Below are 57671 nucleotides of genomic sequence, written 5' to 3'. Positions count from 1 at the left end.
AGGGTCAAGGAGGTGACGCTGGAGGGTGTTACGCTCGCCGACGGCTCGTTCGTCGCCTCGGAGCTCGTCGTATGGGCGGCCGGGGTCAAGGCACCGGAGGTACTGGGCCGGCTCGACGGCCTCGAAAGCAATCGCATCAATCAGCTCGTAGTCGAGCCGACACTGCAGACGACGCGCGATCCCGCAATCTTCGCGATCGGCGACTGCGCTGCCTGTCCGCGCCCCGGCGCATCCACCGCGGTTCCGCCGCGGGCGCAGGCCGCGCATCAGGAGGCGGCGCACATGGTGCGCCAGATCGAGCGGCGGCTGCGCGGGCAGCGGCTGCGAGCGTACAAGTACCGCGACTTCGGCTCGCTGGTTTCGCTCGGCAGATGGAGCACGATCGGAAACCTGATGGGCTTCCTGTACGGCCGCAGCATCTTCGTCGCGGGCCTGTTTGCCCGGGTCATGTATCTCTCGCTGCGCATCATGCACGAGCGCGCGCTGGGTGGCACCCCGCGGGCACTGCTCGCTCTCGTCGCCCGCGCTCTGACGCATCGGACCGGCCCGCCGGTAAAGTTGCATTGATATCGCAGCTTTCGAGGCAATGATCCACCAACTCGAAATCGCCTCAGGACGGTGGTCATGCCAACGAACGAAGCAAGCGCGCTGGAGCGCTCGGTGTCTGCGTTGCACCGATCGCCGTGATCCTACTCGCCACCGCATGCGGAGCTCACGATATCCGATGCTGAAACCAACTCGGAGCGTACCAGGGCCGATCTACGCGTCGGCTTCGCGAATTCGGCAGCTCCAATGACGAAGGCATCGTTTCGATTGGTTCCGCCGTTGCTGACGCTCACGGCCGCAGGGTTTGCCCTGGTGCTTGGCTGGGCAATGTGGGAATCGTATATGGCAACGCCCTGGACACGTGATGGTACCGTTCGCACCTATGTCGTGACCATCGCGCCGGAGGTAGAGGGACGTATTGTTCAGCTACCGGTGGCCGACAATCAGTTCGTGCACAAGGGCGATCTGCTGCTGGGGATCGATCCGACGAACTACAGGATTGCGCTCCAGCTGGCTGAAGCAGCCGTCGCGCAGGCTCAGGCCACGGCCCAGAATGCGCAGCGACAAGCAGAGCGTCGCCGCATGATGACCGATCTGGCGGAGACCATCGAAGACAGACAGACCTATGAGGCCAATGCCGCCGCGACCCAGGCGCAATACCAGCAGGCTGTCGCCAACCGCGATCAGGCGAAGGTCAATCTGGAGCGCACCGAGCTCCGTTCTCCGGTGAACGGGTGGGTGACCAATCTCTTGGCGCGACTCGGAGACTATGCCGGCGTTGGACGAAACACGATCTCGGTCGTCGACGCCGATTCCTTCTGGGTGGATGCATATTTCGAGGAAACGCAACTTGCCCTCATGCACGAAGGTGATCCTGCCAGCATCAAGTTGATGGGCTACAGGCAGGTCGTGCACGGCGAAGTCGGCGGCGTGGCGCGCGGCATCAATATCGCAAACGCGCAATCCGACCCGCAAGGGCTGGCTATGGTGAATCCGATTTTCACCTGGGTACGCCTCGCTCAACGCATACCTGTGCGCATCCGGATCGATCACGTACCTGCTGGAGTTCGGCTGGTCGCCGGCATGACAGCGACGGTCCAGATCGAGCCCCGAGATAGGCCACGCGGGAACTGAGCGAGGGCTGATCACACGGGCTTCAGTTGCGCATCGCCCGCGTCTGCAAGTGCCCGGCGAAGCAGGCATAAAGATGCTCGGCGCAGTCGCTGAGCTAGACTAAACAAGCGCAAGATCTCGCCCAATACGGCAATAACTACAAAGCCCCGCCTTTCGGGCGCTGCTAGATCAGAAGTGCCTGGCGACCCCCATCCTCCTCACAGACCAGGCCCGCTGCGGCCGTCCATGCGTCCCTAAATGGACGGCCGCTTCCTTCCTTGTTGCCGGACGTGCACTCCATGTGCCGCCGGATGGCCGGTCGACTGCTCCAATGGAGTGCCAGAATGCATGACATTACGAGACCAACACGCCTTGTTGGCCTATCTGGGAGCTTGCGCAAAGCCTCCTATTCACGTGCGACCTTGTCGGGCCTGCGTGACAATCTTCCGCTGTCGATAGACCTTGAAATCTGCGATCTGCAGCTTCCGCTCTATAACGAGGACGAGGACCGAGCCGATGGGCCGGAGCAAGTGCGGCTGCTTCGAAAGGCCATTGGTGCCAGCGACGGCGTTGTCATCGTGACGCCGGAGTACAATCACGGCATTCCGGGCGTATTGAAAAATGCCCTGGATTGGGCCTCACGCCCATTTGGAAAGTCCGTGCTGATCGACAAGCCGGTGCTGGTCATAACGGTCTCGCCTGCCTTTACTGGCGGAGTCCGAGCCCATGCGCAGGTCAACGAGACGCTCCTCTCGATTCCTGCCCGCATCATGGCCGGGCCACAGGTCGTCCTCGGGGGCATTGCAACAAAGGTCAAAGGCGGCATCGTCGATACCCATTACCTCGCCTTCACTCTGGAAGCTATCGATCGGCTGGCCACCATGTCACGACAACGGACGTGACCGAGCGTTGGAGATTGCAAGATGAAGATCGGCGTCATCGGACTTGGTCAGATGGGCAGCGGACTGGCCTTGTCGCTCCTGCGGGCCGGCCATAGTGTCACGGTCTACAACCGCACGGCAGCAAAGGCCGGCGAATTGCTGAAAAAGGGCGCTGTCGCGGCGCCGCGCATATCTGACGCGTGTAGTGGCGATGTTATCATCACCATGCTGGCCAATGATGCGGCGGTTGAGAGCGTCGTCTATGGCGCCGATGGGCTGCTCGCGAGCCTGCCTAAGGGCCGGGTCCATGTCTCATCGAGCACGATCAGCGTGGCGCTTTCAGAGCGCCTTGCGGCTGATCACGCGAAGGCCGGCCAGCGGTTCGTCGCGGCACCGGTGTTTGGGCGCCCTGATGTTGCAGCGGCCGGAAATCTCTCCGTCGTTGTCGGTGGCGACAACGACGCGGTCCAGGCTGCCGTACCTGTTTTCAATGCAATCGGGAAGAAGACGTTCGTGGTTTCCGACAAGCCCAAGACTGCCAATCTCGTGAAACTCAGCGGCAACTTTCTCATTGCATCCGTCATCGAGTCATTGGGCGAGGCCGTCGCGCTTGTCGCCAAGGATGGCGTCGACCGCCAAGCATATGTCGACATGCTGACGTCCACCCTGTTCGACGCGCCCGTCTACAAGACTTACGGCAAGCTGATCGTTGAGCGAAAGTTCGAGCCCGCAGGCTTTGCTGCGCCACTCGGTTACAAGGATATCCGGCTCGTGCTGGCGGCTGCCGACGATTTGCGCGTTCCCATGCCGGTCGCAAGTCTGCTTCGCGATCGCTTCCTGACTTTGCTGGCTCACGGCGGTGACAGGCTCGACTGGTCTGCGGTCGGATCATTGGCCAGCCGGGATTCCGGCACCTCTTGATCCCTGGCGAACCAACAATCCATTCCGGAGGTTGGACGAACCTGCAAGGCGCCGAGCCGCCTTGCAGCGATGAGCGTTGCTGCGCTCAATTCCCGCATCCGCATCAACGGCAAGAATGGCGCAGCACGAGCAATTTGCGCCAAGCCGCGCCGTGCTCATCACCTACTATTCGGAAGCAAGAAGGCGTTCGCCGGGCGACACCCGGCGCCGCGGGGAATCACACCGGTGAAGATGCGCGGCGCGGACGTCGCAGCGGGGCGCTGGCTGTTGCCGGAGTTCCTCGCGACCGCACCCGCGAACCATAAGGATGGAAAGAGATGCAACACGCTACGATAACGGAAGCGAGTTTCAGGCCCAAAGCCGCCTCGGCCGTCGAGGCCGGATTTCATCCGGTTCACCGGATCCTAACGCCGTTTCCCGTCGCCTATTTTACGGGCGCACTCGCAACCGATCTCGCCTATTGGCGGACTGCGGACGTGATGTGGGAAGATTTCTCGGCCTGGCTGATCACGGCCGGCCTGATCGTGGCCGGCCTGGCGCTCATCACCGCCGTGATCGAAGTTGCAACCGGCAGGCAAAAGGCAGCTTGGGCGCGCGTGACTGGCTATGTATTCGCAGTCCTCCTCGCGTTGGTGAATATCTTGGTCCACAGCCGCGACGCTTACACCGCCGTTGTGCCGACGGGCCTGATGCTCTCGGCGCTCGTCGTCATCATTCTGTTAGCTATGGCCCCAACCGGTTGGGTCCTCACCTCCCCTCGTAATGTTGGAGCAGACACGTGATGCCCATCCTCAAGACTGCCCGCGCCAACCTGCCGCGTCTTGCCACCGTCTTTGTCGCGGTTGCCGGCCTGGGGCTCGCAAGCTGCGACGACAGCGGGGGCGACCCACGAAGCCAGATCGGCGCGCATCCCACGCTGCCCGCCCTGCAGCAATATGTGGTGCCGCCAATCCGGATTGCGGAGCCGGTCGGATGGGGAAACGATGAAAAGCCGACCGTGCCGCAGGATCTGCAGGCCCAGGTAATGGCCACCGGCTTGGCCCATCCGCGCTCGCTTTATGTGCTTCCGAACGGCGACGTGCTGGTGGTTGAGAGCAACGGCCCGAAGGCGCCGATTTACCGTCCCAAGGACATTATCACTGGCTGGGTAAAGTGGTTCGCCGGCGCCTCAGCAAAGGACGCAAACCGCATCACGCTGCTGCGCGATGCCAATGGCGATGGCATTCCAGAAGTCCGGACCGTCTTTCTGGACCATCTGAATTCTCCTTTTGGCGTCGCGCTCGTCGGTAACGACCTTTACGTCGCCAATACCGATGCAATCGTCCGCTATCCCTACCAGGAAGGACAGACCAGCATCACGGCTGCGCCGACCAAACTGACTGACCTTCCCGGCGGTCCGATCGATCATCACTGGACGAAGCCGCTGTTGGCGAGTCCGGATGGCTCGAAGCTTTATGTCGGGATCGGCTCCAACAGCAACATCACCGAAAACGGGATCGGAGCCGAATATGAGCGGGCCGCGATCTGGGAGGTCGACCGTGCATCCGGCGCCCATCGCATTTTCGCCAGCGGAACGCGCAACCCGACCGGCCTTCAGTGGGAGCCCGAAACTGGCAAACTCTGGGCTATCGTCAACGAACGCGACGAGATCGGACCAGACCTAGTCCCGGACTATCTGACCGCGGTGCAGGACAGAGGCTTCTATGGCTGGCCCTACAGCTATTACGGCCAGCACCTGGACCCGCGAGTCCAGCCACAGCGCCCAGATCTGGTGGCCACAGCGATTGTGCCGGACTACGCCCTAAGCTCCCACGTGGCGCCACTCGGCGTAGCAATTTACTCGGGCGGCGATCTCCCCGCCAACTATCGAAGCGGTGCCTTCGTCGGCGAACACGGAAGCTGGGATCGAACTCCACTCAGCGGCTATAAGGTAGTTTTCGTACCGTTTAGCGGCGGAAAGCCCAGCGGGCCGGCGCGGGACGTCGTCACAGGTTTCCTTGATGAAAACAATCACGCCCGCGGACGGCCCGTCGGTCTCGCGCTCGATCGCGCAGGCAGATTGCTGATCGCCGACGACGTTGGAAACACGGTTTGGCGTGTGTCGTCAGTTCGCCCGAGCCCCAAGCCAGCCACTTAGCAACAGACACTCCACGCTGCGGCGCCGGCCGAGAAATCGATTCAAGACCCGGCATGCGCCGGGTCTTTGTCGTTGCGTCTTTTCCGGATGCGTGCACCACGCTTCCGTCCTGCTCGAGCGCGCGTTTCGTTCAGCCCGATGAACGCAAGTATAGTGGAGACGCCCGTCAAGCGTGCCCATCTCCCGCCTGTCGCGACGCTCGTGGCCTTCCGCGGCCATGCCGGCCGCGGACAATGACTGTGGGCGGACAACCGCCCGCTTGAAAGGAGAATGTCATGAGAAGACGAATGACGATGATTATGGCAACTGCGCTGCTCGCCGGCAGCCTTGTGGCCACTGCTGCGCAGGCGCGCGGTGGTGGTGGTGGTGGTGGCGGCGGGGGACACGGCGGCGGTGGCGGATTTGGCGGAGGAGGCCCTATGGGCGGCGGCTTCGGCGGAGGCCATATCGGTGGGTTTGGCGGAGGTCACATGGGCGGCTTTGGTGGAGCCCACATCGGCGGGTTTGGCGGGACTCATTTTGGAAGTCACGTCGGTGGCTTTGGCTCAGGTCACATGGCGCATGTAGGTCGCGCCCATTTTGGACGACGCCGTTACGCTCACGGCTTTTACGACTATGGCCTCGATTGCCCATATTACCGGCCGTACGCCGGGCGATACTCCTGCAACTACGACTACTACTGATCGGTTGGCCGGCTCGACGCGACAGCAGACCGCAATGAGGAATTTCATTGCGGTCTCTCTGGACCTTTTTCCGCCAGACTCTCGGTCGCAGGGGCCGAGCAAACAGCACAGGCGTATTCCACACTCGCGGCCCTTCGATACCGAAGTACATACGAAGATACCAAGTTGCGATAACGCCAAACCCGAGTGCAATAACGAGGACTAAGCGATCTCCGTTACTCTCGCACCTGATGACTGGTCTTCCAAAGCTGGTCGCTTCGGTGCTCGCCCCAAAGACGCGGCTGAAACGGAGAATGCCAATGAGATCCTCCCTGATTGCGGCGGTGCTTCCGGCACTCCTTTTCTGCAACGTCGCTATCGCGCAGGGAATACCGGCGCCAACCCCGAGCCTGAGCCCGACGTCGCCGCTTGGCCTGGGAACGGGTACGACGGTTTCCCCGACCATTCCTCTCGGCGCCACCGAACTCGCGTCCCCCGGAATCAGTCCAGCTCCCACAGGCGTAACGGGCACAATCGCGATGCCGGGCAGCACCACCTCATGTTCGACGGCGGGGACCTCACCGTCGACGATGTCTGGATCGACCTCCACATACGACGGCGGCGGATTGGCTGTTGGCGGTGCAACGCCGGCCGCCGCCGCAACCTCTGGAATGTCGACATCGGGGATCTGCGGCTCCGGCTCGGGAAGCGTCGCTGCATCGTCGGCTCCAACGTCAATGTCGCCCACGACGACGGGAGGCGTCGCTCAAACCGGCATTCCCTTGGGATCCACCGAGATCGGCAATCTCGGAGTCAGCTCCGCAGCGCCAGTGCCGATCACAGGAGTCTCGCCCACCACGGGTAGCGTGGCGACTAGCGTGGCCCCAATGGCCCCCTCTGCGTCCTCCCCGCCCTAGGCCTCAACTACCGACACAACCGTCACGATCGGAACGTCAATCCTTCCAGGCCAGTGAGACTGATCTCTCATTCGCAAACGAGAGCAAGCATGAAAAAGAAGGTCATCGTTCCCGCTGCCTTGCTGATCGCCGCTCTTGCGGCCGGCGGCCTCCTCTACTTCACACGCGCTGACCCCGTCGAAGCTACCGCCACGCCCGCGGCTCCGCCCGCGGTGCCCGTCGTCGGCGGCGTAGTCGCCCAGCATGATGTTCCGATCTATCTAAGCGGCGTCGGGACCGTGATCGCGTACAACACCGACGTCGTGCGTGCTCAGATCCAGGGAGAGATCGTCAGCATCAACTTCACAGAAGGTCAGGCGGTCCATGCCGGCGATCTGCTCGCGCAGATTGATCCGCGTCCTTACCAGGCGATGGTCGAGCAGTACACGGGTAATCTGCAGCGGGATCAGGCGCAGCTTGCGAACGCCCAGGCTAACCTCATCCGCTACAACACGTTGGGCAAGAACGGCTGGGCCACGCCGCAACTGATTGAAACTCAGAAGGCGCAGGTCGGGCAGCTCCAGGCGGCCATCAAGACCGATCAAGCGTTGATCGATGCCGCGAACGTGCAACTCGGCTACACCCGCCTCACATCCCCGATCGACGGCGTGGTCGGGATACGTCAGATCGATGTCGGCAACATCATCAGCCCGTCTACCACGAACGGACTCGTCGTCGTCACGCAGATCAATCCGATCTCGCTGATCTTCACGCTTCCCGAGACTGTTCTCCCGCAAATCCAGCAGCAACAGCAAAGGACCAACGCCCCGCTCCCGGTCCTTGCCTACAGCCAGGACAATACAATCCTGCTCGACCAAGGCCTGCTTGGTCTTGTCAACAACGAGATCCTGCAGACGACGGGTTCGATTCAACTCAAAGCGAATTTCCCCAACCAATCGCACCGGCTCTGGCCCGGCCAACTCGTCAATGCCCGACTGCTTGTCGATACAAGACACAACGGCCTGACCGTTGCCGCCTCGGCTGTTCAGCAGGGGCCGAACGGATCTTATGTCTACGCCATCAATTCCGACAGCACGGTCCAGATCCGGCCGGTCAAGGTCACGCAGATCGGCGGCGGCCAGGCGCTCATCGATTCCGGTCTTACGGCCAACGAGCAGGTCGTGGTCGACGGACAATACAGGCTGCAACCGGGCACGCGTGTTACGCTGCTGCACGGAACGGCGGCGGATGAGGCTATCGCACAGAGCGCTCAACAGGCGCCGATCCCATGAACCTATCTGCCCCGTTCATCCATCGGCCGATCGCTACCGCTCTTCTGATGGTCGGATTGCTGGTCGGAGGCCTGGTCAGCTATCCACTGTTGCCGGTGGCCTCGCTGCCCAACGTCAATTTCCCGACCCTCCAGGTCACGGCGCGGTTGCCAGGCGCTGATCCGCAGACGATGGCCTCTTCGGTGGCGACGCCGCTTGAGTTGCAGTTCGGCCAGATCCCGGGCCTCACCCAGATGACATCGGCGAGCGCGCTAGGCTTTGTCCAGGTCACGTTGCAGTTCGATTTGAGCCGCGCCATCGATGGAGCAGTGAGTGACACGCTCTCGGCGATCAACGCTGCGCAAGCGCAGCTACCCCTGAACATGCCGTATCCGCCCACGATCCGTAAGGTTAATCCGGCCGACACGCCGATCCTCGTACTCGCCTTGACCTCTGACAGCCTGCCGCTGACGACGGTCGACGCATATGCAGAAAACATCCTGCTGCAAAAGATCTCGCAGATATCCGGCGTTGGTCTCGTGGGTATCGCAGGTCAGCAGAAGCCCGCCATCCGCGTGCAGCTCGATCCGCAGGCGCTCGCTGCTCGCGGCATCAGCCTTGAGGACGTACGCACGGTACTAGGACAAGCCAACGTCGATTTGCCCAAAGGCACCCTTAACAGCCCGCGCCTGACCTACACGCTCAATACCAACGATCAGCTGCTCAAGGCCGACGACTACGCCAATCTGATCCTCGCCTATCGCAATGGAGCGACGGTTCGCGTCCGTGACGTCGGCCGCGTGATCAGCGCGGCCGAGAACGACCTGATCGCAGGCTGGTACAACCAGGACCGGGCGATCATCCTGCCGATCCAGCGCCAGCCTGGCGCCAACGTCATCGAGACCGTCGAGAATATCAAGAAAATGATGCCGACGCTCCAGGCCTCGATCCCGCCGGCCATCAAAGTCAGTATCATTACCGATCGGACCGAAACCATCCGAGCCTCGGTGGGCGACGTGCAGTTCACGTTGCTGCTCACCATCGCGTTGGTGGTCATGGTAATTTTCGTGTTCCTGCGCAATTTTTGGGCGACGATCATTCCGGCGGTGACGGTGCCGCTCTCGCTGGTCGGCAGCTTCGCGGTTCTCTATGAGCTCGGCTACAGCCTGGATAACCTCTCGCTGATGGCATTGTCGATCGCCGTCGGCTTCGTGGTCGACGATGCCGTCGTGGTGATCGAGAACATCGTGCGGCATATGGAGCTCGGCTCATCGCCGTTCGAAGCGGCGCTGAAGGGTGCCGGCGAGATCGGCTTCACCATCGTATCGATTACGTTGTCCCTGATTGCCGTCTTCATTCCGCTGTTCCTGATGGGCGGATATGTCGGCCTGTTGTTCCGGGAATTCGCGATCACAGTTAGCGCGGCTCTGGTGTTGTCGCTGCTGATCTCGCTGACGCTTACGCCGATGATGTGCGCATATCTACTCAAGCACGAGAGCAAGCAGCACGGACGGCTCTACCGGCTTTTCGAACGTGGCTTCGATGGCTTGCTCAACCTCTATGAGGCCGGCCTCAAGATCGTGCTGCGTCACCGGTTCATCACGCTGATGATGATGCTCTGCACTATCGCGCTAACCGGATATCTCTACGTGATAATCCCGAAAGGCTTCTTTCCGCAGCAGGACACCGGATTGATCATAGGCCTGTCCGAGGCGGCACAGGATATCTCATTCCAGGGGATGGCCGAGCGCCAGCAGGCGTTGCTGAACGCCGTAATGCAGGATCCTGCGGTCGCCTCGGTCGGGTCGGGCGTCGGCGCCGGCGGCGGCAACACGACAGTCAACAATGGCCGTGTTTTCATTGCGCTCAAGCCCCAGACTCAGCGCGCCAGCATGGACCAGGTGATCGCGCGGCTGCGCACCAACCTCGCCAAGATACCGGGGATCACGCTCTACATGCAGGCCGCGCAGGATATTACCATCGGCGGACGGATATCGAAGACGCAGTACCAGTACACATTGGCGGATGCCGACCCGGGCGAGCTGAATCATTGGGCGGCGCTCTTTCTAGAGCGGATAAAGGCTACTAAGGGCGCCGCCGACGTCACCACCGATCAGCTCAATGCCGGACCGATGCTCGACATCTCGATCAAGCGCGACGTCGCCTCGAGCTACGGTATCCAGCCCTATGCAATCGACAACACGCTCTCCGATGCCTTCGGTCAGCGTATTGTCTCAACCATGTTTACGACGCTGAATCAGTATCACGTCGTCATGGAGGTTGATCCCAAGTTCCAGTATGGGCCCGAGGCCCTCAACGGCATCTATGTCAACTCATCGAGCGGGCAGCAGGTGCCCTTGTCCACCTTGGTCGATAGTGCGGTGACGGTCGCTCCGCTCGTGGTCAACCATCAAGGCCAATTTCCGTCGGTGACGATCTCGTTCAATCTGATGCCGGGCACCGCGATCGGCCAGGTCGTCGGCGCGATCCAACAGGCTGAAAGGGACCTGCATAAGCCGCTCTCGCTTCAGACTAGCTTTCAAGGCAACGCCCAGGCATTTGGCGCAGCGCTTTCGAGCACGCCGATCCTGATCGTCGCCGCGCTCTTCGTCATCTACATCATCCTCGGTGTGCTCTATGAGAGCCTGATTCATCCGATCACCATCATCTCGACCCTGCCGTCGGCCGGCCTCGGTGCGCTGCTTCTGCTGATGGCGGTTCATTTCGATCTGAGCGTGATCGCGATCGTGGGCATCATCCTGCTCATCGGCATTGTCAAGAAGAACGGCATCATGCTGGTCGATTTTGCCTTGCACGTCGAACATGAGCAAGGGTTGACCGCCGAGGAGTCCATTTATCAGGCCTGCATCATGCGCTTCAGGCCGATCCTGATGACCACGATGGCGGCGCTCCTTGGCGGCGTTCCGATGATGCTCGGCAGTGGGAACGGATCGGAGCTTCGTCAGCCGCTCGGCTATGCCATTGTCGGCGGCCTCGCTCTCTCGCAGCTGCTCACTCTCTATACGACGCCGGTTGTCTATATCTATCTCGATCGGCTGCAGACCAGGCTGTTTGGCGGGAGGAAGCCGGCCGCCGCAAGCCAGGCTGCCCCCGCGCCTGCTGAATGAACGATGACGACGAAAGGGCTCCGATCAGTGGCACGACCTGACTCCCACCCTGATGTAACGCGGATTTCGTATGCGGCCCACCGCTGCTTTCTAAATCCCGCCTGTTGCGCTTCGTCGATCCAGACCGTTCGTTTCAGGCGTCGGTCTCTTGACGGACGGGGCAGCTGAGATGAGCGCAGAGGAGAACAAGGATCGTTGCGGACTAACCAATCGAAGCCTGAATGCACCTTCTGCCGACAACCGCGGTTCAGGCTACTTCGCTGACATTCGACGCTTCTCATTGCTCGAGCGAGAACGGGAATATCAGCTCGCCAAGCGCTGGCGAGACCATGGTGATCGTGATGCTGCGGACCAAATCGTCACCAGCCATCTGCGGCTGGCCGCCAAAATCGCGATGAGATATCGCGGCTATGGTCTGCCGACCTCGGAATTAATATCGGAAGGCAATGTCGGCCTAATGCAGGCCGTTCAACGCTTCGAGCCCGATATGGGATTTCGTTTTTCCACCTACGCAATGTGGTGGATTAAAGCCGCGATACAGGACTACATCCTGAGATCCTGGTCGTTGGTGAAGATCGGCACGACTGCGAACCAGAAAAAGCTGTTCTTCAAGCTACGGTCGGCCAAGGCCAAGATCGCCGCTCTCGATAACGCCAGTTTGCGCCCTGAACAGGTGACGGAAATTGCAACGACGCTGGGGGTGACGGACCAGGACGTGGTAGATATGAATGGACGCCTCGCCGGCGACACATCGCTAAACTCACCGGTACGCGAAGGAGAACAGCCCAGCGAATGGCAAGACTATCTCGTTGATGAGAGCCCATCTCCGGAAACCATCGTCCTTAACCACGACGAAATGGATCACCGGCAGGAAGCGCTCGCTCGCGCTATCAGCGTACTCGATCATCGAGAGCGGCGCATCTTTGAGGCGCGTCATCTCATCGATGATCCACCAACGCTGGAGGATCTTGCACTCGAATTCAACGTTTCGCGCGAGCGCATTCGCCAGATCGAGGTGCGCGCCTACGAGAAGGTACGGATTGCAGCGAGGCGATCCTTGGAACGAACCCTGCAAGGAGCAATACACGCGTAGCGACGATCGTAATCCGCGCAACTTTTCACCAAACGCCGCAATCTCGGCCGAGTGCTCCTAACCGGGAGCTCGCATAATGAGTGCTCCGAGCGCGATTCCCAAAGGGCACCATGAGTACGACCGCCATCCATATCGTAAGCCCGGCTCAGTTTGATACCGGAACAGCCCAGACGCCAGGCTCTCAGCGTCGCGCGGCTATCGCTCCAGCGCTGGGTATCGCATCGACCATTTGGGGCGGTCTGTTCGAAGTGGCCCCTGGATTGCGTACAGGAATCCACCATCACGGACAGCAAGATACGATCGCCTACGTCCTTTCCGGTATCTGTGAAGTGCGCTGGGGTGACAGAGGCGAATTCGTTGCACATGCGAAGGTCGGCGATTTCATTCACGTCCCGGCTTTCCTGCCGCATATGGAAATCAACCCTTCGAAGCTGGAGCCGTTTCGGTGGGTTGTCGTACGTAGCACAGCGACGCCCATCGTGGTCAACCTGCCGGACGACACCTGGACCTAGGGTCAAACGCTGCGGCCGCGTATCGGCCGGACTGGGCCGCATTCGGGCCGGGAGCTTCCATGAACTACGACACATTCTTTGCCAACGCCTTGAGCCGGCTGAAGCACGAGCAGCGCTATCGTGTCTTCGCAGATCTTGAACGTATCGCTGGCCGCTTCCCGCACGCCATCTGGCATTCTCCCGGCGGCCCGCGCGAAGTGGTGATCTGGTGCTCGAACGACTATCTCGGAATGGGCCAGCACCCGAAGGTGATTGGCGCCATGACAGCGACCGCGACGCGCCTCGGCGCCGGCGCCGGCGGGACACGAAACATCGCCGGTACCAATCATCCCCTGATCGAGTTGGAGCATGAACTGGCCGATTTGCACCGCAAGGAGGCGGCTCTCGTTTTTACGTCGGGTTACGTGTCAAACCAGACCGGAATCTCGACGATCGGAAAGGTCATTCCAGACTGCCTGATCCTCTCCGATGAGCTCAACCACAATTCGATGATCGAAGGCGCGCGTCAATCCGGTTGCGAGAAGCAAATCTGGCGGCACAACGACGTCGACCATCTCGAACGATTGTTGCGGGCGGCCAGACAGGATCGGCCGAAGCTGATCGTCTTTGAAACTGTTTATTCCATGGATGGCGACGTGGCGCCGATGCACCGCATCTGCGACCTCGCCGAACACTACGGCGCGATGACCTATGCGGACGAGGTGCACGCAGTGGGCATGTACGGCTCCTGCGGTGCCGGCGTGGCGGAACGCGAGGGGGTGATGGACCGGATCGACGTTCTGGAAGGCACACTCGCCAAGGCGTTCGGCTGCATGGGCGGATACATTGCGGGAAACAGCATCTTGATCGACGCGGTACGCTCGTATGCGCCAGGCTTTATCTTTACCACTGCTTTGCCGCCGCCGATTTGCGCCGCTGCCACCGCCGCGATCCGACACCTGAAGGCTTCGAATTGGGAACGCGAGCGACATCAGGAACGAGCAGCGCGCGTCAAAGCCGTGCTCACCACCGCCGCGTTGCCAGTTATGCCGAGCGAGACCCATATCGTGCCGGTGCTGGTCGGAGATCCCGAGAGGTGCAAGACGGCCTGCGATCTGTTGCTCACTGACCACGGCATTTACATCCAGCCGATCAACTATCCCACGGTGCCGCGCGGAACTGAACGGCTGCGGATTACACCAACCCCCTACCACGACGACATGCTCGTAGATGCTCTCGCCCACGCACTGGTGGATGTATGGGCAAGACTAGAGCTTGCGCCCAAGAGCTGGTCGGCAGCAGCCGAATAAGCGGTTCGTCTTTGCGTCCAACAATTGGTGGCCGCTGGGTTAACGCCGCCCCTCGCAGATAGAAGCAACTCCAACACAGCCGCGGCAATGGAGCCACAGCCCTCACAAACATAAAGGCTACATTCTGCTCCAGCCGGTCTTTTGCGGATGCAGTTGTCGCAACAAACGAGGTTGCCAACAGAAACGGGCAGCCGCACCGCGGCGACGTTGCCGGCATACTAACGCCTCGCATACAGGAGCATTTCGTGGCCAAACGCCCTACCCTCACCACCACCAGCGGCATGCCGGTTGCCGACAACCAGAACAGCATCACCGCCGGCCCACGCGGCCCGGTTCTGATGCAGGACTTCCATCTCCTTGAGAGGATGGCGCATCAGAATCGCGAGCGTATTCCCGAGCGTACCGTGCATGCCAAGGGCTCGGCCGCCTACGGTACGTTGACCATCACCCATGACATCACAAGGTACACGAAGGCCAAAGCGCTACAGAAGGGCAAGAAGATCGAGGCTTTCCTGCGCTTCTCGACGGTGGCGGGCGAGCGTGGCGCGGCTGACGCTGAGCGCGATGTGCGGGGCTTTGCCCTCCGCTTCTATACCGAGGAAGGTAACTGGGACATCGTGGGCAATAATACTCCTGTGTTCTTCCTTCGCGATCCGCTGAAGTTCCCCGACTTCATCCATACCCAGAAGCGGCATCCGCGGACCAATATGCGATCGCCGACCGCGATGTGGGATTACTGGTCGCTCTCACCTGAAAGCTTGCACCAGGTGACCATCCTGATGTCCGATCGCGGCCTGCCCCAGAGCTATCGGAATCTCGACGGCTTCGGCTCGCACACCTATTCGTTCATCAACGACGGGAACGAACGCCATTGGGTCAAGTTTCACTTCAAGACCATGCAAGGCATCAAGAACTGGACTAACGCCGAAGCGGCCCAGAAGGTCGCCTACGACCGCGAGACCCATCAGCGCGATCTGTTCGATTCAATCGAAAACGGCGACTTCCCGAAATGGAAGTTTTCCGTGCAGATCATGCCGGAGAGCGACATCGACAAGCACTGGTACAACCCGTTCGACTTGACCAAGGTGTGGCCGCACGCAGACTATCCACTGATCGAGGTCGGCATTGTCGAGCTCAACCGCAATCCGGCGAACTATTTTGCCGAGGTCGAGCAGGCGGCGCTCGCGCCATCGAACATCGTACCCGGCATCGGCCACTCGCCGGACAAGGTGCTGCAGGCCCGCATCTTTTCCTATACGGACGCGCATCGTTACAGGGTCGGCGTCAATGCGCACCAACTCCCGGTAAATCGGCCGCGAGCAGAGGTGAACGATTATCACATCGACGGCACGATGCGGCTCGAGGGCAAGCCTTATCCCGACGCTTACTACGAGCCGAATTCGTTTGATGGCCCGCTTGAGGACCACAGCTTCCGCGAGCCGCCGCTCAGCATCACGGGAGACGCGACGCGCTATGATCATCGCGACGGCAACGATGACTATCGGCAGCCGGGAGAACTGTTCCGGCTGATGACGGCCGATCAGAAGCAGCAGCTGTTTAACAACATCAAGGACGCGATGGACGGCGTGCCGCCAAAAATCGTCTACCGTCAGCTCGCTCACTTCTATCGCGCCGATCCCGCATATGGTGCCGGCGTCGCTAGCGCGCTCGGCGTCGATTTCAAGCCTGGGATGGTCGCTGCGGAGTAGACCTGCGCTTTGTCGGCCGGCGGCGCTTTCGCGACCGCCGGTCAACACATGACGTTCCGCAGCGCCAAGCCATCGCGCTATGCGGTCATTCCATCCCCGGAGACAACAATGTCCAACAGACTTGCATCCAAGCTCCTTGCGGAGCTCGTCGGCACCTTCTCGTTTGTATTCATCGGTGCAGGCGCCGCGGCGATAGCCGGCACCGGTGTCGGCCTGCCCGGCGTCGTTGCAGTTGCCTTTGCACACGGCTTGACGATCATGGCGTTCGCCTTCGCGTATGGCTCCGTGTCGGGCGGGCACATGAACCCCGCCGTCACCGTCGGCGTACTCGCCGCCGGGGCGATGAGTGTCGGCGAGGCGGTTGGCTATATCGTCAGCCAGCTCATTGGAGGTATTGCAGGCGCACTGTTGCTGCGGACCGTCTTGGGTGGTTCAGCCACCGGCCTCGGCGTGCCGGCGCTCGCTCACAACCTCGCGCTCGGCGCTACCACCCTCACGATCACGCCCACGGTCGGATTCTTGATCGAGGCCGTGCTCGCCTTCTTCCTGGTTACAGTGGTACTCAGCACGGCGGTTGCGGGTCGCGCCGGCAGCCTCGCGCCGCTTGCGATCGGAATGACGCTGACCCTCAACATCCTGATGGGTGGACCGCTCACTGGCGCCCCGTTCAACCCAGCGCGGGCGCTCGGCCCGATGGTCGCCACGGGCAACTATGGCGATGTGTGGCTGTACCTGGCCGCCCCTATCGTGGGTGCCATCATCGCCGCCATTTTGCATACGGGTCTCGCGTGGCTCGCTTATGAGGAGGCAGCCTCCGCGCCGGACGGGGCCCGAAAGGCACCCGCCGAATGACCCCGTCTCTCGAAACTCATTGTTCACGGCCGACCCAAATTCCGCCAAGGCCTGTCGGCCACAACGCACCGCGGCTCGACGGCTCAATATGAAACCATTCGATCAGCTCACGGAGCAGGAGATTCTCGCGCTCGCCATCAGCAGCGAGGAAGAAGATGGACGTATCTATGCCGACTTCGCGGAAGGTTTGAGCGACGAACATCCCGACACGGCGCGGGTCTTCTCCGATATGTCTGCCGAAGAGAACGAGCATCGCCGCGCATTGATCGAACTTTATCGGTCACGATTTGGAAATCACATTCCGCTCGTGAGACGACAGGACGTCCGCGGTTTCGTGCAACGAAAGAGGCTTTGGCAGGTCCGCCTCCGGGGCGTCGAAGCCGTGAGGCAGCAAGCGAGCCAGATGGAGCAAGATGCCCGGCGCTTCTATGACTTGGCCGCTTCCCGAACGACCGATGCTTCTATTCGCATATTGCTCGGCGACCTGGCGAAGGCTGAATTGCAACATGAACGGACGGCAGCAGAAATTACAGCCAAACGTTTGCCGCAGAAGGCCAAAGGCCTGGAGGACGAAAACGCCCGGCGCAGCTTCATTCTCCAGATTATTCAGCCAGGACTCGTCGGACTGATGGATGGATCGGTTTCGACGTTAGCTCCGGTGTTTGCAGCGGCGTTTGCCACGCACAGCTCGTGGAATGCCTTTCAAGTCGGCATGGCCGCGTCGCTCGGCGCCGGCATTTCCATGGGATTTGCAGAAGCTCTCGCCGATGATGGAAAGCTGTCAGGTCGCGGTACGCCATATTTGCGAGGACTTGTTTGTGGTCTCATGACGGTCGCAGGCGGCATAGGGCATACGCTTCCGTACTTGATACCGGATTTTTTCACTGCGACCGCGACAGCCGCAGCCGTTGTTGTGGCCGAGCTGCTCGCGATTGCCTTCATTCAATGGAAATACATGGACACAGCGCCGATCTCCGCCGCCGCCAAGGTCATGCTCGGAGGCGGACTTGTTCTCGCGACCGGCGTTCTCATTGGAAACGGCTGATCCAACGCAGCCCTTCCCGACACCGTCAACTTGGGCAGGACTCTTTGCGTCGACCTGCGATCTGTTTGGCACATTTCAGAGGCGTTCGCCTCAAAGCGGCTTCCCTCATTCGAGTACGTCATCTGCGATGACGCGGCGTTCGCACAGGAGTGATGTCGGTGCGCTTGGCTTTGTCGGATGCACTTGCCACATCGTCGTTGCTTAGAAACGTCCGCAGGAAACAGACCAACCAGAGCAGCGGTTATCGCGGCGCGAATTGTCCGCACAGAAAGCAAAACGGAGAACGATTATGATCGGATTGAAAGCTTTGGTCGCGGCAACTCTGTTGTCGACGATCACCATCACCTCTGCAAGCGCCCAGCTCCCCATTTGGGCCATCCAGAATCCAGACACGTTTCAGGCCGAGTACCCGAACCGTGACGTCCTGAATGGAGGCACGCCAACGGCCGCGGGCAGAGCGGGCATGGAGCTGCCTGCCGGCGCGGCTCCCGGCGATGGCGCGCGCCGCGCCTATGCGAGCGTGGCTGGCGCGCCTTCGTCTTCCTGCGCTCGGCGCTATCGCTCCTACGACCCCGCGTCTGGCACCTTCCTCGGCCGCGATGGTCGGCGCCATGCCTGCGAGTAATGCGAACAGCGTGCTTGACAATGATCAGGAATGCGACCGCCGATGGGCGGCGCATTCACGCTCTGACAACGTTACTGGTGACAAGCACGACCTGGTCCAGGCGTGGACTGATAAAATCGACGCGAATGACCCATTGCGGACGAGCACCTTCCGCACGGAGCGCTGCGGTGACACCGATGAAAGGTGGAGGCTTGCCATGCTCGATGGCGCCATGGTCGTCTGGTTCGCGCTGACAGCGGGCAGCGTGGTCTTCGTCGTCTGGGACTCGGTTTTCAATGGCGTCACCAGCTGGGTGCAGCGCATCGCCTGGATCCTCGTCACGATCTATACGGGGCCGGTCGGCGCGTTCTTCTACCTGCTCGCCTGCCGAAGGCCCCTGCCGGGCACCCACGATGCCTTCACCGCGGCGACGTCGAAGCAGGCGCTTAACAGCGAGATGCACTGCCTGGCGGGGGACGCCACCGGCATTTTCGTGGCGGCCTCCATCCTGCCGGTCTTCAGCCTCACCAACGGGTGGGACGCGACCATCGAATACTTGGCGGGCTTCGTCTCCGGTCTCTTCATCTTCCAGGCGCTAATGATGATCGGCATGTACGAGGGCCACTACTGGAAGGCGGTGCGCAAGACTTTCTTCGCCGAGACCGTGTCGATGAACATGGTGATGACCGGCATGATCCCGGTCATGCTTATCCTCGGCGCCCGCTGGGCAGGCTCGGAGGGGCCGCAGGCCCCCTCGTTCTGGTTCCACATGAGCATGGCGACGATCGTCGGCGGCCTCGTCGCCTATCCGATCAGCCATTGGCTGGTCGCGAACCGCCTGAAGCATGGCTGCATGACTCTGCCGGATGCAGATAAGCCCGCGCCGGACTGGGCCACGCCTCGCCCGAACCCTCGAAGATGATCGATCAGGCTCACATGCACGACGCGGCGGGGTCGGCCGGCGCGATGTATCAACACCACGATCACGCGATGAAGGAGCTGCCAGCAGGCCGCGCCGCGGTTATCATCGTCGTAACCTTCGCGGTTCTGCTCGCCGCGCTTTGGCTGACGAGTTTCGCAATTCCGGTGCGGTTCTAACGAACGCTAGTGGGCCCTTTTCAGACCTTCGTCGATGTTCGATTTGATTCTGCAAAGCGGCCGATAGCGGACATGGGTCAAGCTCCGCTCACGAACCTCGATTTATGAGCACACGCCCTAGCAACCGCGACAAATGCCATTGATCATGCGGTCGAGCGCAGCGTTCTCCTGATTTACCGGATCGTTTGGATCCATGAGGTTCTTCTCCGACGGCACCTGATCGGCACGCGGCTGGCGATGTCCCACCGGCGCCTCCGGGATGGATCGCCGCTCCAGGTTCATTGAGGATGGCACGGACGGATTTGGCAAAACACGCGACCGCGCTATCGCCATCGGGCCACCGATGACCGCGACCAACGCTACTGTAGCAGTCAACGCACGCATGATTGGCTCTCCAAGTGATCCTCCCTTACGCCCAGAATGGTGCGAGAAAGATCGATCGCAAGCTGCCAAGAACTCACGTTTCGTTCAAATCGTCGCGGCGCAGGTGAGTGACGCGCGTACCGTCGCGATGATCGCACTGCGATTGCCACGCTGGCGACTCCAAGTCCCTGTCCAAGGGCAGCTCCCGCCGGCGCGCTCGAACCGGTGGTGAATGGCACTCGTCAGCTCTCGAGGGCGATTGAACATCGGCCTGTGACCGAGTGATCGGCGCGATCAGGCCTCCCTCCATTCTCGTTTAGATCGCGTGCCGAGGTGCCGCGCGCCGATCCTGCTGTTCGAGCAATTTCGGGCCAAAACGGGCAATGGCCGCGCAGCGGATAACGCGGCGGCTGCTAAACTTTATGTCAGCCCGAACTTGGAGTTCTTGTTAGATGCTATCCCCGTCCAAGCCCGTCTTATGGCTGGCGATCATGGCGCTATGGGCGCTGTGCTTGACCACCGGCACCCGCGCTCGCGATCTCGGACAGTGGGAGAACAGCGATCCCCAGGTCCGCGGATGGTTTCGGAGCCTGATGATGCCGGATGTTCCGACTGCATCATGCTGTGGCGAAGCTGACGCCTACTGGTGCGATGACATCCACGTCAAGGTTGGCAAGACCTTTTGCACCATTACCGACGACCGCGACAACATCAAGTTGAAGCGCACGCCGGTCCCGATCGGCACCGAGATCGAAATACCGGACCACAAGCTAACCTGGAAAGACGGGAATCCGACTGGCCACAGCGTCGTGTTTCTGAGTGCCGGCGGACTTGTCTACTGCTTCGTGCAAAACGGCGGGGTATGAATAGCGACGGGCCCCTTTAGCGTTCAGCCTAGACGTACAGGGAACGAGCCTGAGAATGTCGCATCATCCAGCGTAGCATGTGCTCAGTAGCTCTACCATCAGCCGCGGCATCATCGGTCAAGACGTAGCGACCGTTTCGGCCGGCGAACGTCTAGTGCAAATCGTTAGACCTTGAAGAGACTGCCAACCGCGCCGATCAGCTCATTGCTGAGTATCTCTCACACTCTCGGAATAGCGAAGATGGAGACGAACGGGGTCCATAGAGTTCTGTTCTAAGGGTCCATGCCCAGCGATTGGCCACCAAACTTGGACGGGTCGTCGTAGCTGGGAGTGTCGCTGAAGTGGGCCGGCGGCCGACGCGCTGCGTAGGCCCAGGCCGGAACCGCAGCAAAGCTTGCGGCCACGCCGGGAGCAATGATGACATGATGCCGCGTGCGGGAATAATGCACCGCGGCATTGGCAGAAGTACAAAGGGCAATCAACAGGCCAACGGCCACAATAGAACGCATTATTTTCTCCAAGCCTTCTTTCTCCAGCGTCATGTGAGCGGGCGCTCGACCGCCGCAATATGTTGCGGCTTCACGATCCAGTCACATCGGAGGGAAAACCTGCTTCCGCAGTAGCGAACGCGATCGCCGTCTGATGTGGGCGAAGGGGCCGTAGCTCGGCAGGCTCAACCCCGAGGCAACAGTTCATCAAACACGGCAATTCTTACACAGTCATATCCGTCGGGCATGACTACCTTTCAATCGACTGAAGAACGGAATGCACTCGGAGGCAACCAGTGCGTTTGCAACGTCGGGCTCGGATCGTTTTGTTTTCGTACTTGGTGCATTCATGGCCGCGTCTGTTCGTGTTTCCCGTGACCGGCGTTGGCTTCAATCGCGCTCGCCGCGAGCATCCGAGTGAATACCAAATGTCCGCGATCATGGAGTGACACATGCGAATTGGGCTCTTCGTTCCCTGTTATATCGACGCTTTCTTTCCGCAAGTCGGCATCGCCACGCTCGAGCTGCTCGAGCGCTTCGGCCATGAGGTCGTGTACCCACGCGATCAGACCTGCTGCGGACAACCAATGGCCAATAGCGGGTTCAACACCGACTGCGCCGCCACCGAAGCCCTGTTCGTGCGCAATTTCTCCGGCTTCGACTATGTCGTAGGTCCGTCCGGCAGCTGCGTTCACCATGTGCGCGACAATTTCGACGCTATCGAGCAGACCGCGGACGTCAAGGAGGTTCGATCGCGAACCTATGAGCTCGTCGAGTTCCTGCACGACGTCCTGAAGGTTGATGCATTTCCGTGGGCCAGGTTTCCGCACCGGGTCGGCCTGCACAACAGCTGCGGCACCCTACGTCGGCTCAAGCACGCAACGCCGTCCGAGCTACACGAGCCGTTCTTCTCCAAGCCGATGGATCTGCTGTCCAGGGTTGACGGCATCGAATTCGTCAAGCCGGCGCGGCCGGACGAGTGTTGCGGCTTCGGGGGTACCTTTTCGGTCTTCGAGGAAGTCGTTTCTACCAAGATGGGATACGACAAGGTCGGCGATCACGCCCGCGCCGGTGCCGAGTACATCGTGTCGGCGGACAGCTCCTGCCTGATGCATCAGCAAGGCTGCGCCGAGCGCATCGGCGTGCCGCTCAAGTTCATCCACATCGCCGAGATATTGAACGGAGCCAGCGCATGACGAACTCTGCTGAGCAGCTGCCCGGCCGCGCCATGCTGCATCCCGAGATGGTAGCCGCCGAGGACAATCAAGCCATGTACCGCGATGGCCATCGCCTCGATCACGCCGAGGGTGCCTCCAAGCCGTTGCGCTCGCGGCCGGAACCGCAGCCGCGCGGTGCGAAAATCCACGGCAATCGTCCGATCGACCAGGCGGAGGCGGCCGCACGCTTCATTGCCTCGCCAGAGCACGAAAAGATGCATGACGAGCGCCTTTGGGATCTTCGCCAGAAGCGCGATCGGGAAATGCACCATATTCCCGAATGGGAACAGCTCCGTTCCCTCGCGTCAGCCATCAAGGAGCACACGCTGACGCATCTCGATGAGTACCTCGATCAATTCGAGGCGCATGCGAGGGCGAACGGCATCCATGTCCATTGGGCACGCGACGCCGCCGAGCACAACCGGATCGTTCACGGCATCCTCAGCGACCACAGCGCGAAGTCGCTGATCAAGAGCAAATCGATGCTGACCGAGGAGTGCGGCTTCCGCCATTACATGGCGTCCGTCGGGATCGAGGTAATCGAGACCGACCTTGGCGAGCGGATTCAGCAGCTCGACAAGGAAGATCCCAGCCATGTCGTTGTTCCGGCCGTGCACAAGCTCCGCACCGATGTGGCGAAGGTATTCGCCGACACGATCGGCACGGACCCCGAAAACAGCGACGTCCACTATCTGGCGGAAGCACAGCGCGAGGCAACGCGCCCGCTGATCCTCGCCGCCGATGCCGGCATGACGGGGGGCAATTTCGTGGTCGCGGAGACCGGCACATTTGTAGTCTGCACCAACGAGGGCAATGCCGACCTGTCGGCCAACGTACCGAAGCTACACATCGCCTCGATCGGCATCGAAAAGATCATTCCCCGCCTGGAGCACCTGGCGGTGTTTGTCCGCCTGTTATCGCGCAGCGCGTTGGGGTCGCCGATGACCCAATACACCTCGCATTTCCGTGGTCCGCGGGCGGGCGGCGAGATGCATGTCGTACTGGTCGACAACGGCCGCTCCGAGCGGCTTGGCCTGGAGGAGTTCTGGACCTCCCTCAAATGCATCCGATGCGGCGCCTGCATGAACACTTGCCCGGTCTACCGGCGTAGCGGCGGCTTGAGTTACGGCGCAACCTACTCTGGGCCGATCGGCCTCATCATCGATCCGACCTTCAACGCGCGAAAATACAGCAACTTGCCGTTCGCCTCATCGCTCAACGGCAGTTGCACTAATGTTTGCCCGGTGAAGATCAATATCCACGAACAGATCTACGCCTGGCGGAGGGAATTGGTGAAGCGGCACGACGTGCCGCTGGTCAAGAAAGCCGCGATGAAGGCCGCTGGCGAGCTGCTGTCCCGGCCCGCGGCCTATCGCGCGGCCATCGCATCAGCCGATGTTGCGCTCGCGCACCTGCCTCGCTTCGTCATCTACAACGGCCTCAACGCCTGGGGAAAGCACCGCGAGGTGCCGCATCCGCCAAAGCAGACATTCCACAGCTGGTACAAGGCGAACCGCGGAGGCACACAGTGACGAGCCGCGACGATATACTGGAGTCGATCCGTGCGAGCCTGCCGCGAGTGGATCGGCCGCTGCCGCATGTTCCGATGTTCGACGAAGACCCGCCGGCATCGCTGCTCTCTGCGTTCAAGGACAGCCTGGAACGCATGGGAGGGATATTTCTCGATCCGCCGGCCTCAGGCGATGTCCTCGCGCCGGTGCGGGTGAAGGTCGCGAGCGCGAAAGTCGTGTGCTCAACGGTCCCGGAGATCGCCGGCAACCGCGATATCGCAACCGTCAGTGCGACGCAGGAACTGGCGGATGTGGATTTCGCGATCGTGCGCGCTTCCTTCGCCGTGGCCGAGACCGGCTCCGTGCTTTTGAGCGAAACGGACCTGAACATCAACGCCCTCGCTTACCTCGCACAGCACCTGATCGTTCTGCTGGATCCGGCCGACATCGTTGTCAATCTGCATCATGCCTATCGCCGGCCGGAATTCCGGGAGCGGCACTATGCCAGCTTTCACACCGGCCCCTCCGCCACCGCAGATATCGAGGGCGTGCTCATCCATGGGGCGCAGGGCGTCCGCTCACTCTCTGTTCTGCCCATCGCGCGAATTTATCAACCGCAGCCGACTTCACCCCAGGAGAAGAAGCATGACTGAACGAGTAAAGATCACCACCAAGACCAAGCCGGCGGAGATTCCGCACGGGGCTGCGTACCTGGGCGATCCCACGCGCAATAAGGGTACGGCCTTCACTTTGGAGGAGCGCAGGCTCCACGGGCTCGAAGGTCTTCTACCGTATTCGGTTGACAGCATCGAGCATCAGGTCGAGCGCGTGCTCGGGCATCTGGAAGCCAAGCCGACCGACCTCGAGCGATACATCTATCTTATCGGCCTGGAGGAGCGGAATGAGACGTTGTTCTACCGCACCGTGATGTCCGATCCTGCACGCTTCATACCGATCCTCTATGACCCGACCGTTGCCTACGCCTGCCTCACGTTCGGCCACATCTACCGGCGGGCCCGGGGTATGTACATCAGCCGCGACATGAAGGGCCGCATCGCCGAGGTTCTGCGCAATTGGCCGCAGCGCGACGTCCGCTTTATCTGCGTCTCCACCGGCGGTCGCATCCTCGGCCTCGGTGACATCGGCGCAAACGGCATGGGCATCCCGATCGGCAAGCTGCAGCTCTACACCGCGTGCGCAGCGGTGCCGCCCACCACCCTGCTTCCGGTGCTGCTCGACGTCGGCACGACCAACGATGCGTTGCGCGCCGATCCGCTCTATCTCGGTATGCGGGAGAAACCACCGTCCGATCAGGAGCTCAACGAACTGACCGACGAATTCGTCGACGCGGTTCAGAAAGTCTTCCCCGACTGCTGTATCCATTTCGAGGACTGGAAAGGCACCGACGCCATTCGGATGCTCAAGCGGTATCGCGACAAGGTGCTATGCTACAACGATGATATCCAAGGCACTGCCAGCGTCTCCCTCGCAGGGCTGATAACCGCCTTGCAGATCGTTGACGCGCCGCTGACCGAGCAGCGTATCCTGTTCCTGGGGGCCGGGTCTGCGGGCATCGGCATCGCCGGTCTCATAGCTGCCGCGATGCAACAGAAAGGCCTTTCGCCGGACGAAGCGCGTAGCCGCATTTCGATGTTCGACATCCATGGACTGATCGAGCCGTCTCGCTCCGATCTCTCGGATGCGCAGAAGGTGTACGCGCACAAGGCTGCGCCGTCGAAGGACCTTGTCCAAACCATTGAAGCGTTCAGGCCGACCATCCTGATTGGCGTCAGCACCAAGGGCGGCGCGTTCACTCAGCAGGTCGTCGAGGCGATGAGCCGGATCAATGAGCGACCCATCATCTTCGCGCTCTCCAACCCGACCGAGAAGGCGGAATGTTCCGCCGAGCAGGCCTACACGTGGTCAAAGGGCAAGGCGCTGTACGCGGCCGGTGTCCAGTTTCCGGACGTGACGGTGAACGGCAAGACCTATCACCCCGGTCAGGCCAACAACTTTTATATCTTTCCAGCAGTTGGCCTTGCAACCTATGTGGCACGGCCGAAGAGGCTCACCGACGCCTGCTTCATCGCGGCAGCCCAGGCGTGCGCCGATCAGGTCGGCCCCGAACTGCGCGCCAAAGGCATGCTCTATCCAAGCCAAGCCGACATCCTGGAGTCGGAAGTGACGACCGCGGCTCGCGTGGCGGAGTTCATGTTCGATCACGGCCTGGCGCAGGTGGAGCGGCCGCGCGACGTCCGCGCCTGGATCGAAGAGCAACTTTACAAGCCAGAATACTGACGCGGTACCCGGGCGGCCAATCGCGGCCGCCCGGCCCCACACGGAGCGCAATTCATGATCGCGACCATCCTTAGCGGCCTGCTGCCCATCCTGTTCGTCGCCTTCCTCGGATGGCTCGCAGGGCGCATGGGCCTGTTCGGCCCCAAATCGACCACCACGCTCTCCACTTTCGTCGTGAGCTTCGCGTTGCCACTATCCCTGTTCCTGGCGGCAGCCCACGCCAAGCCAGAGCAGCTGACCGACGCCGCATATGCGGGAAGCCTAGCTGCCGGTCTGCTCGGTACCTACCTGCTTGGCATACTCCTTGGTCGCCTGGTATTCCGGCATGACCTCCGGTCGAGCACGCTCGAAGGACTGTCCTGCGGCTTCCCCAACATGGCTTATTGCGGGCCGCCTGTGCTCACAGCGGCGGTGGGTGCGCAGGGCGTGCTCGCTGTCATCGTAGGTAATCTCATAGTCACCATCATCATGGTGCCGCTCACGATGGTGATGCTTCAACTCGCGATTCCGTCAAAAGGAAACGCGAAGGAAAGCGAGGTGCTGGTGGTCGAGCGCAGCCTTTTCAGCGCAGTCAAGCAGCCACTCGTTTGGCTCCCGGTGCTCGGCGCCATACTTGCGATTGTAGGCGTGCGGCTTCCCGATCTGATCGACAATTCGGTCGAGCAGATTGGACAGGCCGCCGGCGGCGCAGCGCTGTTCACGCTTGGCCTGATGCTCGCACAAAACCCGATCCGGCTCGGCCGCGACGTCGTGGCGAACGTTGCGCTTAAGAATCTAATTCAGCCCGCAATCATCCTGGGGGCGGCGCTGGTGTTTCGGCTCGATTCCACGCTGACCAAGGAAGTTTTTCTGATTGGCGTCATGCCGTCAGCAACTGCGGCATCAGTGCTGGCGCAACGGTACGGCGCCTATGCACAGGAGGCTGCCGCAACGACTGCGGCCAGCACGTTCTTCGCCATCATCTCGATCAGTCTCGGCCTGGCCATCGCCGCGACCCTCTAAACCATGAAAGGAGCTATCCTATGAACGATCAGACACCCATCCTGCAGGACATCGCGATCGGCATCAATGCGACCGGTAAGCGTCACGAAACCGATTCGATGGGCGGCATCGACGTGCCGGCCGACCGCTACTGGGGCGCGCAAACCGAACGCAGCCTTGTCCATTTTTCGATCGGCAATGACCACATGCCGAAGCGGGTCTACCACGCCTACGGATACGTGAAGAAGGCGGCGGCGCTGGTCAACGCCGTGGCCGGCCGGCTACCGCAGTGGAAGGCGGACGCCATTGTCCGCGCCGCCGACGAAGCAATCGGCGGCAAGCTCGACGAGAACTTCCCGCTATATGTCTGGCAGACCGGATCGGGCACCCAGTCGAACATGAATGTCAACGAGGTGCTGTCGAACCGCGCCATCCAGCTGCTCGGCGGCAAGATCGGCAGCAAGTCACCGATCCATCCCAACGACGACGTCAACATGGGGCAGTCCTCGAACGACAGCTTCCCAACCGCGATGCACATTGCCGCGTTGCTGGAAGTCGAAGAGCATTTGCTGCCGCACGCGGAGGCCCTGGCTGACGCGATCGAGGCCAAGGCAAGAGAATGGAACGATGTCGTCAAGACCGGCAGGACGCATCTGCAGGATGCCGTGCCGCTGACGGTGGGACAGGAATGGTCGGGCTACGCGCGTCAGATCCGCGACGCGCTGGAGCGCATTCGCGTCTCCGAGGAGGGACTTCTCGAACTGGCGGCAGGCGGCACCGCGGTCGGCACCGGGCTGAACGCGCCGGCCGGCTTCAGCCGGGAGATCGCGGCCAAGATCGCGGAGTTGACCCGCCACCCCTTTGTCACCGCGCCCAACAAATTTGCGGCCCAGGGCTCGCTCGATGGAATGGTCGCCGCGATGGCGGCGCTGCGAGGGCTCGCAGTTTCCTTGATGAAGGTCGCCAACGATATGCGCTGGCTCGCGTCCGGCCCGCGCTGCGGACTTGGCGAACTGCTGCTGCCGGAGAACGAGCCGGGCTCCTCGATCATGCCAGGCAAGGTCAACCCGACCCAGTGCGAAGCGATGGTGATGGTCTGCATCGAGGTGATCGGCGAGGACACTGCGGTCGCGTTCGCCGGCAGCCAGGGCAATTTTGAGCTCAACGCGATGCGCCCGGTCATCATCAACAACTTCCTCCATTCCGCCGGCATCCTCGGCGATGCCTGTGACAAGTTCCGGCGCTTCTCGGTTGAAGGCACGCGTCTCAATCGCAAGCGCATCGACGAGGCGGTCGGCCGCTCGCTCATGTTGGTCACCGCGCTCAGCCCGGTCATCGGCTACGACAAGGCCTCCGCGATCGCGCACAAGGCCAATGACGACGATCTGACCCTGAGGGAAGCCGCGCTTCAGTCCGGCTATATCGACGGGAAGCGCTTCGACGAGATCGTCGACCCCAAGAAGATGATCGGGCACGGTCTCGCCGGAGCATAGCTCCGGCGGCGACATGCTCGGTTCGGGACGTACCAGCTTCGCTGAGGAGCGCATGCGATGAGCAAACTAACAAGGCTGTCCTTGTGGGACGTGGTCTACGCCTTGGACATGGCCATCGCATGCGCGATCTCGTATTGGGCCATTACCCATCTCCTTCATCCTCTGGCCGACAAGGATTCCGATTTGCTGGGAGGGATGTGGGCTGTGGCCGCGACGGTGTTCGTGTTCCGCGAAACGCGCCAGGACAGCGTCTCCGCCGGAGTAGCGCGTCTGATTGCCACATGCGTGAGTTTTTCGCTCTGCCTCCTCTACTTGTGGTTCTTTCCATTTACCCCGCTGGGAATGGCGGTCCTGCTCGGAATTGGAACCCTGGTGATGATGCTCTCGAATCGGCGCGGCGACATTGTAACGACCGGCATAACGACTGCGGTCGTCATGGTGGTCGCGGGCATGTCGCCGATGAATGCGTGGCATCAGCCATTGCTGCGCCTGATCGATACCGTCGTCGGAATCGCCGTCGGTGTTGCATGTAAGTGGATCGCCTCGGCTGTCTTCTTCAGGATCACCGGGGAGCCGGTACGATGATTGGTGACACTTGCAATCGTCACCGAGAAAACGTCCGAGCTCCTGCGTGTACTCGTCAGGAGACGGCACATGTTTGAACGCGTGACATCCAATCTCGGGCCTCCGCTAGTGGACGAGTCCCTCGCTGCAAAGCTGCTTCCGGGCGTCCTTAGCGTGATCGCCGGCAGTACGGACGTGATCAGCTTTCTCGGGCTCGGCGGCCTGTTCACCGCCCACATCACGGGCAATCTCGTCATTCTGGCCGCGCACGTCGTCGCCGGAGGCGAAGCACCATTGGCTCTGATGATTTCGGTTCCCATATTCATTGTCGTGCTTGCCCTGACGCGATTCCTCGCAGCTGGATTGGAGTGGATGTGCGTCGCCTCGCTTCGACCTCTGCTCCTTCTCCAATTCCTGTTGCTTGCTGGTTTTCTAGCGCTTTGCGTAGGTGCCGGTTCGCGGCTCGATTCAAACGCTGCAAGAGGGATAGTGGCGGGGATGCTGGGCGTCTCCGCTATGGCGGTGCAAAACGCTCTCGTGCAGATTTCCCTGAAGGGCGCGCCGTCCACTGCAGTGATGACGACCAATGTTACGCGCTTCGTCATGGACCTCGGGGAGGTTCTGCTCGGACACAGTCCAGGTGATGTGACGAACGCAAGCCGGCGCGCGCGGCGCAGCGGACTTGCGATCGTTGGCTTCGTCGTGGGCTGTGGCCTCGGCGCTGGGTGTCTAGCCCTAGCTGGGCTGTGGTCGCTGGCGCTACCCACCGGCCTTGGGCTAGTGGCGCTGGTCATGGCGGCTGCGGCCAAGCTCGACGGCGCTCACGGCCACCTCCTGATTCCGGGTCTCGCTGCCGAGACGAGGCCGGAACGGAGCGACTCGCACCGCGCAAGCGCATCAGAGACAGCTTCCAATGCCGGGCGCGCTTGACGAGCCCGGCAGGATCGGTGCGAGGCGCTTTGCGGCCCGATCAGGCACGCTGACAAGCGCGGTCGCGGCCGCGGGTCCGCCGTTGCTCTTTGGTATTCGGCTATGGGCCTCCGTCTGCCTCGCCCTCTATGTCGCGTTTTGGCTGCAGCTCGACAATGCGTATTGGGCCGGCACGTCCGCGGCGCTGGTGTGCCAGCCCTTTCTCGGCGCGTCGCTGCGCAAGGGATGGTTCCGCATGATCGGGACTTTGGTGGGCGCGGTCGCGATAGTGACGCTGACGGCCTGCTTCCCGCAAGAGCGCGCAGGCTTTCTGGTCGGCTTGGCGTTGTGGGGCGCAGCCTGCGCGCTCGTGGCCACGTTGCTGCGCAATTTTGCGGCCTATGGTGCAGCGCTGGCCGGCTACACGGCCGCGATTATCGCAAGCGACGAGCTTGGCGCGACCGGCGGCACAGATGGCCTCGCCTTCACTTTCGCTCTCGCGCGCGTCACCGAGATCTGGATCGGCATCGCATGCGCTGGGATCGTGCTCGCCGGGACCGATTTCGGCGGCGCCCGGCGTCAGCTTGCCGCGCTGCTCGCCGGCCTGTCAGCCGAGATCGCTGCCAGGTTCAGCTCCGCACTGACACAGGCCGGATCGGCATTGTCGGAGATGCAGCCGGTTCGCCGCGAGCACATCCGCCAGGTTATTGCGCTCGACCCTGTCATCGACCAGGTAAAGGGGGAGTCCTCGATCCTTCACTATCATTCGCCGGTGCTGCAGGCGGCGGTGGATGGCCTGTTTGAAGCGCTGGCCGGTTGGTGCGCAGTGGTATGGAGGCTCGCGCGCTTGCCGGATGACACTGCTCGGCGGGAGGCCGATGCCGTGCTGCGCAGCGTTCCAGCGGAGCTGCGTTCGGCTCTCTTGCAGGCCGATCCGCTCCCCTGGACAACCGACCCGATCGGAATGCGTCGACTGTGTGACGGGGCGGCCCGGGCGCTGATCGCCATACCGGCCGGTGCGCCGTCGCTGCGGCTGCTGGCGGATCAAACCATCCGGGTGCTGACCGGCTTGTCCGATGCGCTCGGCGGACTGGCGTTGCTGGTTGCCGAGCCCGCCGGTCGCACTCCTCCCCTTCGCAGCGTCAGACCTCACGTGCCCGATTGGTTGCCGGCGCTCATCAATGCCGCCCGGGCGTTCGTCACCATTGGTGCAGTCGAGCTGTTCTGGATCATGACCGAATGGCCAAACGGGGCGGTAGCCATCACCTGGGCAGCCATTTCGGTCATCCTGTTCGCGCCGAGAGCCGACGAGGCCTACGCGCGGGCCGTCGACTTCACGATTGGCACCGGCCTTGCCACGGTTTGTGCCGCGGTCGTTGCGTTTGCGATATTGCCAAACGTAGCAACCTTCGCCGGCTTGAGCATCGTCCTGGCGCTCTATCTGATTCCGGTGGGAGCCCTGATGGCCCAACCATGGCAGGCCACAATGTTCGCTCCCATGGCCGGCAACTTCGTGCCGCTGCTTGGGCCCGCCAACCAGATGAGCTACGACACAGTGCATTTCTACAACAATGCTCTGGCGATCGCCGCAGGGTGCGGCGCTGCGGCGCTTTCGTTTCGCCTGCTCCCACCGCTCTCTCCGGCACTACGAAGCCGACGGCTGATCGCGCTGACCTTGCGCGACCTGCGTCGCCTCACCACCGACGCCGGCCGGCTACCGGGGGACGATTGGGAAGGCCTCATTTACAGCCGCCTCGAAGCTCTGCCGGACCAAGCCGAACCGCTGCAGCGGGCACAGCTCATCGCGGCCCTTTCGGTCGGGACCGACATCATCCACCTCCGCCGCCTCGCGCCTCGACTGGGCGTGGTCCAGGAACTCGAGGCGGCGCTCGCGGCATTTGCGCAAGAAGACAGCGCCGCTGCAATCGCTGGGCTGACCGCGTTCGATCACCGTCTTGCATCCCTCGGCGAGACTGGCCCAGAAGATTCCGTTGTGCTTCGAGCGCGCAGCCGGGTTCTTGCAGTCTGTGACGCCTTGGTCCGGCATGGCACTTATTTCGAAGCACGAGCATGCGGATGAGGTTCGTCGAGATCAACCTGCTGGGCGTCTACGTCGCACCGATCTCCCTGCTGATGGTAGCGGCGTGGCTCGTCACGATCGTTCTGCGCAGGATCGCGGTCCGAACCGGCTTGTTAGTGCACGTCTGGCACCCGGCGCTCTTCGTGTTCGCGGTGTATGTCATCGTGCTGTCCTCAGCTGTACTCGTAATCGCACGCTGAGCTCGCACCCGCGCCCAGCATTGTTAACCACGAGGAGCGTCATGGACGAGAGTATACGAAGCAAGCGACACCAGCTCTCCGGCCAAAGGCCGAAGAGCTGCGCGCGTAGTATCATCTTTGACGAGAGGCTCGCCGCACTTCAGCAAAGAGATAGGCGTTAGATTCAAGCCCTTCGTCTTGCAGCCGGCGTTGCTCGGGTCGAAAGAGGTCTACGGTTTGGAAGCTTGGCCTCCCGCCCCTGTAGTTTGATCGACCTCGGTAATGGCCGTTACCGAATCCGGATTCACGACCATCATCACAGGATTGCCATCCTGGTCTTTGGCGCGCACCAGAAACGAACTCGGCATGATTTGTATGTTGGTAAAGCCGGCTGCCTGCAGATTATTCTGGATCTTGGTGCCAATCGGCGCCTGATTCTGCATCGAGCTCTGCTGCGATCCTGAACCGGAGGGCGGTGTGCTACTCGAATTTGCGCTCTGCGCAGAGGCTGCGGAAGCTGCCATCAACGCGGCGGCGACGACTACAAAAGCGGTTCGCATGTATTTGCTCCTTTGATGCGCCCCCCGAGCTCAAGTGGTTTGACAGCGCAGAGCTGCAAGTTTGCGGACGGTTTTTGACGCAAACGCTCACAAGCGATCGCAATTTTCGACTAGTGTCGTTGACCGCTCGCGCGCCCGCCTTCGATGCTCAAACGTTGGGACTTTGTTTAACGTCCCTGACCCCGAAGAGCTACCTTCGTTTCGAGCCCCGATACAAAGATACCACGTGGACGAACCTCTGGATCATTCAGCTTCTCGCTTTCATTCCATAAGCTTCTTCCACCGACGACGAAGCCAACCAGCTGGAAGGATGAAAGAGATGCCTGATAACGATGCCATCGTTGCCGTCTTCACCGATCATCAGGGTGCAGAGGCGGCCACAAAGAAACTGGCCGAAGGCGGTTTCGACTTGAAGAAACTCACTCTGGTCGGCAAGGGCTATCACAGTGAGGAAAAGATCATTGGATTTTATAACACAGGCGATCGCGTCAGATTCTGGGGCAAGTACGGCACATTCTGGGGCGGTCTGTGGGGTTTGCTCTTTGGCGGCATCTTCGTGACCGTCAGCGGGGTGGGGCCCGTCGTTGTCCTTGGATACCTCGCCGCTGTGATCCTGTCTGGCATCGAGAGCGCGATCGTAGTTGGAGGTGTGAGCGCGCTGGGAGCCGCGCTTTACAGCATCGGGATTCCGAAAGACAGCGTACTCAATTACGAGACGGCTGTGAAGGCGGACGGATTTCTGGTCATGGCCCATGGCACGGCCGAAGAGATGGCACGGGCGAAAGCTATCCTCGACACCAGCAATCCCTCACGTGTCGACGTACACGAAGACTTGCCTGAGCCGCCTCCTGCCGATCATTCCGCACACGCGGCTGTATGACACCATTGAACCTTCGCCATTTCGCGAAGGTTTCGCGGACCGGATCGGTTTAGTTTCCCACGAGGACAAGGATTACTCGGTCTTGACGCTCTTGGCGACTTACGATGTCTGACAAAGTTGGGCAACACGAGACCGGCGGCTTCGCTACTCTAATGGTGGCGATAGTGGTGCTGTTTGCCGGCTTGGGGATCTGGCAACTTCAGCATCGGATCGAGGAGCACGCGCTCCTTGCGGCCCTCGGTGAACGCGTTCGCGCAGCGCCCGTGCCTTTGCCCGATCCGTCGCAGTGGCACGCGCTGGCGGCGGAGACCGACCAATTGCGACGCGTCAGCTTTACGGCAACCTATGAGTCCCGTCTGGATGCAATGGTTTACAGCTCTGCCTCCGCCGAGCGCGCCGATATTGCGGGTCGCGGCACATGGGCCTTTCTTCCCGCCCGCCTGTCAACCGGCCAAATCGTGGCGATCAACGCGGGGTTCGTCCCGAACGCGACTCAGGACCGCGACCAACAGGATCGCGCGGTGGCCCACCTCATTACCAACAAGCCCGTCATGATGACCGGCTACATTCGTTTTCCAGAGCGGGCCGGCGCGTTCACGCCAGACGTAGAGCGCGATACTCGCCTGTGGTTCAGCCGCGATCACCTCGCAATGGCACAGGCGCTCGGCTGGGGGGAGGTCGCACCATTCTACATCGATTTGGAAGCGCCGGTGCCGGCGAGCGGCGTCCCGAAGCCCGGACCGCTTCGGGTGCGTCTGGTCGACCGTCACCTGCGATATGCGATCATCTGGCTTTCGCTTGCAGCTTTAGTGCTGTTGGCGTTTGTGGTCTCGCTGCGCGGCCGTCGGAGCCGTCGACCTCTATGAACGATGCGCCTGTCGGATGGCATTGGGCTCGTTTCATCTCGGCTGCGACTCCTGATCACGTGCTACCCAGACTGACATCTAGATCGCAATCTGGCGTCCGATCTCGACCACCTGGTCATTAGGAAGGTCGAAGAACTTGCCTACATGCTGCGCATTGCGCTCCATGAGCGCGAAGATCCGCTCTTGCCAAGCCGGGAGGCCCTTGCCGTCCGCGCGCCGGATCACCTTCTCGTGCCCGACGTAGTAGGTCACGTCGGACAGATCGATGGTGCATCCAAGTACCTTGCTCTGGGCGAGCAGTTCGACGAAATGCGGACGTTCCATGAAACCGTAATGGACCTCGGCGCGCCAGAAGTTGGGCGCAGCTTGCTCGATTCTGATCCGGTCCGTGACGGACACCCAGGGTACCGACAGCACCTTGAGGCGCAGCACGAGAAGGTGCTCGTGCAAGGCGCGGTTATGCTTGACATGCCACACCATCACCGGCGGCGTGTCGCGTTCAGTCCGAGTCAGAAACACGGCGGTGCCCGGCACTCGAGGCACATTCCTTGCCACGACCTGTGCCATGAACTCCGGGACCGGAATCAGCACGTCATGTAGTCGCTGCGAAACCGCAGCGGCGCCGCGATGCCAGATCCACATCACACCGTAAACCGCCAAGGCCAAGATCAACGGCACGTAGCCCCCCGAGGCGATCTTGACGAGATTGGCGAGGAAGAAAGTGCAGTCGACGACAAAAAGGAAGCCGGCGACCGAGCCGGCCGCCAGCATGCTCCAACCCCAGATCTCGCGCATCGCAATGAAAAGCAGAGCCGATGTCGACAGCATCGTCAGCGACACCGCGATGCCGTAAGCGGCCGCCAGATTGTCCGATTTTCCAAACCCGATGGTCAACCCGACTGTCACGATCATCAGCAGCCAGTTGACCACGCCGATGTAGATCTGACCAAAGCCCTGTGACGAGGTCTGCTTGATCAGCAGTCTCGGCAGCCAGCCAAGCTGGATCGCCTGTCGCGTCATTGAGAAAGCGCCGGTGATGATCGATTGGCTGGCAATGATGGTTGCGATGGTCGCGAGCAGTATCAGTGGCAGCAGCAGACTCTCGGGGCACAGCCTGAAGAAAATATTGCCATCGATCGGCGCGCCGTCGAGCACGAGAGCGGCCTGGCCAGCATAGTTCAGGATCAGGCTTGGAAACACGATCGCGAACTAGGCAAACCTGATCGGTCCGCTGCCAAAATGGCCGATATCGGCATAAAGCGCCTCGGCACCAGTCACGCAAAGAAATACAGCACCTAGCACGAGAAAGCCGCTAAAGCCGTTCGAGAACAAATACGATAGGCCGTAGACCGGATTAAGCGCGGCAAACACCGCCGGATGCCTCGCAATGCCGAAGATTCCCATCACGGCCATGGTCACGAACCAGATCAGCATCACGGGGCCGAACAATTGTCCGATGGTCGCCGTGCCATGTGACTGGATGGCAAACAATGCGAGCAGGATCGCCACGGCCGCCGGAACGACATAGGGCTGAAGCGCCGGCGTCACCATGTTCAGTCCTTCCAGCGCCGACAGCACCGATATCGCCGGTGTGATCGTGCCGTCGCCATAGATCAGCGCTGCCCCTAGCAAGCCGATGGCCACGAGGGTCGGCCGGTGTCGTTTCTTCACGCCGAGCAGCGCCATTAGTGCGAGAATGCCGCCCTCGCCGCCATTGTCGAAGCGCATGGCAAACAGCACATATTTGACGGTGGTGATGATAAACAGCGTCCAGAGCACCAGTGAAAGCGCGCCGAGCACGACGTGGGGAGATGGCTCGGCTGTGCCGAGAATGGTTTTGAAGGTGTAGAGCGGACTGGTTCCAATCTCGCCGAACACAACGCCAAGCGCGGACAGACTGAGCAGGGGAAGTGCGCCTCCCGCGCCGCGCCGCTCTGTATCGCTAGTCGCTGGTGTCCGGTCTCTGCGCATGCAGCTTCCATTTGGATCAGACAAACTTCTCGGCTCCTTCCCGGCCCTACAGGTCGCTGCGCGGCAACAAGGCGCCGACTAGCGATGATCGTCCATCAAGTGGTGCTTGGCGGTTGCGCCAAGCTCAGCGTCACAGAGCCAGTTCGGCTTCCGAATTGAACGGCGACAGGCCGGCATGTTTTCGGAATGACCGAGCCTCTCTGACTTTCTCATCGCTGCCCGCGGATCGCATTGCGCCAGACAACCCGACGCTTCGCTTCGCGCTTTCGGGGCACGAAGGGAAGTGGCCGTCGGGGCGAAGGGACGGCCGCAGCGCGCCTGGTTTTCGGGGCTTATGCGAGCCAAGCGCATCGAACGTAACAGTCTCTGCAAAGCAGGGTTTTGCCGTTGTTGTTGCCGCTGTCCGCGTGATCTTGCGCTCGTTCTCTCAGATGCAATGGCTCCTGCCCACACCGCACCATCTCCAGCAACAACGCGGCAGTCAGAGCAATCCCGAGCAAGCATCGCAACTCGATGTGTGGAAAATGGCGGATCCACCTGCCCGCGCCCTTCATAGCTGCTTTAGAGCTTGGGCCTCGTGGGCATCAGATGGCTGCGTACAATCACTGCGGGGGAAACGTGCAACCTGTATTCTCCTTGGGATCCTGCAAAATCCTGTTAGCTCTCGCTGGCCCGTGCCTTGCCATCTTCATGGCAGTATCGGCGCCAGCGGCTGCTTTTGAGTGTCCAGCCGCCCAGGCACGCACCAGCAGCTCGGCGATCAAGGAAACTCCCGCGCAAATAGCGCAGCTAACAAGGGAATTGGAAGGGGATGAGACAGGCAACACCGCTATGGCCACGATTTGGGAGCTTAAGTCCAAGTATCCCAAAGCTGGCTTCAACGAGATCGTCAACTACATGGTCACGGCCTACTGTCCGATTGTTGCGCAGAACGCTTCGTTGAGCGACGATGAGAAGAAAGACCGCCTAATGCGCTACTCGCGGCAGATCGAGAGACTCGCGACTCAATAGCGAGCTCTTGGGGCAAGATAGCTAAACTGTTCGCACGGCTGGACGAGGGCGGACGACATGGAACGCGAAGCGGAGCCAAGATCAATCAAATGTGGGCAATCCCCACAAATTCATCTCCAGCGATGATCAATAGTCTCATCAATGTGTAGAGGTGATCGACTCCCACAAGGATGGGGCATATCGCTCGGCGTGGAGGACGGATGAGATACAGTCCCTTCAAACCATAGCTACAGCTCTTTGGCTCCTGCTATCGATCGCATTGCGAGGCAGGCCTTGGCGATAGAACCGCGCAAATGGAATTTCCAGTGCCGCTCGGAGAACTTGCCCAACCGAAACCCCCGCAGCCTCCCAACGAGCCGCGATTCCCTGGCTTTCTCGGCTATGTGGCTATTGGGTTGCTAATTGGAATTGCGGCGCAGGAATTCCGCTGGCGAAACTGGAACATGGCACCGCCAGCTCAACTGGCGCAGGCGGAGCATGATGCTAACGCTGGTGATTATCGCGCAGCGGTGAAGTTATTCGATAGTCTCGCGAAGAAAAATGATCCGCTCGCCGAGTATTGGATAGGGCATCTGAGTGAGCTTGGTCTTGGCGTGGCCCGCGACCCGGCCAAGGCGGTCGAGTTTTACACCAGAGCCGCAGCCCAGGACGTCGCCCCGGCTGAGCTCCGGCTCGGCGAGCTATATCTGGATGGGAACCTCGTGTTGCCTGACTTTGGAAAGGCCAGGTCCTACCTGGAAAAGGCGGCCTATCATGGCGAGCCTCAGGCCGCGATGTTACTGGGCCAAATGTATCGTGATGGCATTGGAGCGCCCGCCGATCAAACCCAGGCGTATGCCTGGTCAGAAGTAGCCACTCTGGAGGGCAGCGCTTTCGCACAACGTGATCGGGATGCTGCACTCCATGACTTGAATGCTGTCGATCCAAAGACTGCAATAGCTCGCGCGCGGGAAATCCTCGACGCCATCAAGAAACAGACGCCTCCGGTCAAATCAACCACAGCGAATTGAAGCGCCGGGCAACATCTCCGCGACGCAGCTCCGTGCTCTGCAAGGGACCGCCGCCCAGGCAATGGAGGAGATCGAAAGCCTGGACGTGCTGATCATCGAGGTGAAGGGAGAGGCTGCGGACCCGCTTTGGAGCTCCACGATGGCACACCAATTGAGTACCTCCTCGATCTCTGGGATGCCGCTGCCGGTCGCACACGCCGCTGCTCATTCCGCAGCCGGTTCGCGGCCGGTCAACGCTGCGGCTGCGAGGCCGGTCGGAACGCCGGCTTTAGCGGTCTTGGTCGACTTGGCGGCCGGCGGGAGTCTCTCCCCGCTGACGGCTTCGCTCACGAACCCCTCCTGCCCAGCCTTTGCGTCAACGGCCGCGGCGCTGTCATTTCGCCGGAGTACGTCGGCTACCTCGTCAGTCGTTACTAAATTGGTCTGCCGCAATTCTGCGGGCGACAGTTCGTGCAGCTCTTCCCACGGCGGGACGCTCAGCGCGAGCGACAAGAGATCACCCCCGCCGCCCATATCGAACGTGTATTTGGCGAGCCGGCCGATGTCGCGCTCCACGATCCTCATATCGTCCGCGCTATAGGTCGCAGGCTTGGCGTCATCGGCGCGATCGCCCATCCAGATCTGATGCACCCGCACATGCGCGCCATGCGGCACGGAACGCACCCTGCCCGATAGCAGCAGAAACACACAGATGGACTCGCAATAGGACTGCGGCTCGACGCCGGTAGGCTCGTTTGCGTCGTTGCTTGTGCCGACCGTCGTCAGCATGCCAAGATTGCGCCACCGCCGCCCCAGTGCGATGGCATCGTTGACGGAACCGCCGCCGGAATCCAGCACGACCGTCGTGCCGAAGAGCTCGCGCCCGCGAGCAAATTCATCGAACTCGTTCGAAGTATCCGCGGTTACGATGCCGACGGCTCCGATCCAGCCGCCACAATTCGGCTGGCACGCGGCCCAACTGAAGCGCATCGGCAGTTTGCGTTGTTCGAGGCTCGAAATCACATACGCTGGACCACCGGACGTCTCCGCGTGACCAACTGGGATCGAAGGTCGTCCTACCGCGGGGTCGATCGGTAGAGAGCCGAAGACGGCGGCGCCAAGAAAGAGAACAAGCGCCGCCCTCCCATACCATCTGTGCTGAAACATCAATGCAAGGCCAACAATGCCCCTTCCCTTCCGAAGCGTTGGTAATTCAGCCGCCGCGCGGGACGCTCCGTTCAGTCGGGCGGCTGGTCTAAGATACATACCAGCTCGTGCTGAATTTTCTGCGCTGTCTCTGATCCCGTTTGTTTCGGCTAGGCCCGTTCAGCCAATAGGCGGCCATAAAGCAACCAAGGAGCAGTTTGCACAGAAAGCCCATTTCAGAGCCTCGCGCGCTTGTGAAGGTCGTAATTAGCGCATCAACTATCCCGCCCTCGTGGAAATCAACGTTAGTAGTCCTCTCGGGAAATCAATTGGTGGGTATTGCCCTGCTTTGATCACTATTGGCGCCTTATCCTCTATGACGGCGCTTTAACCGGACCCGGAGGATCCTTGAACAATCCATTCTAAGCGGTAGGAAATGGGAGCGGGGCAGCGCTGGACACGAAGGACGACCTATGGTTCCGCCGCGTTTTACTGCGGTGCTCCGGAACGGCTCCGCCGATCGTCCATAGCGCGCGAGCGCCTCGCGCATCCGCCGTCGATATTCATCAATTGCCTGCTTCACTTGCCCATAGCCGCGCACCTCAATTGCATTTGTGCGATACTAACGGAATCCTTGACCGACTGCGTCAACCCTTCAGTCTACTGATGGAGAACGCCGCCCCGCATAGCGCTGATCAACGCACTTGGTAATCTTGGCGAATGGCTTGGCCTTTGGAGCTCCGGGCTGATAAGGGTGCGTGCAGTAGGGGGCTTATGGGGTCTCGGGGGCGCAGGGCCGCGTGCATGCGTAACCGCTGAAATGCGACATGGACAAGCCGCGGGTGTGGGCCATCCCTTCCACCTATGATGTGTCTGCTCACTTCTTGACGAGCGGGCAATCGCTTTGCGCCAGGGGCCGGAACGCCTGATCAATCGGAATGGTCTTGATCAGCTTGGAGAGATCCCAGGGTCCCCTGCTCTCGGCGGGCGCTTTCACCTGCATGAGGTGCATCGGGTGAATTTTACGGCCGTCGGCACGAACCTCCCCCTTGCCAAATACCACGTCGTCGGTCGGCAATTCCTTCATTGTGGCGACAATCTTGGCACCGTCGTGTGTTTGCGCCGCCTCGATCGCCTTAAGGAAATGAATGGTCCCGCTGTAGTTGCCGGCGTGATCCATCGTAGGGTACAATTTATCCGTACCCGCTTTTTGCATGAATCGCCTGGTCCATTCGCGCGTCGCATCGTTCATGTCCCAGTAGAAGGCCGTCGTATAGTTGAGGCCCTGGGCAACCGGCAGGCCGAGCGAATGGAGATCGGTGATGAAAACCGCCAGCGCCGCCATCTTCTGTCCGCCGTTGACGATTCCGAATTCCGAGGCCCCTTTTATCGCATTTTGCATGTCACCGCCCGCGTTTGCCAGACCGATTACCTGCGCCTTCGAAGCCTGCGCTTGCAGCAAAAACGAGGAGAAATCCGGTGAATTCAGTGGCGCTCGCACGCTGCCGACAACTGTGCCGCCGTCGGCCTTGACCACGTCCGAAGTCTGCTTTTCCAGATCGATACCGAACGAATAATCGGTCGTGATGAAGAACCAGCTCTTGCCGCCGCCCGCAACCATCGCGCTGCCAGTCCCATGCGCCAGCGAATAGTTGTCGAACGTCCATTGCACGGTGTTGGCGTTGCACAGATCGCCGGTCAGTCGGGTGCTTCCCGCCGAGACAATGATGTCAACCTTGTTGAGCTGCTTGGTCACGCCGCTCACCGCAAGCGCCAAAGCCGAGTTGGGCACGTCGATGATCAGATCCACGCCGTCGCGCTCGTACCACTGGCGCGCTATGGACGATCCAACGTCCGGCTTGTTTTGATGATCGGCCGAGATGATCTCGATCTGCAGCTTCGAAGTTGGATTGGCCTTCTTGTAGTCTTCGACCCCGAGCTGAACCGCGGAGATTGAGCCGGCTCCGGTTGCATCGGAGTAGAGGCTAGACAAGTCGGTGAGGACGCCAATCTTCACCTTGCCGTCGAAAGGCGCCTGCGCCTCCGCCGGCAGCGACATGCCTCCCGTCATCAACCCTAGGAGCAGGGCTGGTACGACTTTCTTCATGCGTTTATCTCCCGAGACACCAGTCTAGCGATCATTGCTTTCACGCGCTTCTTCCGGCGCCATCAACGAGCTATAGAGGCATGTGCGGCGAGCGTTGATTGGAGAATGTGGAAAACAATTGTGCGATTTTGATGTGGACGGAATGTGCAGAACCGCCGCGGAATGCATAGAAAGCGAAAACTCGGCGGGTCGGAGACGGAACGAGCTAACAGACCCGATCTTAGGAGCGCGCGATCTGGAAGAATTTCGCACCCTTCCGACAGTAAGTGATGCGAGCCTGCAGGAGCGCCGTGGTCCATTCACGCCTCTGATTGGACCGGATGGCGGGTAAGACCAGCCACTTAAGTTTGCTGGCGAAATTCCTTCCGCCTCCACAGCGCACCATTTTCAATGAGGCAGGACATGACAGCCCGGCCGCCATGGTCGACCTCCAGATCTGCACACAGATGTCGCCGCGAAACGTGGCTGCGTTCTTCCACGGTCTTCTGTATTGACCTTTGACACTTCTTTCGGAACGCTATTCGGCCTGCATGAGTGCTTCGGCTGATGCCTCCAGCACACCGGCGATATGGTCCGCCAAGACACGCACCCGTGCAACACTCTTCGATTCCGAAGATTGCAGAAGCCAGACTTCTGAAAAGAAAATGGCGTCAGCCGTCAGGACTCGCGTCAGCCCAACCCTTTTCGCGACTACGGCCGGCAACACCGCCAATCCTATGCTCGTCTGCACAGCTGCCAACTGCGCACTCATCGTATGCGCTCGCAGCGCAATGGTGGCATCCGGAATCGCGTCGAACAGCCATCGTGAGAACGGTAGATAGCCGAGATTGTCATCCCACCCGATGAGTCGGTGGCTCGCCAGATCGGCCAAGCTTCTCGGTACGCCATGTCTTGCCAAGTATTCGGGGGAGCCGTAGACGGCCATTGCGATGCTACCAACTCGGCGCATCAGGTAGTCGCCGTGAGAAGGCCGCACCAAGCGGACGAGGAGATCAGCCTGTCGTTTGCTCAGGTTCATCGGCCTGACGTCTGCGAGCAATTCCAGATGGATCGCAGGATAGGCCTCGAAGAAGGACATCAAAGTAGGCACGATTACGTGGTGACCGAGCAATTCCGGCAATGCAAGGCGAACTACGCCGGCATGTTCGTCGTCCGGAACTGCACCCCCGCGCTCAAGCCAAAGAAGCTTTGCTTCGGCCTGTTCCGCGCGCTCGAAAAATGCCTTTCCTGGTCCTGTCAGGTAATAGCCGTCGCTGCGTTTATTGAAGAGTTCCGTCGCAACCGACTGCTCCAGAGCGGTGATACGACGCGCGATGGTGGAGTGACTCACCCGCAAGACGCGCGAGGCTTCTGTCAGGCCGTGGGAACGCGCCACCGCCAGGAAGTACCTCAGATCATTCCAGTCTAGAGCATTACCCACGGTCTGCACGAATATGGTTGATTATTGAGGTCTAGGGAAAGTACGCCGGCACGCCAAACTTCGTCGGTGGCGACGCACATCTCGCCGGAAAACTGCATGGCGTAAGCAAGGACCGACTCACGCTCGCTACCCTTAAGTCCGTCTCATTGCGCTCAGGACGTTTGTGCGCCCGAGGAAGGCAGGCCATTGTCGACGGTCACAGCGATCAGCGACGCGCGCAGTTGGTTCTTCAGCACCTTCCCCATCATATTCCGGGGCAGATCATCGACCACGACAACCTGCTTGGGTACCTTGTAGTTGGCAAGCCTGCTCTTGACTGTCTGAATGACGTCGGCGGGAACCGGAGGCCGGCTTCTATCCACGGGGATGACGAAGGCGACGACGCACTCGCCGAAATCGGGATGAGGCCCGCCGACCACGGCGGCCTCCCGGACGGATGGCATTTCGTCGATGACGGCTTCGACCTCCGCCGGATAGACGTTGTAGCCGCCGCTGATAATCAGATCCTTCGCGCGGCCCGTGATCGTCACGTAACCGTCTTGGTCGAGCCGGCCCAGGTCACCGCTCCGGAAGAAACCGTCCTCGGTGAATTCCGCGCTCGTTTGAGCCGGCTTCTTCCAATACTCCGAGAAGAAACCCGGCCCGCGAGCCTGTATCATACCGATGCTTCCGCCCGGAAGGGGTCGGTCGGCCTGATCGGCTATCCGCAGTTCGACGCCAGGAATGGGAAATCCGACCGACCCGGGGCGCCGCTCTCCCGCGAGGGGATTCGAGCAGATGATCATGGCCTCCGTCGACCCGTACCTCTCCAATATGCGCTGCCCGGTTCGGCCTTCGAATTCGCGGTGGACGTCCGCCGAAAGCGGCGCTGAACCCGAGACGAACAGGCGCATGGACCGGCACACGTCGTTCGAGAGACATGGATGTGCGAGCAGCCGGTGATAATAGGTCGGGACGCCCATGAAGACGGTCGATCGCGGAAGCGCTGCGAGCACGCTCTCGACGTCGAATTTCGATTGCAGAAGAACTCGGGCGCCGCTCGCGAGCGCGACGTTGAACGCGATGAACAGCCCATGACTGTGGAAGATCGGCAGCGTGTGCAGCAGGACATCCGACGATGAGAAGCCCCAGATGTCGCTCAACGTACGCGCCGAGTAGGTCAGCGCTCGATGGCTGAGAACCGCGCCTTTCGGTCTGCCGGTCGTCCCCGACGTGTATAGCAGCGCGGCAGGGTCTCCCTCGCGGACGTCAACGGTCGCGAACTCTTCGCTCGCGGCCGCTGCCGAGTCCGCGAACGTGCCGTCGCCGTCCGCGCCGAAGGAAAATGTCCTCGTCGTGGCATGCAAAACGCCCGCCTCGCCGTACTTAAAGAAGGCCTTTGGCTCCGCGTCTTCCAGCAGGTACATCAGTTCGCCGCACTTGTACGCGGTGTTCACCGGCAGATAGCAGAGCCCCGCGCGCACGCACGCCAGATAAAGCGCGAAGGCATGCGCCGACTTGTCGAGTTGCACCGCCACGCGGTCCCCCGGCTCGCAGCCGACTGCGCGCAACGCGTTGGCGTACCGCCCGGACAAGGCGTGGAGCCAAGTCCGGGTAATAGTCTTGCCATCTTCCAATTCGAAGACGACGGCCGACCCATCCCGACGGACGCCTTCCTCGAACGAAGAATAGAAGTTGCCATCTTGCATCTCACGGGATTCCTTGCACCGGGAATTAAGGGATCAGGACAATCGAGCCCGTCGTCTTGCGGCCCTCGAGGGCGCGGTGGACGTCGGCGACCTCGGCGAGCGGCGCCGTCATTCCGATTTCGGCGGTGATCGCACCCTCCTTGAGCCCCGCGAAGACGCCTTCCGCCAGTCTGACGATGCCCTCGCGTTTGGCGACGAAGGTCGCCAGAGTCGGCTTCGACAGGAAGATGGACCCCTTCTGCGCCAGTTTACTGATGTCCAACGGCGGCACGGGGCCACTTGCCTGCCCGACGCTCACCAGCATTCCGAGGGGGCGGATGGAGCCGAGCGACTTGTCGAAGGTGTCGGCACCGATGGAGTCGTATACGACGTCAACGCCAGCTCCTCCGGTGAACTTCCTGGCTTCCGCCTCGAAATCCTGATCCTTCAGGACGACGACATGAGCGCAGCCTGCGGCTTGGGCGGCCTTCACCTTTTCGGGGGAGCCCACAGTACCGATCACCGTCGCGCCGAGATGCTTTGCCCACTGCGACATCAGACGGCCAACGCCGCCCGCAGCGGTGTGGACCAGGACGTTATCGCCTTTCTTCACCTTCCAGATGTCGTGCAGCAGGTAGAAGGCGGTGCCGCCTTTGAGCATGACAGCGGCGGCGGCCTGATCTGACACTCCGTCCGGTATCTTGACGAGACGCCAGGCCGGAGCCACGCGTTTGGCAGAGTAGGCACCCGGCAGCATCCAATAGGCCACCCGGTCGCCGACCGTCACGTTGTCGACGCCGGCACCGATCGCTTCCACCACTCCGGCGGCTTCCACGCCCAGCGTGGCCGGACGAGGCAACGCGTACTGACCGGCGGTGGCGGTCCGATGATAGATGTCTATCAGGTTCACGCCGATCGCGGTGTGCCGTACAATAGCCTCGCCCTCGCCCGGCTCTTTCAGTTCGATCTCGTCGGTCTTCAGGACTTCCGGGCCGCCGGCCTCGTGTACGCGGATCGCTCTCGTCTTCATGTCACCTCCTTCTTGAGCGTCTCGGACGACAGCCGTCCGGAAATCAATTTGTAAACGATGCTGAAGTCGCGATTGGCATGTCCGCCGGCGACGAGCATCTGATAGAAGGCGGTCGCCGCGCCGGCGAGAGGCGTCGCCGCGGACGAACTCGCCGCAGCCTGCTGCGAGAGCCTCATGTCCTTGAGCATCATTTCGGCCGAAAAGCCCGGCGCGTAGTCGTTACTCGAAGGAGAGGTCGGGACCGGTCCCGGCACCGGACAATAGGCCTGCAACGCCCAGCAATTTCCCGAGCCCTTCGTGACGACGTCGTACACCGTCTGATGGTCAAGCCCGAGGCGCTCGGCCAACGTCAACACCTCGGATATGGCGACCATGCTCATGCCGGTCATCATATTGTTGCAGATCTTCATCGCCTGACCACAGCCGGCTGGACCGATGTGCACGAAGGTGTGACCCATGGCCTTGAGAGGCGGAATCGCCCGGTTGTACCCCTCTTCGGTACCGCCGATCATGAAGATCAGACGTCCGGCGATGGCCGCGGGCTGCGCGCCGGAGACCGGCGCGTCGACCATCTCGAAGTTGGCAGCGACCGCGGCTGCGTTCACCGCCCTGGCACTCTCGATGTCGACGGTCGAACAGTCGATCAGCATCGCGCCGGGACGCGCGTGCTTTAGGACCCCCTCCGAACCTTCGTACACTTCCCGGACGTGTCTGCCGGTCGGCACCATCGAGATGACGTAGTCGGCATCGCGTACAGCTTCAGCGATGCTGGTGCACGGCGTGCCACCAATCTGCTTCAGCCTGCTCAATGCTTCCGGCGAGATGTCGTAGCCAGATACGGAGAAGCCGTTGCGTGCCAGATGGGTGCACATCGGATGCCCCATATTGCCCAATCCGATGAAAGCGATTTTCTGCAACATTTCCATGCTCCTATCGTCCGATCACTTCTTCACCAGGGGGCACTTGCTTTCCGAGAGAGGGATCGATGCCTCCTCCGCGGGGATCGTACGTAGGATCTTGTAATAGTCCCAGGGCGCCTTCGACTCCGACGGGGCCTTGACCTGGATGAGATACATGTCGTGCTCCATCTTGCCGTCGACGCGCACCTTCCCGTTCTTCGCGAAGAAATCGTTTACGGGGAGCTCGCGCATTTTCGCGGCGACCGCGTCGGCGTCGTCTGTGCCGGCAGCTTTCAAGGCCTTCAGATAGTGGAGGACGGAAGAATAGACGCCGGCCTGGATCATTCCGGGCATGCGTCCGGTCAACTTCAGATAACGATTGCCGAACGCGCGGCTCTCGTCGTCACGATCCCAATAATATCCGGTGGTCGCTACGATGCCCTGCGCCGCCTGCAGCCCCAGCGCATGCACGTCGCTGATGACGAGGGCCATGCTCGCAAGCCGCTGCCCGCCCTGGACGATGCCGAATTCGGAGGCCTGCTTGACCGAATTCGTCGTATCGGCGCCGCCATTGGCGAGAGCGATGATCTGCGCCTTGCTGCTTTGGGCCTGCAGCAGAAAGGACGAGAAGTCGGGCGTCGAAAGGGGCGCACGGACCTCGCCGGCTACGGTACCGCCGTTCGCCGTGATGACCTTCCTCAGGTCCTCGGCCATCTGCTTTCCGAAGGCGTAGTCGGCCGCGAGTATAAACCAGCTCTTGCCGCCATCCTTGAGCACAGTTCGGGCGGTCCCTATGACCGACGAATAGGTGTCCCACGTCCAGGCGAAACCGAAGGGCGAGCAGTCTTCCTGGGTCAGGCGCGTGGAGCCCGGACCGGAAGCGAGCGTGATGCGCTTCTTCTCTTTCGCGAGCCCCTGCACGGCGAGGGCAACGCCGGAATTCGTCAGGTCGGCGATGGCGAGAACGTTGTCCTGATCGAACCACTTTCTCGCGATCTGTGTACCGATGTCGGCCTTGTTCTGATGGTCGGCGGATACGATTTCGATATCGCGTCCCAAGGCTTTCCCGCCAAAGTCCTCGACGGCCATCTTCGCGGCCGTCACCGAACCCAGCCCGCCGAACTCCGCGTACAGTCCGGACTGGTCGTTGAGCACTCCGATCCGGATGGGGCCGTTCTGCGCGGTTGCCGGGCAGATCGATTCCGCGGCGATGATCGCGGCGAGAGCGACCATCCTTTTCAAGCCGACCAAACGTTTCATTCCCTGCGTCCTCTCCTGTTAGCGGCTCTAGCGGCCGACTTCCGAATAAACAGATTTAGGCGTCGGCGAACCGGGCGGGTCGCCTCTCGGACCAAGCGTCAAGTCCTTCCTTCGCATCGGGCGAATCCAGACTTTCGAAGAACCTCGCATCGATGGTGGCCGGGTCATCGGAGCCTCGGGCTATCGCGTTGAGAGAGGCCTTCAGTCCGCGCACAGATTTGGGTGAACGCTGGGCCAGGGCGTCGGCTATCGCCGTGATCCGAACTCCGAGTTGCTCGGGCGCAGCTATCTCGCTGAGAAATCCGATGCGCAGCATGGTCGCGGTGTCGACCTGCTCGCCGGTGAGGAACAGGCGCTTCGCTTCCGTCAATCCGAGGCGCTCGACGTATCTGCGAAGTCCGCTGTAATAATATTCGATGCCGAGCCGCGCCGGCGACATCTGAAGGCGACAACCATCGACGCCGATGCGGAAATCGCACGACAGAGCGATGTCGGTCGCTCCGCCGTAGACGTTGCCGTTGATTCCGCACACGGTCGGGATCGGCAGCGTTTCAATCAGGTCGCAAAGCCTTGCGAACGCCGCGGTGCTCTGCCGCGCCTTGGGCCCGGAGAGCGTTTCCAGATCGAAGCCCGAGCTGAAGCTCGGCCCTCTCGCCGTGATGACCAGTACGCGTGCCGCGCCGTCCTTCGCCAACTCTTCCAGCATCGCCGACATCGCCTCGATGTCGGCCGGCTCGAACCGATTGTGCCGATCGGGCCGGTTCAGAGCGATACGGGCGACCGCGCCCCCGATCTCGAGCGACGGACATGCCCCAGCCATCGGGCGAGCTTGTTCCATAAGTGCTTTATTTGCTATTAAAAAAATATTTGTCAACATAAAAAAAATATGTGAGGGTCGGTGATCGGTCCGCGACGCGGTCGGGGGTAGCGTCTAGAAGGTGATGATTGGGATGGATTGCGCCTTGCTGAACCGAAAGACGTACCGAACGGAAGAGATCGCGAAATGGATTCGCGACGAGATCGAGGCGGGCTCGTTCCCGCCAGGCACGCGTTTGGAAGAACGACCGCTTTCTGAGCGCTTTGGCGTCTCGAAAACCCCGGTTCGGGAAGCCCTCATCCAACTCGCGACAATCGGGATGGTCGAACTCCGCCAGCGCCGGGGCGCGATGGTGACGGTACTCAGCGTCGACCAGGTCGTCTCGATGTTCGAAGTCATGACCGAACTTGAAACGATGGCAGCCAAGCTCGCGGCGAACCGCATGTCGGCGTCGGACCGGAGCGAACTGTCCAGGATCCATAGCCGCAGCGAGGCCTGCATCCCCGCCGAGGATTTCGAGGCGTACGACGCCATCAACAAGGAATTCCACGAACTGATCTACCGAGGTTCGTGCAACGACTACCTCGAAACGAGCGTCAAGGACGTGCGCAGCCGCCTTCGCGTATATCGCCGGTATCCCTTCACGAAGGCCGGACGGATACGCCAATCGTTCTCCGATCACGCGCAGATCGTTCAGGCGATCTCGAGGGGCGACGGTGATGCGGCAGCCGCCGCCATGCGCGATCACATCAGCATCGGCGGGCGTGTTTTCGCCGATCTGGTCGCCGATATGCGGCGGCGGGCTTGAGAGTCTTTCGCGACCGATCCGTCCGAGATGGAAGTTCGAACGAGAAAAAAGGAGGACGTCATGAACACCGTCGTCAACGATCAAAAGGTACGGCGCCAACTCATGTTGATCGGCGGCGAATGGGTGCCCGCCGCATCCGGCGAAACCATCGCCGTGGAGAATCCGGGACGCCGCCAGATCATCGCGACGGTGCCGCGCGGCGGCGCCGAGGATGTCGACCTCGCGGTCAAGAAGGCCCACGCGGCGTTCGCATCCTGGAAACGGACGCCCCCTCGCGAACGCGGTCGCCTGCTGCAGACCATCGCCGAAAAGATCGAAGCCGAGCATGAGAACCTCGCGCGACAGGTCGCCGAGGAGACCGGAAACGCGCTGAGGACGCAGGCGCGCCCCGAAATCAAGATCGCTGCCGACATCTTCCGGTACTTTGGCGGGTTGGCCTCTGAGCTCAAGGGAGAAACTCTTCCTCTTGGCCATGACCTCCTCAGCTTCACGCAGCGCGAGCCCCTTGGCGTCGTGGCCGCCGTGATCCCCTGGAACGCGCCGTTCCTGCTGGCGTCGCTGAAGATCGCCCCCGCTCTGTGCGCCGGCAACACGGTGGTGATGAAGACAGCAGAGGACGCTCCCCTCGCGGTTTTGGAGCTCGCCAAGATCTGTTCCGACGTCCTTCCTTCCGGCACGCTGAGCATGCTTTCCGGCACCGGCCAGGAATGCGGCGCGCCGCTCCTCAATCATCCGCTCGTCGCCAAGCTCTCGTTCACAGGCTCGACGGCGGTCGGCAAGCTGGTCATGGAAGCCGCGGCGAAGCGCGTGCTGCCGGTCTCGCTCGAACTGGGGGGCAAGAGTCCGTCGATCGTCTACCCCGATGCGACAGACGACTGGGTCATAGAAGGGCTCGTCGCCGCGATGCGCTTCACCCGTCAAAGTCAATCCTGCACGGCCGGGTCCCGCCTGTTCCTTCACCGCAAGATCTACGACAACGTTCTCGAACGTCTTGTCGAGGCGACTTCGAAGCTGCGCGTCGGCGACCCGCTGGCCGAGGAGAGCGACGTCGGTGCGATCATCAACGAGCGCCAGTACAACAAGGTCTGCGGCTACATCGAAGACGGCATGAAGCAGAGCGGCTCGAAGCTGCTCTGTGGCGGCCACCCACGCGACGACAAGTCCCTCGGGGACGGCTATTACTTGCGTCCGACGATTTTCGCGCAAGGTACGAACGACTGGCGACTGGCCCGAGAGGAGATCTTCGGGCCCGTGCTGGTCGCAATCCCTTGGGAAGACGAGGACGACGTAATCCGGATGGCCAACGATTCCCATTACGGTCTTGCCGCCTACGTCTGGACGCACGACATCGGCAAGGCTTTGCGCGCCGCGCGCGACATCGAGTCCGGATGGGTACAGGTCAATCAGGGCGGCGGTCAAATGCCCGGCCATTCCTACGGCGGGTACAAGCAGAGCGGGCTCGGCCGCGAATTCTCCCTCGCCGCGATGCTCGACAGCTTCACGCAGACGAAGAACATCACGGTCAATCTCGTCCGCTAGACGGGTGATGCAAAGAACCGCTCCCGCACCGACGGTGCGAGAGCGGAGTCAGAGGGAGGAGCCCTCTATGAGGGCCGCCGTCACCGACCCGAACGTCGATCGCCTCGTCGCAGGAACGAGTTTCGCTCGGCGGCCCTGTCGGTCCGACCTCGTAAAAACTGGATCACGGTAATGGAGCCGGCGCATACGAGAGCAGCAATTGCGCGAGCAACCGCGGATTGGTGATGTTCGGACTGTGACTGGCGTCGATCCCATGGAACGCCCATTCAGGATCCTGAGAAAACCGGTCGGCGAACTGGCGAAAGAAATCCTTATTCGCTTTCCGGGTACAGTGAATGTAGGACCGCGGAGAAGCAGGTTTCGTGTGCGACAGTCGCAGCCGTTGTGAAAACGTCCGCACGGGCTGATGCCGGCGCAAGGGCGTCGTCCAGGCGATGTCCTCTGCGGACGTATCCGGCGCCAAGGCCACCGGCGGGATCAGCCATCCTTCGATGGGAGCGGCAAAGCTGGATTCGCCGCCCGTCAGATCGTACAGAGACTCTCCGTCCTGCGGTACGAAGGCGTCGACGTAGATCATCTGTCTGACTCGCTCGCGGATGCGATCGGCGAGCGCCGTGGCGACCATTCCGCCGTAGCTGTGACCTACCAGGATGATGTCGGTCAAATCCTCGTACTCGATCACGTTCCTCACGTCCTGAATGTGAGTTTCGAGATCCACCAGCGGGTTGGTGAGATGGGCGCGCTCGCCCAGGCCGGTATAAGTCGGAACGAGAACCTCGTGATCTTCGGTGCGAAGAATGTCACGGATCCTTTTCCACGCCCAGTTACCGGCCCAAGCTCCGTGACAAATCAGGTAGGTCGCCATCAACAACTCCCGAGCACGAATACCTCACGATCTTGACGATAATCGCGGGCTTTCATTCGTCCTGTTTTCGTGCGGGGGCCATCAAAAAAAGTGAAAAATAGTTTTGCACTTGTGGCGGATTCTTCCATCCGACGAGCGTGGGCAAAGATGAAAGACGGCGATCGGCATTTGAGCGAGACCTTCGTCTGAACACCGCTTGCACACCGACCGAGCTGCATTATTCGCTGAAGGACGTATTCCTAGTCGGCCACTTCGACGACTATCTTTCCCCTCGCGCGACGCGCACTCATCGTTTCGAACGCCTCCTGGAAGTTCGCGAAGGAAAACGTGTGCGTCGGCGGCGGCTCGAGCGACCGCCTTTCCAAGGCGACGCAAACATCCTGCATCAGTCGGTCGTAGACGTCCGGCTCAAATTTTCGAATTTGAGCGCTGTCGACGCCAGTGAGCGAGGCTCCTTTCAAGAGGGCGATGTTGAACGGAAGGGCTGGGATTTTTCCGGCAGCGAACCCGACGACAAGATGCTGCCCCTTCCAGGCCAGCGTGCGAAAGGCAACGGGCGAGATTTCACCGCCGACCGCATCGAAAACGACGTTCACTGCGCGTCCCTGGGTGAGCGACTTCAACGTCTCCCGCCAATTCTCCAGCGTATAGTCGATTGCAGCGTCCGCTCCTTGCGAACATGCGAACGATCGCTTTTCCTCCGACGAAGCGGCGGCGATCACATGCGCTCCCAAACTCTTCCCGACCTTGATCGCCGCGGTCCCCGTTCCGCCTGCCGCTCCGAGCACCAGGAGGATCTCTCCCCCGCGCAGCGCCGCCCGCTCTTGGAGGCCATAGGTCGCGGTGAGATAGTTCACAGGAATCGCGGCGGACTGAACGAAAGAGAGGTTCTCGGGAATTCTGAACAGCTCGTTTTCCGGCACCACGATCTCTTCGGCCAACGCTCCCCTTGAAACCAGTCCGAAGACCCGATCGCCCGCCGCTACCCGAGAAACAGCTTCGCCGATCTCATCCACCACACCGGCAAATTCCATCCCAGGAACGAAGGGAAGCGGATCTCTGGTCTGATAGAGCCCCTGCACCTTAAGACCGTCGACGAAGCCGATGCCGGCGGCCTTGATCCGAACGCGCACGCGTCCTCGGGGCAGATCTGAGGTCGGGACGTCCTGGATACGGAGCGACTGAACCGGCGAGAATTGTTCGACAAGAACCGCCTTCATTTGTTCCTCCTCCGAACGGGATGGCCCGGAGCTGGTGCCGCCATCGACCGAATACGGCTACTTCCTTTCGACTAAGTGCTTCCCTCATTCACAAGGATCAGGGAAGTAGAATCAGGGAACCCGAAGTCTTCCTGGCCTCAAGATCCCGATGCGCCTGAGCAGCGTCAGGCAGCAAGTACTCCGTAACCCCAGCGGCCTTTATCGTTCCGCTCTCGATAGCCTCGAACACCGCCGCAGCGCCTTTTTCCAAATCCGGGCGTTTCGCCGTGTAATGCGCGATGGAGGGCCTCGTCACGAAAAGCGAGCCTTTCGCGCCAAGCACACCCAGATCGAACGGCGGCACCGGCCCCGAGGAGGTGCCAAAGCTGACCAAAGTGCCGGTCATCCGCAAGCAATCCAGCGAACCTCCAAACGTCTGCGCTCCGACCGAGTCGTAGACGACCGCGACGCCCTCGCCCTTCGTGATCTCCTTCACTTGCTCGACGAAGCTCTGCTTCGTGTAGACAATCGGATGATCGCAGCCGTTGGCGCGCACGAGCTTCGTTTTCTCTTCGCTTCCGACCGTGCCGATGACAGTTGCTCCCATTGCCTTCAGCCACTGGCACGCGATCAGGCCAATACCGCCGGCAGCAGCGTGCCACAGGACGAAGTCCCCGGCCTTCACCTGGTGACAGCGCCGGATGAGATATTCGACCGTCAAACCTTTGAAGGTAAGGCTCGCGGCCGCCTTGCTGGACACTTCCGCTGGGAGCTTTACAACCCGGGCGGCAGGTGCGTTTCTGACCGTGGCATACGCCCCGGGAGGGCCACCGGCATAGGCAACGCGGTCGCCTACGGCGAAGTCAGAGACTCCGCTGCCTACCGCTTCGATCGTGCCGGCTCCCTCGACGCCGATGCCACTGGGTAGCGGAAGGGGATATATCCCGGAACGATGATAGACGTCGATATAATTGACACCGATCGCTTCGTGGCGGATCTGCACCTGTCCTTCCGCAGGCGGAGGAACCTGGTCCGAGACCCATTCGAGTACGTCGGGGCCCCCGGTACGAGAAAACTTGAAGGCGTGCGCGGTGGTGGTCATTTCAAAAATGCTCCAGAAAACTGCCGAAGACGTTTTTCTGCTCTTTTGCCTGACCGACCAGCGGCAATCACGCAAAAGCGTTTTTCAAAATTGAAAAGCGCGGCGGGCATTCGGTCGTGGAACGGCGCCAGAGAGCCCTTAGCCGAGGTCCATGAATTCGGCCGAGGATTGCTGAAGCGCCTCCGCGACATGGTCGGCAAGCACCCTCACGCGAGCAAACGAACTAGAGCCCGGCGCCTGCAACATCCATATGTCGGAGGAGAACGGAGCCTCCTCCTTGAGGACCCGGACCAACCCGAATTTCTTGGCGACGAACGCCGGCAAAACAGCGAGACCGAGATTGGCTTCGACCGCCGCCAACTGTGCGCTCATGGTGTGGGCGCGGAAAACCACGTTCGTTTCGGGCAAGGCGTCCAGCAGCCAACGAGAGAATGGCAAGAATCCGAGTTCGGCTTCCCAGCCGATCATGCGGTGAGTCAGCAAATCTGACGGCACCGCGGGCGAGCCGTGCGCCGCCAGATACGCCGGCGAACCATACAGCGCGAGCGCGATGCGGCCTACCCGGCGGACCAGGTAGTCTCCTTGCGTTGGATGCACAAGACGCACGAGAACGTCGGCTTCACGCCTGCTCAAGCGCATCGGGCGCACGTCAGCGATGACCTCCAGCCGGATGGAGGGATGGCGCTCGCTGAAAGTGGCAAGAGAAGGAATGATAAAGTGTTGGCCCAGCAATTCCGGAACCGCCAAGCGGACGATCCCGGCGAGGCTCTCCGCCGGGAAGGCCGCCCCCCGTTCCAACCACAGAAGATGGGCCTCCGCCTGCTCAGCGGGTTCGAACAACGCTTCGCCTGCGGTCGTCAAGCTGTATCCGTCGTGGCGCTTGGTAAAGAGACCTCTTCCGATGGTATGTTCGAGAGCCGCAATCCGACGTGCGATCGTCGCCTGGCTCACTCTCAGCTCCCGGGACGCTTCCGTCAGACTGTGAAGCCGGGCCACGGCCAAGAAGTAACGCAGATCGTTCCAATCCAAGCACAACTCCATTTCCCGAAGCGGGCTGCGGCGCGGGCGATTTCCGTGTTGGCCGCCGCCGCGCAGCAAGAAGGCGTTCTTCGGTTTGCATCGTAGGGACGATCGCTGAAACAATTCAAGCTGATTTCCGGCGAGACGCCGTGCAACACGATGCCCGTCGGCTCGCGACGTGCCGCGGACAAAAATCTCGTTGCGCCGACCGTGAAAATTCCGACTGCTCGAGCCGCTTGAGGGCCGAACCTCTGATCGCCTCTGTGCATTGAAAACCGTAACCACCATCTGCCATCGATGCAAAGGCAGTGATCAGCGGCTCGAGGAAGCGATGGCGCCCGCCGCATACGTGGTTGGAACTGCAAATCCGCCTTACATACTAATAGCCAGAGTCGCCTCCGCGCCTGACGTACTGTTCTGGTCCTTGCAATATTGGCGATCAGCGCCATCGCGCTTGCCGTCCAGCCCCCGCTACCCATCACAAAGGTGCGCTGTCCGCGGGGTATGAAACAAGCTCTGCGGACGGTGCAAACCTGGTCGCCGCCAGCCGTTCCATGGTGCTACTTGAGCTGCTGCCGGTTTGATGGACACCCGGTTAAGCTAATCCCACCTTGCGCTCGAACTCAACAGGGCTGAGGTATCCGATCGTCGAATGACGCCGGACGGCGTTATAGAACCGCTCGATGTAGTCGAACACATCTGCTCTTGCCTCGTTCCTGGTTCGATAGGTCTTGCGCTCGGTGCGCTCGGTCTTCAACGACGAGAAGAAGCTCTCCATCGCGGCGTTGTCCCACACATTGCCGGACCGGCTCATGCTGCAAACGATGCCGCTGTCAGCCATCAAGCGCTGGAACTGTTCGCTGACGTATTGGCTGCCGCGATCGGAATGATGCATCAAGGCATCCGGCTTGCCGCGCCGCCAGATGGCCATCAGAAGGCCGTCCGCAACCAACTGAGCTGTCATGCTGGCGCTCATCGACCAGCCGACCACCCGGCGCGAGAATAGGTCGATCACGGCCGACACATAGAGCCAGCCCTCGGCGGTCCAGATGTAGGTGAAGTCGGCGATCCACTTCTGGTTCGGCCGCTCGGCCACAAACTGACGATCCAGAAGATTCGCCGGCACGTTCGCTATCTGGCGATTGCCTTCGTCCTTCGGCAGGCGCCGGCGCCTTGGCCGCGCCCGTAAGGCCTGCAGGCGCATCAGCCGCTCGATCCGATGCAGACCGCAGTCGACGCCGTCCGCCAGAAGGTCTCTCCAGACGCGCCGTGCGCCGTAGGTCCGGTCGCTGGCAAGGAAGCTTGCCTTGATCCGCTGGCCTACCGTCTCGTCGCTTCGGGATCTGGCGCTGGGCGATCGGTTCAGCCAGGCATGGAAGCCCGACCGCGACACGCCCATTGCTTCGCATAGCCATGCCACCGGCCAGATATTCCGGTGCTTCGCGATGAAGACGAACTTCATGTCGCTTCCTTCGCGAAGTAGGCAGCGGCCTTTTTTAGGATGTCCCGCTCTGCCTTCAGCTTGGTGACCTCGCGCCGCAGCCGCTCGATTTCCAATTGCTCAGGCTTCATCTGCCCGTGGCCGGGGAAGGCCTGCACAGGGTCGGAGCCGAACTCCTTCACCCATTTGCGCAGCACGTTCTCATGCACGCCCAGGTCTCGGCCCGCTTGCGCCACCGACACCCCGCGCTCCCTGACAAGCTTGACCGCCTCAACCTTGAACTCTCGACTGAACTTCCGTCTCTGCATGACAACCTCCGGCTTCATGAAACACCCAATCTTGGTGTCCATCAAACCGGCAGCAGCTCA

General features: G+C 61.1%; 52 protein-coding genes and 1 pseudogene (1 of these 53 running past the window's edge). 35 read left to right on the top strand and 18 right to left on the bottom strand.

The window, feature by feature from the left end; all coding sequences use genetic code 11:
• The 18 genes from YUA_RS0127185 to YUA_RS51195 form a co-directional block, all read left to right on the top strand.
• Window positions 1–567, top strand: the final stretch of a protein-coding gene (locus YUA_RS0127185; protein WP_084292903.1) for an NAD(P)/FAD-dependent oxidoreductase. 843 nt of this gene lie to the left of the window's left edge; 567 of the gene's 1410 nt are visible here — the last part of the coding sequence; its start codon lies beyond the left edge, outside the window; the stop codon is at window positions 565–567.
• Between the two features lie 225 nt (window positions 568–792).
• Window positions 793–1680 carry an HlyD family secretion protein gene (locus YUA_RS0127180; RefSeq protein WP_027533544.1) on the top strand — a complete coding sequence of 296 codons (888 nt, stop codon included), beginning with the start codon at window positions 793–795 and terminating at the stop codon, window positions 1678–1680.
• A gap of 323 nt (window positions 1681–2003) precedes the next feature.
• A complete protein-coding gene (locus YUA_RS0127175) occupies window positions 2004–2561 on the top strand; it encodes an NADPH-dependent FMN reductase (RefSeq protein WP_051383388.1) in 558 nt (185 codons plus the stop codon).
• A 21-nt stretch (window positions 2562–2582) separates the two neighbouring features.
• Entirely contained in the window at window positions 2583–3461 is an 879-nt protein-coding gene (locus tag YUA_RS0127170; RefSeq protein ID WP_027533542.1) for an NAD(P)-dependent oxidoreductase, read from the top strand.
• A gap of 317 nt (window positions 3462–3778) precedes the next feature.
• Entirely contained in the window at window positions 3779–4243 is a 465-nt protein-coding gene (locus YUA_RS45115; protein WP_051383387.1) for a DUF2231 domain-containing protein, read from the top strand.
• Window positions 4243–5598: a sorbosone dehydrogenase family protein gene (locus YUA_RS0127160; protein ID WP_084292892.1), complete on the top strand. Its 1356-nt coding sequence runs from the start codon at window positions 4243–4245 to the stop codon at window positions 5596–5598. Before YUA_RS45115 ends, YUA_RS0127160 begins: the two co-directional genes overlap by 1 nt.
• 287 nt (window positions 5599–5885) lie before the next feature.
• Window positions 5886–6281, top strand: coding sequence for a hypothetical protein (locus YUA_RS51200; protein ID WP_198029508.1), 396 nt, complete (start codon window positions 5886–5888; stop codon window positions 6279–6281).
• A 985-nt stretch (window positions 6282–7266) separates the two neighbouring features.
• Complete coding sequence (locus YUA_RS0127145; protein ID WP_027533539.1) at window positions 7267–8448, top strand: efflux RND transporter periplasmic adaptor subunit; 1182 nt, start codon at window positions 7267–7269, stop codon at window positions 8446–8448.
• Window positions 8445–11555 (top strand): efflux RND transporter permease subunit, encoded by a 3111-nt coding sequence (locus YUA_RS0127140; protein ID WP_027533538.1) that lies wholly within the window; start codon window positions 8445–8447, stop codon window positions 11553–11555. The genes YUA_RS0127145 and YUA_RS0127140 overlap by 4 nt, the downstream gene beginning before the upstream one ends.
• A 169-nt stretch (window positions 11556–11724) precedes the next feature.
• Window positions 11725–12648, top strand: a complete 924-nt coding sequence (gene rpoH / locus YUA_RS0127135) for an RNA polymerase sigma factor RpoH (RefSeq protein ID WP_051383410.1) — start codon at window positions 11725–11727, stop codon at window positions 12646–12648.
• A gap of 110 nt (window positions 12649–12758) precedes the next feature.
• On the top strand, window positions 12759–13160 hold the full coding sequence (locus tag YUA_RS45105) for a cupin domain-containing protein (protein WP_051383385.1): 402 nt from the start codon (window positions 12759–12761) through the stop codon (window positions 13158–13160).
• Between the two features lie 59 nt (window positions 13161–13219).
• The gene (hemA, locus tag YUA_RS0127125; RefSeq protein ID WP_027533536.1) at window positions 13220–14449 is read left to right on the top strand and encodes a 5-aminolevulinate synthase; all 1230 of its coding nucleotides are present in this window, start codon (window positions 13220–13222) and stop codon (window positions 14447–14449) included.
• A gap of 245 nt (window positions 14450–14694) precedes the next feature.
• A complete protein-coding gene (locus YUA_RS0127120; RefSeq protein WP_027533535.1) occupies window positions 14695–16158 on the top strand; it encodes a catalase in 1464 nt (487 codons plus the stop codon).
• A gap of 108 nt (window positions 16159–16266) precedes the next feature.
• Window positions 16267–17010, top strand: coding sequence for an MIP/aquaporin family protein (locus tag YUA_RS45100; RefSeq protein WP_063627822.1), 744 nt, complete (start codon window positions 16267–16269; stop codon window positions 17008–17010).
• Between the two features lie 88 nt (window positions 17011–17098).
• Window positions 17099–18055, top strand: a complete 957-nt coding sequence (gene mbfA, locus YUA_RS0127110; RefSeq protein WP_027533534.1) for an iron exporter MbfA — start codon at window positions 17099–17101, stop codon at window positions 18053–18055.
• A 289-nt stretch (window positions 18056–18344) separates the two neighbouring features.
• Window positions 18345–18680: a BA14K family protein gene (locus YUA_RS0127105; protein WP_027533533.1), complete on the top strand. Its 336-nt coding sequence runs from the start codon at window positions 18345–18347 to the stop codon at window positions 18678–18680.
• 10 nt (window positions 18681–18690) lie between these two features.
• A complete protein-coding gene (locus YUA_RS45095; protein ID WP_198029507.1) occupies window positions 18691–19581 on the top strand; it encodes a DUF4396 domain-containing protein in 891 nt (296 codons plus the stop codon).
• On the top strand, window positions 19578–19757 hold the full coding sequence (locus YUA_RS51195) for a hypothetical protein (protein ID WP_035971956.1): 180 nt from the start codon (window positions 19578–19580) through the stop codon (window positions 19755–19757). The genes YUA_RS45095 and YUA_RS51195 overlap by 4 nt, the downstream gene beginning before the upstream one ends.
• Window positions 19758–19874: 117 nt before the next feature.
• Here YUA_RS51195 and YUA_RS0127095 read toward each other — a convergent pair whose 3' ends face one another.
• The gene (locus YUA_RS0127095) at window positions 19875–20141 is read right to left on the bottom strand and encodes a hypothetical protein (protein ID WP_027533532.1); all 267 of its coding nucleotides are present in this window, start codon (window positions 20139–20141) and stop codon (window positions 19875–19877) included.
• Window positions 20142–20572: 431 nt separating this feature from the next.
• On the opposite strand from YUA_RS0127095, the gene YUA_RS0127090 reads away from it, so the two are divergent.
• Window positions 20573–20986 (top strand): hypothetical protein, encoded by a 414-nt coding sequence (locus YUA_RS0127090; protein ID WP_245285262.1) that lies wholly within the window; start codon window positions 20573–20575, stop codon window positions 20984–20986.
• Window positions 20987–21258: 272 nt separating this feature from the next.
• Here YUA_RS0127090 and YUA_RS50265 read toward each other — a convergent pair whose 3' ends face one another.
• The gene (locus tag YUA_RS50265) at window positions 21259–21528 is read right to left on the bottom strand and encodes a hypothetical protein (protein WP_156947254.1); all 270 of its coding nucleotides are present in this window, start codon (window positions 21526–21528) and stop codon (window positions 21259–21261) included.
• A 398-nt stretch (window positions 21529–21926) separates the two neighbouring features.
• Between YUA_RS50265 and YUA_RS0127075 the strand changes: the two genes are divergently transcribed.
• From YUA_RS0127075 to YUA_RS0127030, 10 genes are all read left to right on the top strand, one after another.
• Window positions 21927–22670, top strand: coding sequence for a (Fe-S)-binding protein (locus YUA_RS0127075; protein WP_027533530.1), 744 nt, complete (start codon window positions 21927–21929; stop codon window positions 22668–22670).
• Window positions 22667–24223 (top strand): lactate utilization protein B, encoded by a 1557-nt coding sequence (locus tag YUA_RS0127070; RefSeq protein WP_035971953.1) that lies wholly within the window; start codon window positions 22667–22669, stop codon window positions 24221–24223. Before YUA_RS0127075 ends, YUA_RS0127070 begins: the two co-directional genes overlap by 4 nt.
• Window positions 24220–24855 (top strand): LUD domain-containing protein, encoded by a 636-nt coding sequence (locus YUA_RS45085; RefSeq protein ID WP_051383383.1) that lies wholly within the window; start codon window positions 24220–24222, stop codon window positions 24853–24855. The genes YUA_RS0127070 and YUA_RS45085 overlap by 4 nt, the downstream gene beginning before the upstream one ends.
• Window positions 24761–26500: an NAD-dependent malic enzyme gene (locus tag YUA_RS0127060; protein ID WP_245285261.1), complete on the top strand. Its 1740-nt coding sequence runs from the start codon at window positions 24761–24763 to the stop codon at window positions 26498–26500. The genes YUA_RS45085 and YUA_RS0127060 overlap by 95 nt, the downstream gene beginning before the upstream one ends.
• 54 nt (window positions 26501–26554) lie before the next feature.
• Complete coding sequence (locus tag YUA_RS0127055) at window positions 26555–27502, top strand: AEC family transporter (RefSeq protein WP_027533527.1); 948 nt, start codon at window positions 26555–26557, stop codon at window positions 27500–27502.
• Window positions 27503–27522: 20 nt separating this feature from the next.
• A complete protein-coding gene (fumC, locus tag YUA_RS0127050; RefSeq protein ID WP_027533526.1) occupies window positions 27523–28974 on the top strand; it encodes a class II fumarate hydratase in 1452 nt (483 codons plus the stop codon).
• A 57-nt stretch (window positions 28975–29031) separates the two neighbouring features.
• Window positions 29032–29559 (top strand): FUSC family protein, encoded by a 528-nt coding sequence (locus tag YUA_RS0127045; RefSeq protein WP_027533525.1) that lies wholly within the window; start codon window positions 29032–29034, stop codon window positions 29557–29559.
• Window positions 29560–29628: 69 nt separating this feature from the next.
• The gene (locus tag YUA_RS45080) at window positions 29629–30468 is read left to right on the top strand and encodes a YoaK family protein (protein ID WP_156947252.1); all 840 of its coding nucleotides are present in this window, start codon (window positions 29629–29631) and stop codon (window positions 30466–30468) included.
• Window positions 30452–32527, top strand: a complete 2076-nt coding sequence (locus YUA_RS45075; RefSeq protein WP_051383380.1) for an FUSC family protein — start codon at window positions 30452–30454, stop codon at window positions 32525–32527. The genes YUA_RS45080 and YUA_RS45075 overlap by 17 nt, the downstream gene beginning before the upstream one ends.
• On the top strand, window positions 32524–32727 hold the full coding sequence (locus YUA_RS0127030) for a DUF1656 domain-containing protein (protein WP_027533524.1): 204 nt from the start codon (window positions 32524–32526) through the stop codon (window positions 32725–32727). Before YUA_RS45075 ends, YUA_RS0127030 begins: the two co-directional genes overlap by 4 nt.
• Window positions 32728–32936: 209 nt before the next feature.
• On the opposite strand, the gene YUA_RS50260 is transcribed toward YUA_RS0127030, so the two are convergent.
• Entirely contained in the window at window positions 32937–33266 is a 330-nt protein-coding gene (locus YUA_RS50260) for a hypothetical protein (protein ID WP_156947250.1), read from the bottom strand.
• Window positions 33267–33585: 319 nt separating this feature from the next.
• On the opposite strand from YUA_RS50260, the gene YUA_RS45070 reads away from it, so the two are divergent.
• Both YUA_RS45070 and YUA_RS0127015 read left to right on the top strand, forming a co-directional pair.
• Window positions 33586–34146, top strand: coding sequence for a DUF1269 domain-containing protein (locus YUA_RS45070; protein ID WP_156947248.1), 561 nt, complete (start codon window positions 33586–33588; stop codon window positions 34144–34146).
• Window positions 34147–34250: 104 nt separating this feature from the next.
• Window positions 34251–35012 carry an SURF1 family protein gene (locus YUA_RS0127015; RefSeq protein ID WP_027533522.1) on the top strand — a complete coding sequence of 254 codons (762 nt, stop codon included), beginning with the start codon at window positions 34251–34253 and terminating at the stop codon, window positions 35010–35012.
• Window positions 35013–35090: 78 nt separating this feature from the next.
• On the opposite strand, the gene YUA_RS52730 is transcribed toward YUA_RS0127015, so the two are convergent.
• Window positions 35091–35579, bottom strand: a complete 489-nt coding sequence (locus YUA_RS52730) for a hypothetical protein (RefSeq protein WP_371259912.1) — start codon at window positions 35577–35579, stop codon at window positions 35091–35093.
• 9 nt (window positions 35580–35588) lie between these two features.
• Window positions 35589–36983: pseudogene (locus YUA_RS45065) on the bottom strand (KUP/HAK/KT family potassium transporter); the annotation flags it as partial.
• Window positions 36984–37673: 690 nt separating this feature from the next.
• On the opposite strand from YUA_RS45065, the gene YUA_RS0127005 reads away from it, so the two are divergent.
• Together YUA_RS0127005 and YUA_RS47060 are read left to right on the top strand one after the other, a co-directional pair.
• Window positions 37674–37994, top strand: coding sequence for a hypothetical protein (locus YUA_RS0127005; RefSeq protein ID WP_027533521.1), 321 nt, complete (start codon window positions 37674–37676; stop codon window positions 37992–37994).
• Window positions 37995–38287: 293 nt separating this feature from the next.
• Complete coding sequence (locus YUA_RS47060; RefSeq protein ID WP_051383378.1) at window positions 38288–39004, top strand: tetratricopeptide repeat protein; 717 nt, start codon at window positions 38288–38290, stop codon at window positions 39002–39004.
• Window positions 39005–39208: 204 nt separating this feature from the next.
• Here the strand turns inward: YUA_RS47060 and YUA_RS45055 are convergent, their stop codons facing one another.
• The 8 genes from YUA_RS45055 to YUA_RS0126955 all read right to left on the bottom strand — a co-directional run bounded on the left by YUA_RS45055 (window position 39209) and on the right by YUA_RS0126955 (window position 49332).
• Complete coding sequence (locus tag YUA_RS45055) at window positions 39209–40150, bottom strand: hypothetical protein (protein WP_156947246.1); 942 nt, start codon at window positions 40148–40150, stop codon at window positions 39209–39211.
• An 856-nt stretch (window positions 40151–41006) separates the two neighbouring features.
• Window positions 41007–42236, bottom strand: a complete 1230-nt coding sequence (locus YUA_RS0126990) for an ABC transporter substrate-binding protein (RefSeq protein WP_027533520.1) — start codon at window positions 42234–42236, stop codon at window positions 41007–41009.
• 517 nt (window positions 42237–42753) lie between these two features.
• A complete protein-coding gene (locus tag YUA_RS0126980; protein WP_035971982.1) occupies window positions 42754–43656 on the bottom strand; it encodes a LysR family transcriptional regulator in 903 nt (300 codons plus the stop codon).
• 152 nt (window positions 43657–43808) lie between these two features.
• Entirely contained in the window at window positions 43809–45344 is a 1536-nt protein-coding gene (locus tag YUA_RS45050; RefSeq protein ID WP_063627819.1) for an AMP-binding protein, read from the bottom strand.
• Between the two features lie 25 nt (window positions 45345–45369).
• A complete protein-coding gene (locus tag YUA_RS0126970; RefSeq protein ID WP_027533518.1) occupies window positions 45370–46353 on the bottom strand; it encodes a quinone oxidoreductase in 984 nt (327 codons plus the stop codon).
• Window positions 46350–47273, bottom strand: coding sequence for a 3-hydroxyisobutyrate dehydrogenase (gene mmsB, locus YUA_RS45045; RefSeq protein WP_245285260.1), 924 nt, complete (start codon window positions 47271–47273; stop codon window positions 46350–46352). Before mmsB ends, YUA_RS0126970 begins: the two co-directional genes overlap by 4 nt.
• Window positions 47274–47294: 21 nt before the next feature.
• Complete coding sequence (locus YUA_RS0126960; RefSeq protein ID WP_027533517.1) at window positions 47295–48512, bottom strand: ABC transporter substrate-binding protein; 1218 nt, start codon at window positions 48510–48512, stop codon at window positions 47295–47297.
• 55 nt (window positions 48513–48567) lie between these two features.
• The gene (locus YUA_RS0126955) at window positions 48568–49332 is read right to left on the bottom strand and encodes an enoyl-CoA hydratase/isomerase family protein (RefSeq protein ID WP_051383375.1); all 765 of its coding nucleotides are present in this window, start codon (window positions 49330–49332) and stop codon (window positions 48568–48570) included.
• A gap of 142 nt (window positions 49333–49474) precedes the next feature.
• On the opposite strand from YUA_RS0126955, the gene YUA_RS0126950 reads away from it, so the two are divergent.
• Together YUA_RS0126950 and YUA_RS0126945 are read left to right on the top strand one after the other, a co-directional pair.
• Window positions 49475–50137 carry a GntR family transcriptional regulator gene (locus tag YUA_RS0126950; RefSeq protein WP_027533515.1) on the top strand — a complete coding sequence of 221 codons (663 nt, stop codon included), beginning with the start codon at window positions 49475–49477 and terminating at the stop codon, window positions 50135–50137.
• Between the two features lie 60 nt (window positions 50138–50197).
• Window positions 50198–51676 (top strand): aldehyde dehydrogenase family protein, encoded by a 1479-nt coding sequence (locus tag YUA_RS0126945; RefSeq protein ID WP_027533514.1) that lies wholly within the window; start codon window positions 50198–50200, stop codon window positions 51674–51676.
• Between the two features lie 163 nt (window positions 51677–51839).
• On the opposite strand, the gene YUA_RS0126940 is transcribed toward YUA_RS0126945, so the two are convergent.
• The 5 genes from YUA_RS0126940 to YUA_RS0126920 form a co-directional block, all read right to left on the bottom strand.
• Complete coding sequence (locus YUA_RS0126940; protein WP_027533513.1) at window positions 51840–52541, bottom strand: alpha/beta fold hydrolase; 702 nt, start codon at window positions 52539–52541, stop codon at window positions 51840–51842.
• 239 nt (window positions 52542–52780) lie between these two features.
• The gene (locus YUA_RS0126935; RefSeq protein ID WP_027533512.1) at window positions 52781–53761 is read right to left on the bottom strand and encodes an NADPH:quinone oxidoreductase family protein; all 981 of its coding nucleotides are present in this window, start codon (window positions 53759–53761) and stop codon (window positions 52781–52783) included.
• Between the two features lie 97 nt (window positions 53762–53858).
• A complete protein-coding gene (locus YUA_RS0126930) occupies window positions 53859–54842 on the bottom strand; it encodes a quinone oxidoreductase (protein ID WP_027533511.1) in 984 nt (327 codons plus the stop codon).
• Between the two features lie 138 nt (window positions 54843–54980).
• Entirely contained in the window at window positions 54981–55871 is an 891-nt protein-coding gene (locus YUA_RS0126925; RefSeq protein ID WP_027533510.1) for a LysR family transcriptional regulator, read from the bottom strand.
• Between the two features lie 586 nt (window positions 55872–56457).
• Window positions 56458–57611, bottom strand: a protein-coding gene (locus YUA_RS0126920) for an IS3 family transposase (protein WP_156947059.1) whose coding sequence is annotated in 2 segments (ribosomal slippage) — window positions 56458–57362 and window positions 57362–57611 — 1155 coding nt in all. Because the reading frame shifts where the segments join, the coding sequence is not laid out codon by codon here.
• Window positions 57612–57671: the final 60 nt, after the last annotated feature.

Origin of the sequence: Bradyrhizobium sp. WSM3983 (genome assembly GCF_000473045.1) — a bacterium.
Taxonomy (GTDB): domain Bacteria; phylum Pseudomonadota; class Alphaproteobacteria; order Rhizobiales; family Xanthobacteraceae; genus Bradyrhizobium.
The sequence above is the reverse complement of the archived record's forward strand: the minus strand, read 5'-3'. Positions and strand labels throughout refer to the sequence as shown.

Coding starts and splice junctions, on each gene's coding strand:
- YUA_RS0127180 (WP_027533544.1), top strand. CDS start 793: ATGACGAAGGCATCGTTTCGATTGGTTCCGCCGTTGCTGACGCTCACG.
- YUA_RS0127175 (WP_051383388.1), top strand. CDS start 2,004: ATGCATGACATTACGAGACCAACACGCCTTGTTGGCCTATCTGGGAGC.
- YUA_RS0127170 (WP_027533542.1), top strand. CDS start 2,583: ATGAAGATCGGCGTCATCGGACTTGGTCAGATGGGCAGCGGACTGGCC.
- YUA_RS45115 (WP_051383387.1), top strand. CDS start 3,779: ATGCAACACGCTACGATAACGGAAGCGAGTTTCAGGCCCAAAGCCGCC.
- YUA_RS0127160 (WP_084292892.1), top strand. CDS start 4,243: ATGCCCATCCTCAAGACTGCCCGCGCCAACCTGCCGCGTCTTGCCACC.
- YUA_RS51200 (WP_198029508.1), top strand. CDS start 5,886: ATGACGATGATTATGGCAACTGCGCTGCTCGCCGGCAGCCTTGTGGCC.
- YUA_RS0127145 (WP_027533539.1), top strand. CDS start 7,267: ATGAAAAAGAAGGTCATCGTTCCCGCTGCCTTGCTGATCGCCGCTCTT.
- YUA_RS0127140 (WP_027533538.1), top strand. CDS start 8,445: ATGAACCTATCTGCCCCGTTCATCCATCGGCCGATCGCTACCGCTCTT.
- rpoH (WP_051383410.1), top strand. CDS start 11,725: ATGAGCGCAGAGGAGAACAAGGATCGTTGCGGACTAACCAATCGAAGC.
- YUA_RS45105 (WP_051383385.1), top strand. CDS start 12,759: ATGAGTACGACCGCCATCCATATCGTAAGCCCGGCTCAGTTTGATACC.
- hemA (WP_027533536.1), top strand. CDS start 13,220: ATGAACTACGACACATTCTTTGCCAACGCCTTGAGCCGGCTGAAGCAC.
- YUA_RS45100 (WP_063627822.1), top strand. CDS start 16,267: ATGTCCAACAGACTTGCATCCAAGCTCCTTGCGGAGCTCGTCGGCACC.
- mbfA (WP_027533534.1), top strand. CDS start 17,099: ATGAAACCATTCGATCAGCTCACGGAGCAGGAGATTCTCGCGCTCGCC.
- YUA_RS0127105 (WP_027533533.1), top strand. CDS start 18,345: ATGATCGGATTGAAAGCTTTGGTCGCGGCAACTCTGTTGTCGACGATC.
- YUA_RS51195 (WP_035971956.1), top strand. CDS start 19,578: ATGATCGATCAGGCTCACATGCACGACGCGGCGGGGTCGGCCGGCGCG.
- YUA_RS0127095 (WP_027533532.1), bottom strand. CDS start 20,141: ATGCGTGCGTTGACTGCTACAGTAGCGTTGGTCGCGGTCATCGGTGGC.
- YUA_RS0127090 (WP_245285262.1), top strand. CDS start 20,573: ATGCTATCCCCGTCCAAGCCCGTCTTATGGCTGGCGATCATGGCGCTA.
- YUA_RS50265 (WP_156947254.1), bottom strand. CDS start 21,528: ATGACGCTGGAGAAAGAAGGCTTGGAGAAAATAATGCGTTCTATTGTG.
- YUA_RS0127075 (WP_027533530.1), top strand. CDS start 21,927: ATGCGAATTGGGCTCTTCGTTCCCTGTTATATCGACGCTTTCTTTCCG.
- YUA_RS0127070 (WP_035971953.1), top strand. CDS start 22,667: ATGACGAACTCTGCTGAGCAGCTGCCCGGCCGCGCCATGCTGCATCCC.
- YUA_RS0127060 (WP_245285261.1), top strand. CDS start 24,761: ATGGGGCGCAGGGCGTCCGCTCACTCTCTGTTCTGCCCATCGCGCGAA.
- YUA_RS0127055 (WP_027533527.1), top strand. CDS start 26,555: ATGATCGCGACCATCCTTAGCGGCCTGCTGCCCATCCTGTTCGTCGCC.
- fumC (WP_027533526.1), top strand. CDS start 27,523: ATGAACGATCAGACACCCATCCTGCAGGACATCGCGATCGGCATCAAT.
- YUA_RS0127045 (WP_027533525.1), top strand. CDS start 29,032: ATGAGCAAACTAACAAGGCTGTCCTTGTGGGACGTGGTCTACGCCTTG.
- YUA_RS45080 (WP_156947252.1), top strand. CDS start 29,629: ATGTTTGAACGCGTGACATCCAATCTCGGGCCTCCGCTAGTGGACGAG.
- YUA_RS45075 (WP_051383380.1), top strand. CDS start 30,452: ATGCCGGGCGCGCTTGACGAGCCCGGCAGGATCGGTGCGAGGCGCTTT.
- YUA_RS0127030 (WP_027533524.1), top strand. CDS start 32,524: ATGAGGTTCGTCGAGATCAACCTGCTGGGCGTCTACGTCGCACCGATC.
- YUA_RS50260 (WP_156947250.1), bottom strand. CDS start 33,266: ATGCGAACCGCTTTTGTAGTCGTCGCCGCCGCGTTGATGGCAGCTTCC.
- YUA_RS45070 (WP_156947248.1), top strand. CDS start 33,586: ATGCCTGATAACGATGCCATCGTTGCCGTCTTCACCGATCATCAGGGT.
- YUA_RS0127015 (WP_027533522.1), top strand. CDS start 34,251: ATGTCTGACAAAGTTGGGCAACACGAGACCGGCGGCTTCGCTACTCTA.
- YUA_RS52730 (WP_371259912.1), bottom strand. CDS start 35,579: ATGGCACAGGTCGTGGCAAGGAATGTGCCTCGAGTGCCGGGCACCGCC.
- YUA_RS0127005 (WP_027533521.1), top strand. CDS start 37,674: ATGGCAGTATCGGCGCCAGCGGCTGCTTTTGAGTGTCCAGCCGCCCAG.
- YUA_RS47060 (WP_051383378.1), top strand. CDS start 38,288: ATGGAATTTCCAGTGCCGCTCGGAGAACTTGCCCAACCGAAACCCCCG.
- YUA_RS45055 (WP_156947246.1), bottom strand. CDS start 40,150: ATGTTTCAGCACAGATGGTATGGGAGGGCGGCGCTTGTTCTCTTTCTT.
- YUA_RS0126990 (WP_027533520.1), bottom strand. CDS start 42,236: ATGAAGAAAGTCGTACCAGCCCTGCTCCTAGGGTTGATGACGGGAGGC.
- YUA_RS45050 (WP_063627819.1), bottom strand. CDS start 45,344: ATGCAAGATGGCAACTTCTATTCTTCGTTCGAGGAAGGCGTCCGTCGG.
- YUA_RS0126970 (WP_027533518.1), bottom strand. CDS start 46,353: ATGAAGACGAGAGCGATCCGCGTACACGAGGCCGGCGGCCCGGAAGTC.
- mmsB (WP_245285260.1), bottom strand. CDS start 47,273: ATGTTGCAGAAAATCGCTTTCATCGGATTGGGCAATATGGGGCATCCG.
- YUA_RS0126960 (WP_027533517.1), bottom strand. CDS start 48,512: ATGAAACGTTTGGTCGGCTTGAAAAGGATGGTCGCTCTCGCCGCGATC.
- YUA_RS0126955 (WP_051383375.1), bottom strand. CDS start 49,332: ATGGCTGGGGCATGTCCGTCGCTCGAGATCGGGGGCGCGGTCGCCCGT.
- YUA_RS0126945 (WP_027533514.1), top strand. CDS start 50,198: ATGAACACCGTCGTCAACGATCAAAAGGTACGGCGCCAACTCATGTTG.
- YUA_RS0126940 (WP_027533513.1), bottom strand. CDS start 52,541: ATGGCGACCTACCTGATTTGTCACGGAGCTTGGGCCGGTAACTGGGCG.
- YUA_RS0126935 (WP_027533512.1), bottom strand. CDS start 53,761: ATGAAGGCGGTTCTTGTCGAACAATTCTCGCCGGTTCAGTCGCTCCGT.
- YUA_RS0126930 (WP_027533511.1), bottom strand. CDS start 54,842: ATGACCACCACCGCGCACGCCTTCAAGTTTTCTCGTACCGGGGGCCCC.